Raw genomic sequence first — 57,671 nt, 5'->3', positions numbered from 1 at the left:
TCAACACCACCAGCGACAAAGCCACCGAAGTTGAATGCATTGGAACGCACCGAATCAAAAGTTTGACTATCCATGGATAACATCCTGTCACTTTCAGAAAAAAACACACACGTAAGCGTCGCGCTGACTTCACAAGGAAATAATGAAACCGGAACAACCCCGGAAAATTTTCATTAACTTAATATGAACGACCGACTGAGGACCGATTACAGGTTTGCGGGGGGTTGTGCTGGCTCCGTAGCACCACGGAGCCCGCGAACATTTATCTATAAAGCATCGAAACTGCAGTCAATCATGAGTTTGATGAAGTTACAGCTTACAGGCCCACAACATCTGAAACGGCATATATATATCTACGCCTTTTAGCATCTCAGTACTCAACCACGCTCCAGCGAAAACTCCCGCGCATCAAAGTCAGTGCGAATGGCGAGTTTGTGTTCGGTACCATATTGATCAATGGCGACAAAATGAAAGGGCGGAGCGTGCTTGTGCGCCGCTTCAATTGTCGAGTACTCAGACAAGCCCTGCACCACGGTCAATTCCCCATCTCGGTCATTGACTCTTACGGAGTATTTCTCTTTGCGTTCCGACAACTTCAAGATGCCGTCCACAGCAAAGGTCAGTACGTCGCTAAGCGGATGACTGCTGTACGGCAAATACACATCATGGGTTATTTCCTCTGGAACAACGAAGATACCTTCAAGGTAATTGGTATTCCATGCACGAAGCTTGTTACCTCGGGCAAATATCCGATCACCGCGAATGCCTTCCGAAACCCAGTCCACCAGTTTGATTTGCTGTCCGCCCTGAGGATACAACCCCAGGTAATAGTTGACGATGCGATTACCTGGCGCCTCATCACCACGCCGGGTTTGCTGCCAGCGGAAACTTTCGATGGAATAAGCTGCCGGCTGTTTTGCAGTCAGCGAGACACTGCTGTCATGCACACTGGAAAGCGTCGTACCGTTGGTGCGAATGGTTGTGTCATTCCATGACAACCGTGCAGCGATACGGGTTTCTCCTGCTCCCTGTGAAGAGACCCAAAAAGACCGCACTTGGGGATGAATGCTGTCATCCTCATCTTCATCGGACACCGCTACCGCATGATCTGCATTGCGCATTTCCAGCGTGTAGGAACCTTGCTCGGTGCTGGAAACCCAGCCGCCCTGCAATCTGCTACCGCCATCGTAATGGATCAGCTCAATACTGTTCATCACTTCAGGCGGTACGTGAACTGCATTTCCGTTAATGTCGGCTCCCGCAACGACAACTTGCACTTTAACCTGCATCCGACCATTGCCATACAGCTCTTTACTTCGGGTAGTTTCAGCGGTATCAAACTTCACCTTGAACAAGGTAAGGCTATCAAAAGCAGCCAAACTGCTTGACCGCGCCTGAGTCTCTTCCATGACTTGATTCATGACTTACTCCGTTATCTCAATGCTATTTAAGAAATCGACATCAACTGCGATGACGTCAAAACAAATAACACGATGAGCACAGGAACAGAAAATCAAAAAATGTAAGAAACTTGCACTTACCTATACAGATCAAAATAATACAACTTATTCAAACCAACAAACCGAGCTTTCTCAATGCTCATCGTTGTAGACAAACTTGGGCATTTCCCAATGAAAACGAATGGCCAGCAGACGCAACAAGAACCCACCGAACAGCGTAATCAGAATGGCTTGTTCACTTGGCACGTTCAAATAAAGGCACAGCATGTAGCACCACGCTGCGGCGAAGGAAACGCTCGCATAGAGTTCACGGCGGAAGATCAGCGGAATATCGTTGCAGAAGATATCCCGCAGGATGCCACCAAAGACGCCGGTGATCACACCGCTGACCGACGCCACCAACATCCCATGGCCCATTTCCAGCGCGGTCATGCAGCCGATCAGGGTGAACGCCACCAGACCGACGGCGTCGAGTACCAGAAACAGCGAGCGCAGGTGGCGCATCCAACGGGCGGTGAACACGGTAAACATCGCTGCGACCGAGGTCAGCACCAGATATTCCGGGTGTTTGACCCACGTCAGCGGGTAATGCCCCAGCAGCACGTCACGCACCGAACCGCCGCCCAATGCCGTGACGCAGGCGATCAACACCACACCAAACCAGTCCATGCCGCGACGTCCGGCAGACAAGGCGCCAGTCATGGCTTCGGCGGTGATGGCGATCAGATAGAGCATCAGCAACATGGTGGCGATCCAGGCAGGAAGGCGCGCAGTCTAGCCATTTAGATGCGGCACCAAAAGGGGGCAATGCCATCACAGAGTTCTCTGGTTGAACCTGTGGCGAGGGAGCTTGCTGCCGCTGGAGGGCGAAGCACTCCCCTGCGCTCATTCAGACGACCGGAGGCTGCAGGTTTTGCGACTGCTGCGCAGCCGAACGAGGGCGAGCTCCCTCGCCACATTAGCCCAGCACCCACCAACGGTTGTCGCGGTGAAATCAGAACTTGATGAAGTGCTTGCGGTAGTGCTGCAACTCGGCGATCGATTCGCGGATATCGTCCAGCGCCAAGTGCGTGCTGCCCTTCTTGAAGCTGTCGCGCACGTCCGGCGCCCAGCGCGCGGCCAGTTCCTTGAGCGTGGAAACGTCGAGGTTGCGGTAATGGAAATAGCTCTCCAGCGCTTTCATGTGCGTATAAAGGAAGCGACGGTCCTGGCAGATGCTGTTGCCACAGATCGGCGACTTGCCCTTCGGTACCCATTTTTCCAGGAAGGCGATGGTTTCGGCTTCAGCTTCGGCCATGTTGATACGGCTGTCGCGCACGCGCTGGGTCAGGCCGGAGTTGCCGTGGGTGCGGGTGTTCCACTCGTCCATGCGCGCGAGGACTTCGTCACTGTGGTGGATGGCGATCACCGGGCCTTCGGCCAAGGTGTTGAGGTCACTGTCGGTGACGATGGTGGCCATTTCGATGATGACGTCGTTTTCCGGATCCAGACCGGTCATTTCCAGGTCGATCCAGATCAGGTTCTGCGGGTTTGGCATATGTCGGCTCCTAGGCAATGCTGCGCAGTTTAGCCTAGGCCGGTGGCCGGGCGTGCTAAACTCGCGGCCGTTTTACCTAATCGCTGCATTCTTCAGACGGAACACCCATGGCCAAACGCCAACTCAATCGTCGTCAAAACTGGCGCATCGAAAAGATTCAGGGCGAACGCGCTGCCCGCGCCGCCAAACGCGAGTCCTCGGCGGTCGAGGCCCTTGAGGGCGGCGATCTGGGCCCGGAACAAACAGGTCTGGTGATCGCCCACTTCGGTGTACAGGTCGAGGTCGAGGCGGTTGACGGTGATCAGGCCGGCCAAGTGTTCCGCTGCCACTTGCGCGCCAACCTGCCAGCACTGGTGACCGGCGACACGGTCGTCTGGCGCGCCGGCAACCAAGGCATCGGGGTGATCGTCGCGCAACTGCCGCGCACCACCGAACTGTGCCGTCCGGACAGCCGGGGTCAGCTCAAACCGGTCGCCGCCAACGTCGACATGATCGTCATCGTCTTCGCGCCGCTGCCTGAGCCTCACGCCAACCTGATCGACCGCTATCTGGTCGCGGCGGAACATGCGGGCATCCGTCCGTTGTTGCTGCTGAACAAATTCGACCTGATCGACGAGCAGAACGCCCCGGCGCTCAATGCGCTGCTGGCGGTGTATCGCACGCTGGGTTATCCGGTGCTGGAAGTGTCGGCGCACCACGGCAATGGCATGGAACAACTGCAACAGCAGCTCGACGGGCGCATCAGCGTGTTCGTCGGCCAGTCCGGTGTCGGCAAGTCGTCGCTGGTCAACAGCTTGCTGCCTGAAGTCGAAACCCGCGTCGGGCCGTTGTCCGAGCTGTCCGGCCAGGGCACGCACACGACGACCACTGCACGCCTGTTCCACTTCCCCGGTGGTGGCGAATTGATCGACTCCCCGGGCATTCGCGAATTTGGCCTGGGCCACGTCAGCCGCGCTGACGTTGAGGCAGGTTTCATCGAGTTCGATGATTTGCTCGGCACTTGCCGTTTCCGCGACTGCAAGCATGATCGCGAACCGGGCTGTGCGTTGCTCAAGGCGCTGGAAGATGGCCGCGTGCAGCAGCAGCGCATGAACAGCTACCGCTCGATCATCGCCAGCCTGCCGGAAAACGGTTATTAAATAGCCGTACCGGCGGCCCTGAGACCCGGGGTTGCCGGTTGTCGGATTACGCCTGACAAATCCCTAAAACGCTTAAACAACAGACGTTTCTGTAGGCGTCCGCACACCCGCTTGCAGGACATTTCTCTTTTGCTGCCAGCACCTTGTAGGCATTACGCAGATGCCTACAGTCAGTTCCCCCTTCGCACTTTCGCGACCTCCGAGGAACCCCATGCAAACCTACCAATTGTTCAGACCGGTAACGAGTCGACACGGACGACCAACAAACACAACGCCGAGGTGTTTCACGACGCACTGAAAAACAGGATTCGTCGCGGTTTCTAGAGCCTACCGGCACGCAACAAAAAGCCGCGTACCAAACGCGGCCTTTTGTTGCTCTGCACGCTAAATCTACAGAATGGAATGCCAATCAGTCAGTCGGCAACTTCGGTGCTTGTTTCGCAATACTCTTTTCGTGTGATTTAACTCGGCGCTCAAGTTTGCGAATGTCTTCTTCAACAGGGAGTTCCTCGGGTTTGATACCTCGTTGATCCAACATGTCACGCACACTCAGATTGTTTTGAACATGCTCCTTGGCAATAGCCGTCTCACCCTTCAAATCGACCTGTAGTACATTGTGATTGGTCATCTCCGTCGCGAGGTTTTTGGCCGCAATAGTCAACGTAGGTAGAAAATCCGCCAGTGGTCGACTCTTGACGATGCCATAGCGATCTTTCATCGCTTGCGTTGTTTGCCCACCAAAGAGTGCGGCATCGCCCCGAGAACGAATGCGAGCGAAGCCTTCATCGTCCACTCCTCGTTCGTAGATATTCTGCGACAGTTCCTTTTCAGACTCACGCAAGCGATCACGTGCATCAAACCGTGCTTGCAAGCGCATCCGGTCTTCAATCAACTCCTGTTTACGTGTTTGCAGCGCGAAATAACTCTGAGCGAAAGCAATGGGCTGCTTACGTGGATCACCATTCTGAGCGATCAGGTAACAGGCGTAACGAGTGAGCATGAAATCGTCGATGGCACGCTGCCCACCCTTTCCGACTTCGATCATTTTCGTGACGCCACGAAAATGATCCTGTGCAACGGTTCCAGTGGCTTCACATGAAGCTATAGCTCGCTGGATAACCGTAAGAAAGTTCTCCCAACGGGCATAATCCAAAGGCTCTTGCAGCTCGCGAGCAAACCAAAACTCGATGCCCTCACCGGGAATACGTTGTACCAGTTGGTCAAACTGCTGTTGCAATAAAAAAATGCTTGGACTTCCCATGGTGACGATTCCTTGTCGTTTAGGTGGTTTAGGTGGTTTAGGTTCATCAGCAGTCATCAGAAAAACAACTGGCAGCTGCCTCGGAATATTATCAATGAGTGCGGTGGCGAGAGTGTGTCCGCCTATCGACAGCAGGCAAAAAAAAGCCGCGAATCAAACGCGGCTTTCTTCAACCTCCGAACCTACTTCGGCTCAGGCTTGCGAAACGCATACAGATGCTGACGCACAATCCCGCCCGGCAATTCCTTACCAAACACGCCATAACGCACCGGCCACTCTTTCGGCGGCAGCTTGAACGTACCGAACAGCATGTCCACCAGCGGCGTGTGGATCGCGTAGTTTTTGTAGATGTAGTCCTTGTGCCGGGCGTGGTGCCAATGGTGATAACGCGGCAGCACGATCAGGTAGTTCAGCCAGCCGCCGTTGATCCGCACGTTGGCGTGAGCCAGCACCGCTTGAACACCGACCAGAATCACATAGGCATTCAGCGCTTGCGGCGCGAAGCCCAGCAGCATCAACGGCACCAGCACCCCGGTGCGGGTCAGCAGGATTTCGATGAAGTGCACGCGCGAACCCGCGAGCCAGTCCATGTGCGTGCTGGAGTGATGCACCGCGTGAATGCGCCACAGCCATGGCACGACATGGTAGAGCCGGTGCAGCCAATACTGACCGAGATCGGCGACCAGGATCGCCAGCAGAAACTGCACCAGCAACGGCAGGCTTTGCACGCTGGCCTGCAAGCCAGGCGACACCGCCCAACCGGCGATGTAGCTTGAGGACGCGGTGATGAAGATCAGGATGAACTGCACCAGCATGTGGCTAACAAAAAAGTAGGTCAGGTCGGTGCGCCAGTGGGGGCGCAGGATGTTTTGCTCGGGATCCTTGGAGTAGAGCTTCTCCAGAGGAATGAACACGATGGCCGACACCAGCAGCGCCAGCACAAACCAGTCCAGCCCCAGCGAATAAGGCGTCTGCCCGATCGAGCTGACCTGCACATTGGTACCACCGAGAAATACCGCCAACCCCGATGCAACCAGACCGGTAATCCCCAGGCGTTTGCGTGTGTTCAGCAGGATATTCAGGGTGCCGAGGCTGAAAGACAGCACCAGACCGAGCAACAGCGTGGTGCGTGCGAACTGCTCGTCATAGACCTTGCGCAGTTCGGCCGTGGTCAGCCATTCCGGGAAGAGAAAGCAGAACACCGCCAGCAGGCTCAACAGCCCGAGGGTGGCCGAAATATAGCCACTGACCCGCCCCTCGCCAAACTTGAAGGGTGCGTTGCCATGCCGTTGAAAATAGGCTTTGAGTCTTTCCATAACTGATCTTCCGTGATTGCGAAAACTGCGACTGGTCATTGCGACGCAGGCAGATACAAAAAAGCCACGGTGACCGTGGCTTTTTGTGAATCACTGCTTGGGGGCTGGGGGAGCAGGCGCTGGCGCCGCACTCCCCGGCCCGGCCGGTTTCGGCGCGGCGTCGTCGAACAGGTTCAGGCGTTCGCGCAGTTCGTGCGCTGGCACCGGTTGCTGATCCGCCGGCAGTGCATTCGGGTCGACAGGCGCTGCCGGAGCAGCACCGTTCTGACCCTGATCCGCCGGTTTCGCCGGATCGGCACCTTGCGCACCTTCAATGGCCGCCTGGGCCTTCTTGGTCAGCACGACAATGTCGATGCGGCGGTTGACCGGGTTGAACGGGTTTTCCTTGTCGAACAGCGCCGACGAGGCATAACCCACTACCCGCGCCACTTGCGCATCCGGATAGCTACCGGCGATCAAGGCACGACGCGCAGCGTTGGCACGGTTGGCCGACAGCTCCCAGTTACCGAAATCGCCCGTGCCGGTGTAAGGCTTGGCATCGGTGTGGCCGCTGATGCTGATCTTGTTCGGCACGGCTTTGATGGTGTCAGCCATGGCCAGCAGGATGTCTTCGAAGTACGGCTTCAGGCGTGCAGAACCGGAGTCGAACATCGGCCGGTTCTCGGCGTCCATGATCTGGATGCGCAAGCCGTTCGGCGTGATCTCGAAGAGAATCTGATCCTTGAACTTCTGCAGTTGCGGGTTCTCGTCGACCTTGTTCTGCAGTTCTTGCAGGAGCAGCTCCAGACGTTCCTTCTCGACCTGCTCGGCCATGCCTTCAACCTGCTCGGTGTCGACCGTGACCTTGTCGGGTTGCGGCTGCGACTTCACTTCCGGGTTGAGGGTGTTTTCCGGCGCCAGGGTCGGCGTGCCGCCCAGGTCAATGATGTACGGCGTACCGCTTTCAGAGAAGCCGACCGGGTCTTTGAAATAACCGGCGATGGCGATCTTCTGCTCCGGCGTTGCGGTAGACAGCAGCCACAACACCAGGAAGAACGCCATCATCGCCGTGGCGAAGTCGGCGAAGGCGATTTTCCACGCCCCGCCGTGATGCCCGCCGGCTATGCGCTTGACGCGCTTGATGATAATCGGCTGATTATTTTCCATTTCTTAGCGACCGCGAACGGCTTGTTCCAGCTCGGCAAAGCTTGGACGGTGAGCCGGGTACAGCACCTTGCGACCGAACTCGACCGCCAGCGATGGCGGCATGCCGGAAGCCGAAGCCACCAACGAGGCCTTGATGGCTTCGTAGACGTTCAGCTCTTCCTTGGCATCGTGCGCCAGCGAATGCGCCAGCGGGCCGAAGAAACCGTAGGCCGCGAGAATACCGAAGAAGGTACCTACCAGTGCCGCACCGACGTGCAGACCGATGGATTTCTGGTCACCTTCACCCAGCGAGGCCATGGTCACCACGATACCGAGTACCGCCGCAACGATACCGAAACCCGGCATGGCGTCGGCGATGCCGTTCACCGCGTGGGATGGATGCTCAAGGTCTTCCTTGAGGCTGTACAGTTCCATGTCGAACAAGCCTTCCAGCTCGTGCGGGGCCATGTTGCCGGACGACATGATGCGCAGGTAATCGCAAATGAACGCGGTCATGCGCTCGTCTTTGAGCACCGCCGGGTACTTGGCGAAGATCGGGCTCGCAGCGGCGTCTTCGATGTCGCCTTCGATGGCCATCATGCCTTCGCGGCGGCTCTTGTTGAGGATCTCGTAGATCAGCCCGAGCACTTCCAGATAGAACGTGTGGCTGAAGCGCGAACTGAACATGCTCAGGGATTTCTTGAGCACGTGCATCGTCATGTAGCCGGGGTTGGCCTGCAGGAATGCACCCAGTGCCGCACCACCGATGATCAACACCTCAAAGGGCTGGATCAGGGCGGCAATCTTGCCGTGGGAGAGCACGTATCCGCCGAGCACGCTCGCGAATACGACGATGATGCCGATAATTTTAGCCATAGGTAGAAAGTACTTACTTAAGTCGGGTTCAAGGTCATATTCGGAAGTTAAAAAATCTCTTCTTCTACTTATCGGCAAAACTGCGCCAGACTATAGCCAGTTCAGGCGAAAAGCCAATTTAGCCCATGCCGGGCGCGTCTACAGTCAGTGAAGATCCCGTCCAGACATGGCTAATGAAACGAACGTCCCACACGCAAAACCGACCACGCTCGACGGCTGGGTAAAGTTGCTCGATGGCGTGCGACTGCCCGTGCCGCAAGAGGCTCACGACAAAGTCTGCCGGGCGATCCGTGACAATCGCAGCTCGCTGCGCGACATCGCCGACCTGATGCAGGACAGCCCGGCACTGGCCTTGAGCATCATCCGTGAGGCGAATCGTCACACCCACGGCACCATGGCCACACCAGCGGAAAATCTCGAGGTGGCGATCAATCGTCTGGGCCTGGCACGGACCGAAGAACTGCTGGCGCGCCTGCCCGCTGAACCGCAGATGCAAATCCCCAAGGCCCTGCGCCAATTGCAGATGATCAGCCAGCACGCGACGCAACAGGCCAACGGTTTTTTCGCCAGTCGCCTGGCGCGGCTGTGGCAGGACATTCATTGGGGCAGCCTGCTGTTTCTGTCGCCGCTGTGGCCGTTGGCGCTGACCTATCCGCAATTGCTTGAAGAATGGGAACTGCGGGTTATCCACAAGGGCGAATCGGCGCGCGTGGTCGAGAAGCAATTGTTCGGCGTGCGCCTGCTGAAAATCGCCGAGGCGCTGGTGCAAGTCTGGCACCTGCCGATCTGGGTGCAGCAGGGCTATAAACTGCTGCTCAGCGAACAGCGCGAACTGGTCAAAGTCCTGCGCATCGCCCGTGACAGCGAACATCCGCTGCGCCAGCAAAACCGCCTCGACGATGATCCGACCCTGCGCCGCTGGCTCAATCAGCCGGCCAACACCGTGCTGCTGGCCAACGGTCTGGCACTGTCGGCGCAACAGGCCTGGGACAGTCCGCACAGCGAACGCTGGCAGTACCTGACCAGCCTGTATCTGCAGATTTCCATGGACGAGGTGCAACAACAGTTGCACCAGCAAGCCGCCAACAGCGCGCGTCATCATGCGATGCCGGACTTGTGGCACCCGGCGGTTTCGTTGCTGTGGCCGTGGGGCACCCGTCGTTTGCCGGCCGGCATGTTGCCGGCCGCCGCGCCCACCGCTGAAGACCTGGGCCAGTGGCGCAAGCAATGCGCCGAACTGCTCGCAGAACCGAGCCGCTTCACCAATGCCATGAGCCTGACGGTCGCCGCTCGCGACGCATTGGTCGCCAGCGGCATGCGCCGCGTAATGATCCTGATGGCCGACCGCACGCAGTCCAATCTGCGCGTGCATCAAACCGCCGGGCTGCCGAAAGAAGCGGCGGCGCTGAATTTTGTCGTCGGTCAGAGCAAGGTCCTGCAACGGCTGCTTGCGCAACAGGCGCAGGTACGCATCACTCCAGAGAACGATGCGCAATTCTCCGCCCTGCTGCCAGCGAGCCTGCGCACGCTGTTTCGCGGCGAGCATCTATTCCTGCGTTCACTGGTCAACAACGGGCGGGTGATCATGATCGTCGTCGCCGATCAGGGCGGCGGGCCGTTCGCCGACATCACCGTGCAGGCCTTTGGCAAAACCGCGCAGTGCATCGAAAAAGCCCTGCACAGCTTTAGCAGCCGTGGCCGATGAGGCTGCGCTACAATTCCCCCCTTTGTGCTCTGGAGACCTCACATGTCTGACTTCTCTGGCTTGCCGCTCGTCATCGAGCCGAGCGACCTGCTCCCGCGCCTCGATTCCCCTGAACTGATTCTGGTGGATCTGACCAGCGCTGCCCGCTACACCGAAGGTCATCTGCCCGGCGCACGCTTTGTCGACCCGAAACGCACCCAGCTCGGTCAGCCGCCGGCGCCGGGTCTGCTGCCGGCCAAAGCCGATCTGGAAGCTCTGTTCGGTGAACTGGGCCACCGCAAAGATGCGGTCTACGTGGTCTATGACGACGAGGGCGGCGGCTGGGCCGGGCGCTTCATCTGGTTGCTCGACGTGATCGGTCACGACAAGTACCACTATATAGACGGTGGTCTGCCGGCATGGCTGGCAGATGGCATGCCGATGTCGATCCAGGTGCCTGCAGCCGTCGGTGGCCCGCTGCCGTTGACCTTGCACGACGGGCCGACTGCCACGCGCGAATATTTGCAAAGCCGTCTCGGTGCTGCTGATCTGGCGATCTGGGATGCGCGCGGGCCGCTGGAGTATTCCGGTGAGAAAGTGCTGGCCGCCAAGGCTGGGCACATCCCCGGCGCGGTCAATTTCGAATGGACTGCCGGCATGGACAAGGCCCGTCAGCTGCGCATTCGCACCGACATGCCGCAGATCCTCGAAGACCTCGGGATCACCAAGGACAAAGAAATCATTACCCACTGCCAGACCCATCACCGGTCGGGCTTCACTTATCTGGTGGCCAAATCCCTCGGTTATCCGCGGGTCAAGGGCTACGCCGGTTCCTGGGGCGAATGGGGCAACCACCCTGACACGCCCGTCGAGATTTAAGGTTTTTAAGGACAACTAATGAAAGAGCGTCTGTTTATCCTCAGCCAGTACCTGCTGCCTCATCACCTGCTGTCGCGCCTGGCCGGCTGCATTGCCGAGTGCCGCGTGCGCTGGTTCAAGAATGCCTTTACCCAGTGGTTCGCCAAGCGTTACCAGGTGGACATGTCGCAAGCACTGGTCGAAGACCTGACCGCTTACGAGCACTTCAATGCCTTCTTCACCCGCGCTCTGAAAGACGGCGCGCGTCCGCTGGACGAAACCCCGGGCGCGATCCTCAGCCCGGCCGACGGTGCGGTCAGCCAGCTCGGCCCGATCGAGCACGGTCGCGTGTTCCAGGCCAAGGGCCACAGCTTCAGCGTGCTGGAACTGCTCGGCGGTGATGCGGCCAATGCGGCGCCGTTCATGGGCGGCGACTTCGCCACCATCTACCTGTCGCCAAAGGACTACCACCGCGTGCACATGCCGCTGGCCGGCACCCTGCGCGAAATGGTCTACATCCCGGGCCGGATTTTCTCGGTCAACCAGACCACCGCCGAAAACGTCCCGGAACTGTTCGCCCGTAACGAGCGTGTGGCGTGCATCTTCGACACCGAGCGCGGGCCGATGGCCGTGGTGCTGGTGGGCGCGATGATTGTCGCTTCGATTGAAACCGTGTGGGCCGGTCTGGTCACGCCGCCGAAGCGCGAACTGAAAACCTTCCGCTACGACGAAGCTGCGCGTGCGCCTATTCATCTGGAAAAAGGCGCGGAACTGGGGCGCTTCAAACTGGGTTCGACCGCCATCGTGCTGTTTGGGCCGGATCAGGTGAAATGGGCTGAAGAGCTGGCGGCAGGTTCGCCGGTGCAGATGGGCCAAGGCCTGGCGCTGCCAAAAGCCTGATGCAGATTTTGCGGGAGCAGCGTTGTGCTGGTCCCGCAGATTCCACTATTTGCTGCTATGGTTTTTGGCATGAGCCAGACCATCTCTCCCCCACCGTTGCGCGCCTCGATCCCGACGCAATCGCGCCTGTCGTTTTGCGAAGCCACCCCGCGCGACCTCAAGCGCTGGATCGCCGGCCTGCCCAAGGCCAACATCGGCGAAACCGCTCGCCTGCTGTATCAAGGCCTGGGCGAACTCAACCAATTGCTCACACCCAGCGACAACCGCCTCAACCTGCTGGAGCTGTTGCGCCCCGAGGTTTATTTCGTCTGCCAGCATCTGGAACGACACTTCCTGCATCAAGCGATCATGCTCGACGAACGTTCGCGCAAAATCAGCAATCTGTGCCAGGCGCTGCAAAGCCATCTGGCCATCGGCTATAAACAGATCGTGCTGCGGATTGCGCCGAAGTACAGCAAGGATCGCGCGGCATTGGTCAGCACGGCCCTGCAACGGGCGGCCCATGCACTCAAAGGCCAGTTGCTGCGCGCCACGCAGCTGTATAGCTCGCCGCCGGAGCATGTGTGGTTCGAACTGCATCAGCTGTATCGCACCGCCTGCGAACTGCAGCTCCAACAGCGCCGGGTCCATGACGACCTCGCCAGCCTCACCACCGAACTCAGTTTCGAACAGACTTACATCGCCGCTCTGCTGCTGGGCAGCGCACGCTGCAATCAATTGCGGCAAAACCAGATCGCCCGATTGGCCGAAGTAATCGAGCCGTGGAGTGCCCTGCTCAAATTGCATCCCGGCCGTACGAGCGAAGGCCTGTTTGCGATCAGCCCGACAATCGATGCCGGCCCGCGCTACCGCAACATGTTTCGCAACGAAAAACAGGCCGGATTGCTCGGCTTCGATCCGCAGCCGCTGGTGAACGCCATCGAAGCGCATTTGCAGCATCAGCACACCTCACCCCCCCTGCCAGTGCCGACCGGACTGAGCCTCGATACCCTGCAGCACCTGCATGCCACTTGGGGACAGGCCGCCGAGCGCAGTTTTCAGCGCACCGTCGGCCAGGGCCATCTGACCGTGTGTGTGGGCATGAGCGCTCTGCACTTCTACCTCGGTGGCGAGCGCAGCTTCAGCGAACTGCTCAAACATCCCGGAACGCGCTCGGCGAACTTCAGCAGCGCCGTGATCAAGGGTGAAAAGGACAGTTGGAGCCAGGCCTTCGACGCGGCACCGCAGAGCAAGGCTGATGTGTTTTTGCCGTACGAGGAAATCCAGTACGACCATTTGCCCGAGGATGAAAACGGCACGGACAGTACGCCGCACTACCCGACCCATGTCCTGCCGGTGATCAATCACAGCCCCGGCGGATACTGCCTGGCGTGGCCAAATGAAGTGCCCGCCGAGTTGCAGGCCGGAGAAATGCTCGGCATCCAGGACAGTGTCAGTCTGGGCTGGAGCATCGCGGTCATTCGCTGGATCCGCCAGGTACGCGGCGGCGGCACGCAAATGGGTATTGAACTGGTGGCGCCACATGCCCAGCCTTGCGGCCTGCAACTGGTGCGCTCGCGGGACGATCACAGTCAGTATTTGCGCGGATTATTGTTACCGGAGATCAGCGCGATCGATCTACCGGCAACCTTGCTGGCACCGCGCTTGCCGTTTCAGGAAGGCAACAAGGTGATGATCAACACCCAGGGCGAAGAGCACCGCGCCGGGCTGGATCGGCGGGTGGCGAGTACACACAGCTTCAATCAGTTCGCCTATCGCTCGCTGGAGACTGCGCGCAATGGCGGGAGCGAGGAGGATTTTGATTCGTTGTGGAAGTCACTTTGAAGCAAAAGATCGCAGCCTGCGGCAGCTCCTACAGAAAAACGCATATTCCTCTGTAGGAACTGCCGCAGGCTGCGATCTTTTGATCTTAATTACAACTGCCCGTCGCGATCGCGGAAACCCAGCAGATACAGCACGCCATCCAGACCCAACGTCGAGATTGCCTGCTTCGCCGATTGTTTCACCAGCGGCTTGGCGCGGAACGCCACGCCCAGCCCGGCAATCGCCAGCATCGGCAAATCATTCGCGCCGTCGCCGACCGCGATGGTCTGTTCCAGACGCAAACCTTCCTTGTGCGCCAGCTCTTTGAGCAAATCAGCCTTGCGCTGCGCATCGACAATCGGCTCGATCGCCACGCCGGTGCACTTGCCGTCGACCACTTCCAGCTCGTTAGCGAACACGTAGTCGATGCCGAGTTTGGCTTGCAATTGCTTGGCGAAATAAGTGAAGCCACCGGACAGGATGGCGGTCTTGTAGCCCAGACGCTTGAGTTCGGCGAACAGTGTTTCGGCGCCCTCGGTCAGGCGCAGGGAAGCGCCGATCGAGTCGAGCACGCTGACATCCAGACCTTTAAGCAAAGCCAGACGTTCTTTGAAACTGGCGCGGAAATCCAGCTCACCGGCCATGGCGCGTTCGGTGATTTCAGATACCTGCTCGCCCACCCCGGCAGCCTTGGCCAGCTCGTCGATGACCTCGGCTTCGATCAGCGTCGAGTCCATGTCGAACACCGCCAGACGACGATTGCGACGGAACAGCGAATCTTCCTGGAAGGCGATGTCGACGTTCAGCTCTTGGGCAACGCTGAGGAATTCGGCACGCAGCGCTTGCGGATCAGCCGCTTCGCCACGCACGGAAAACTCGATGCAGCCCTTGCCCTTATCAGCCGGGGTGTCCAGCGGCATGCGACCCGACAGACGGTCGATGTGATCGATGTTCAAGCCATATTTGGCGGTGATCGAGCTGACGGCCTGCAACTGGCCGGCGGTGACTTTGCGGGTCAGCAAGGTAACGATGTGGCGTTTCTTGCCCTGATTACCCACCCATTGCTGGTAATCCTCTTCGGACACCGGGGTGAAGCGCACCTGCTGGTCGAGCTCATAGCCCTTGAACAGGATGTCCTTGAGCACGGATTTACCCTGCTCGGAATCGGGGATTTCGACCAGGATGCCGAACGACAGGGTGTCGTGGATCACCGCCTGACCGATGTCGAGAATGTTCACACCACCTTGTGCCAGAACGCCGGTAATGGCCGCAGTCAGACCCGGACGGTCGACTCCCGTGATGTTAATCAGGACGATTTCGCGCAACGCGCACCCCCGCAACTGGAAAAAAACCGCATTCTACCCACTTTCAGTGACCATCGGGCACCGCGAGCGCTTTGCCGGTCTAGGGCCTGTCGCTATACTGCGCGTCAACTTCACGGACAAAAGAGCCGAGCTCAGTGAACCGGCCAACGCCAGTTAAAACCGATAACTTCTTCCTGCTGATCTTCCGTGCACTGCGCCACCGCCGTGTACCGATTGCATTGCGCATTGCCAGCCATAACGTGATCCTGGTCGCTCTGGCCCTGGTGATCTATGCCGGCGTGATGGGTTTGCAATTCAAGCAGGCCATGCACCAGCAGGCCGATGCGCTGGGCGAAAGCCTGACTACGCAGACCGCGACCTCTGCCACGGAGCTGTTGGTGTCCAACGACATCCTCAGCCTCAACGTGCTGCTCAACAACCTGACCAAGAACAAACTGGTGGCCCACGCGGCGATCTACAGCGTGGATAACCGCATCCTCGCCGAGTCCGGTCAGCGCCCCAAGCACAGCCTGCTGGGCGAAGCCGAGGGCATGTACGAGAGCAAGATCACTTTCCAGGACGTCACTGCCGGGCAACTGCGTATCAGTCTGGACATGGATCAGTTTCAGCAGCCGATGACCATCAGCCTGCAAAGTATGGGCATTCTCAGCGGGATCCTGTTGGCGCTGTCGCTGGCCCTGAGCCTGCGCATGGGCCGCTACCTGTCGACGCCGTTGCTGCAACTGCGCGTCTGGTTGCGCCGCATCGACGAACACACGCCGGGCATCGACCGTCAGGATGAAATCGGCGATCTGGCGCGTCAGCTGCACGCCAACTACGCGCCGGAGCCTGCACCTGAACCGGAGCCGGAATTCGAGGACGAAGAAGACGAGCCGGAATTCGAGGTGCGCAACTTGCGTGATCCGAGTTTCGACGAAACCCGTCCGATGGCCGCGCAGAAGCCTGCACCGCGACATCTGGTCAGCACCGTCGAAGACGATGATGACGATGACGCATTCGCCGACCTGCGCGACGAGTCGCTCAATGGCGCGCCGCAACCTGTCGTCCGCCAACCGTCGCCAAGCGTGCCGCAGCACACCGCCGTGCTGGCCGTGCAACTGGGCTCGCAGGAGCAGCTGCGCCGCTTGCCACGGGCACGTCTGGAAGAGTTGCAGGAGCGCTATCGCGACTGCCTCGACCAGGCCGCTTCGCTGTATCAGGGCGAAATCGAAACCCTGAACGACGGCAGCACGCTGATGCTGTTTCACACCGAAGACAGTGGCGATGATTACCTGACCAACGCGATCTGCTGCGGCGAGTTGCTGCGCGCGCTGGGCCATCAGCTGCAGATTGAGGTCGCGGACAGCGGCATCACCCTGCAATTGCAACTGGGCCTGACCTTGGGCGATGAATTGTTCGGCCTGAGCCAGATCGATCTGCTGCTGACCGATTCGGCACAGGACGCACTGGCCTTGTCGCAGCACAGCCGCAACCTGCTGCTGGTTGAGCGCAAGATCAGTGATGACGCGCTGATTCGCCAGCGTGCGCGGATCCGCCCGATTGCCAGCCCTGAGGGTGCCTGCTGTGTAGAGCGGTTGATGGAGCCTTATCCGTCGATGCTGGAACGGCAACTGGCGCGGATGCATGAGCGTCGGACTTAAGTTGTAGGAGCTGCCGAAGGCTGCGATCTTTTCGCTGCTAAACATAAGGCTCGCAGACGAGTGATTGTCTGCGGGCTTTTTTGTAGGTAATAGAAAAGCCCCTCACCCTAGCCCTCTCCCGGAGGGAGAGGGAACCGATCCGGGAATACTGAAGACCTACAGCGACTTGAACGCCCAGCGGTGAATCCATAATCGCCAAGATCTTTCAGGTCGATATATAACGCCAGACACCACGGTCGCCCCTGCTCTACCGAATCCATAATCGCCAAGCTCTTTCAGGTCGATGCATAGCGCCAGACACCACGGTCGGCTCCCTCTCCCTCTGGGAGAGGGCTGGGGTGAGGGGCTTTTGATCTTGCCTACCAAACCCCAGACACAACAAAGCCCGCACAAGGCGGGCTCTGTTCTGACTCGGTCCAGACTTAGAAGCGGAACACTTCCATATCTGTCCGAATCGGCGAGGCCATCGGAATCTTCGGCTGCTTCTCGGCTTCCGCTGCTGGCGCCGCCGGCTTCGGTGCCGATTTACGCGGCGCCTCGGCCACCGGCGGCTGATTGGCCAACGGCTTCAGCGCAACCGACAATTGCTCGGCCAGACGCTGCAGCAAAATACCCTGTGCCTGCACCTGCGAAGCCGTACTGCCGGCATGCAGCTCTTGCAGGTGAACGATGCGGTTATCGCGCACCTGACCACGACGGTCGATCAAACGCCATTGCGCATCAAGTATCGCCGGTTGTTTCTGGCCAGAGTCCAGACGCGTAATGGTCAACAACACCTGCACATCCGGAGTGAACCCCGTTGTGGCCGGTGCCAGCACCACACGTTGGCTGTCCAGATGGCCAGCGACCTGACGCATCAGCAACTGATCGATATCCGACGAAAGGCTGCCAGCCCAACGACCGTCGGTCGCCGCTTGCAGACTGCCGTCTGGTTGACGTTGCAGTAATGTTTCACGTTGCAGGTAATCGGCTACGACTACCGGGCCTAACAAAACCGCCATGCCTGCGCTTTGCGCAGGCTGAACCGGACTTCCGCTGTCCAGTTGATACAGCGACACCGGCTGGTGAACGCTGCAACCCGCCAGGCCCAAAACGCCGGCGAGCAGGAAAATAAGGGGGCGCAGAGCTGTCATCATCCCGTCCAGGTGGCCGCCACAAGGCTGACCACAGTGAAAATACTCAATAAATATGAAGAACGCTCAGCCACGCCGGCGCTTGGAAAGGCCATATCATCCGTGAATATGCGTTCCGACTCCAGCGCCAAAGCGTCGATCTACGCGTTAAATCGTGGATCGACGCCTCTAGGACGCCTAATTGAGGTTTTCGACGAGCAGCGCATCCACTCTCTGGAAGCCCCTTGGAAGCTTATTGCCACGACGTCCACGTTCACCTTTGTAGTGTTCGAGGTCGTCGGCCTTCAGCGACAGGGTGCGTTTTCCGGCCTGCAGCACCAACGTGGCGCCTTCCGGAATGACCGCGATGTCCGTGACATATTCTTCGCGACTGGCCACGCGCTCACCGGAAATACCGATGATCTTGTTGCCTTTGCCCTTACCTAATTGTGGCAGATCGCTGATTTTGAAGATCAGCAGGCGACCTTCGGTCGTGACCGAGGCCAGCCAGTTGTGCTCACGATCAGCTACCGGACGCGGCGCGATGACTTTGGCGTTGTTCGGCAGGCTCAACAGGGCTTTACCGGCCTTGTTCTTGGCTTGCAGGTCTTCGCCTTTGACCACGAAGCCGTAACCGGCGTCGGAGGCGATCACGTACAACGCATCGTCTTCCGGCATCAGCACACACTCGAACGAGGCGCCCGGCGGCGGCGTCAGACGACCGGTCAACGGTTCACCCTGACCACGCGCCGACGGCAACGTGTGCGCGGCGACCGAATAGCTGCGGCCGGTAGAGTCAATCACCACGGCAGACTGGTTGGAGCGCCCCGCCGCCGAGGTCTTGAAGCCGTCGCCGGCCTTGTACGACAGGCCGGTAGCATCAATGTCATGACCTTTGGCCGAACGGATCCAGCCTTTTTCCGACAGCACCACGGTGACTTTCTCGTTCGGCAGCAGATCGTGCTCGGTCAGCGCCTTGGCTTCGGTACGTTCGACGATTGGCGAACGGCGGTCATCGCCATAGGTTTCGGCGTCCTTGATCAGCTCGGTACGCACCAGTTTCTTCAGCTTGGCTTCGCTGCCCAGCAGCGCTTGCAGCTTGGCTTGTTCCTTGAGCAGTTCGTCCTGCTCGTCGCGCAACTTCATCTCTTCCAGTCGCGCCAACTGCCGCAGACGGGTGTCGAGGATGTAGTCGGCCTGAATTTCGCTGAGGGCGAAACGCTCGATCAGCTTGGCCTTCGGATGCTCCTCGGTGCGGATGATGTGGATCACTTCATCGAGGTTGAGGTAGGCAATCAACAAACCGTCCAACAGGTGCAGACGACGCTCGACCTTGTCGAGGCGGAATTGCAGGCGGCGACGCACGGTCAGCACGCGGAATTCCAGCCACTCGACCAGCAAGGCACGGAGGTTTTTCAGCTGTGGTTTGCCGTCCAGACCGATGATGTTGATGTTGACCCGGTAGGTCGACTCCAGCTCGGTGCTGGCGAACAGGTGCTGCATCAGCGCTTCGTGATCGACGCGGCTGTTGACCGGAATGATCACGATGCGGCACGGGTTTTCGTGGTCGGATTCGTCGCGCAGGTCAGCGATCTGCGGGGCTTTTGACGGCTTGGCCTGCATCAGCGCGGCGATCTGCTCCAGCACCTTGGCACCGGACACCTGGTGCGGCAGCGCGGTGACGATGATGTCGCCGTCCTCGACGTGGTACACGGCGCGCATGCGCACCGAGCCCTTGCCGGTTTCGTACATCTTCAGCAGGTCGGCGCGCGGGGTGATGATTTCTGCTTCGGTCGGATAGTCCGGGCCTTGAATGTGTTCGCAGAGTTGCTCGACCGTGGCTTTCGGCTCATCGAGCAGGCGCACGCACGCGGTGGCGACTTCGCGCAGGTTGTGCGGCGGCACGTCGGTGGCCATGCCCACGGCGATACCGGTGGTGCCGTTGAGCAGAATGTTCGGCAGGCGCGCCGGCAGCACCAGCGGCTCCTGCAGGGTGCCGTCGAAGTTCGGCCCCCAGTCGGCAGTGCCCTGGCCGAGTTCGCTGAGCAGCACTTCGGAATAACGCGACAGACGCGCTTCGGTGTAACGCATGGCGGCGAAGGACTTCGGATCGTCCGGCGCACCCCAGTTACCCTGACCGTCGACCAGCGTATAGCGATAGCTGAATGGCTGGGCCATCAGCACCATCGCTTCGTAGCACGCCGAGTCACCGTGCGGGTGGAATTTACCGAGCACGTCGCCGACGGTACGCGCCGACTTCTTGTGCTTGGAATCGGCGTCCAGGCCCAACTCGCTCATCGCATAAATGATGCGACGCTGCACCGGTTTCAGGCCGTCGCCGATATGCGGCAAGGCACGGTCCATGATCACGTACATGGAGTAGTTGAGGTAGGCACTTTCGGTGAAGTCGGCCAGCGAGCGGCGTTCTACACCGTCCAGGCTGAGATCAAGGGGGTTGCTCATGCAGGCCTCATCGGTTCGTTGTCTGGCGCAGCAGCATGGTGCCACCGCGCTGAGTAAATTCAAGTTTGTTCAGGGCGCTCATGCCGAGCAACACCTGATCGCCATGCAGCCCCGGCGCCACCAGTGCGCGGACGTCGCGCAGCACGATGTCGCCCAGTTGCAGGCGGTCGATTTTGGTCCGGTAGCCCTGGCTCAGGCCGTTGGCCGTGCTCAGGGTCACACCGAAACCTTCTTCCAGTTTCAAACGCTTGGCCAGATCCGCCGGGATCGCCACATCGGTCGCGCCGGTGTCGAGCATGAACTCCACCGGCTCACCGTTGATCTGACCGCTGGCGACAAAATGCCCTTGGGCGTTGCCGGCCAGCTTCACCTCGATAAAACCTTCGCCCTGCTCCGAACTGACGACGACGTTCGGATTCTGCTGACGTTGCTCCCACTGGCCGAAAAACCGCGTCGCCAGAAACAGCGCCGCGCACCACGCCAGAATCATCAGCACCCGACCGGCGCTCTTGCCCGGCGGCTGTTGACTCATGGCTTGGCGCTCCAGCCGCCATCAGGTGCGGCGAAGCGCCAGACGATCGGCCGAACCTCACCGTCGGCCCGCGGGCCGAAATTATTGTCGACGCCGACCCATGCACCATCAGCGTCAACGATCAGCGCCTCTTCCAGCCCGAAGTTCTGCGAATAACGGCGGTGGGCCTGTAACAGTTCAGCGGCGTACGACCAGCAACGCTCGACCTTGGCGGTCTGCGCATCGCGCCGACAAATCTGGAAAGCGTTGCGCTCAAGGGTAAACAATTTGCCGTTGAACAACGAAAGGTCGGAAAAGTCTCGGTCGACCGCTCTAGCCTTGGGGAACTGCGGCGGCTGCATTTCCTTGCCGCCCTCGCTGAGCAGCACGCAACGACCGTCGCAATCCCACACTGTCTGCTGGCGCTTGATCAGCAGCAAGCCACGGCTTTGCCGCTCGGCGGCCAGCCACATCTGATCGCCCGCCGGGCTGATCGCCAGGCCTTCGAAAATCGCATTGAAATGCAGGAGCATGCCGCTGGCCCGCGCTTCGCGAACCATCATCGGCGAGATCTTCAGCCAGTTGACCGGGCCGCTGACGGGCACCTGCAAGACCGCCGCATGGCCCTCGCTGACAATGTAGCGATTGCCGGTGCTGTCGCAACTGATGCCTTCGAAATCCAGGTCGCCACCGCGCACGAACGAGGCGGCCCAATTGCGCGAGCGCAACCCCCACGGTAGACCGGTCTCCGGCACCAGGGGCACGTCGATGTGCAAGGCTTCGGCCTGCCAGACCTGATCGGCGGTATTGAGCCGATATATCTGATCATCATCGCGGTCCGACACCGTCCACAACTCGCCGCCACACATGGCCAGCCCCGACAGGTTACCGCCGCGCATGCCGTCGACGGGGTGTTCGGAGAGCACGCGCAATTCCTGCAAAGGCTCGGCCGACACGCTCATCACACTCAGCAGCAACACACCCGCCAAGGCCCAGCCAAACCGCATCAGGCCAGCACCTCGGCGAGGTTGCCTTTGGATTCGAGCCAGGTCTTGCGGTCACCGGCGCGTTTCTTCGCCAGCAGCATGTCCATCATTTCCGAGGTTTCGGCAAAATCCTCGCCCAGCGTCAACTGCACCAGACGTCGCGTGTTCGGGTCCATGGTGGTTTCACGCAGCTGCGGCGGGTTCATCTCACCCAGACCTTTGAATCGGGTGACCTGCGGTTTGCCGCGTTTCTTCTCGGCGACCAGGCGGTCGAGAATGCCGTCGCGCTCGGCTTCGTCGAGAGCGTAGTAGATCTCTTTGCCCAAATCGATGCGGTACAGCGGCGGCATGGCGACGTAGACGTGACCGGCATCCACCAGCGGGCGGAAATGCTGGACGAACAACGCGCAGAGCAAGGTCGCGATGTGCAGACCGTCGGAGTCGGCGTCGGCGAGGATGCAGATCTTGCCGTAACGCAACTGGCTCATGTCCGCCGCGCCCGGGTCGACACCGATGGCCACGGCGATGTTGTGCACTTCCTGACTGGCCAACACTTCACTGCCGTCGACTTCCCAGGTGTTGAGGATCTTGCCGCGCAACGGCAGGATCGCCTGGAACTCTTTGTCCCGCGCTTGCTTGGCGGAACCGCCGGCGGAATCACCTTCGACCAGAAACAGTTCGGAACGCATCGGATCCTGCCCGGCGCAGTCGGCCAGTTTGCCCGGCAACGCGGGGCCTTGAGTGACGCGTTTACGCTCGACCTTCTTACTCGCCTTGAGACGACGACCGGCGTTATTGATTGCCAGCTCAGCCAGGGCCAGACCGGTTTCCGGGTTGGCGTTGAGCCACAGGCTGAACGCATCCTTGACCACACCGGAGACAAACGCCGCCGCTTCACGGGACGACAGACGCTCTTTGGTCTGGCCGGAGAATTGCGGCTCCTGCATTTTCATCGACAGGACGAACGCGATGCGCTCCCAGACGTCTTCCGGCGCCAGCTTCACGCCGCGCGGCAGCAGACTGCGGAATTCGCAGAACTCGCGCATGGCGTCGAGCAAACCCTGACGCAAACCGTTGACGTGGGTACCGCCCTGCGCCGTCGGGATCAGGTTGACGTAGCTTTCCTGCACCGCGTCGCCACCTTCCGGCAGCCACAGCAGCGCCCAGTCGACCGCTTCTTTATTACCGGCGAAAGCGCCGCAGAACGGCTCGTTCGGCAGGCGTTCGAATTCGCTGACGGCGTCGACCAGATAGGAGCGCAGGCCGTCTTCGTAGTGCCACTCGACTTTCTCGCCGGTGCCTTTGTCTTCGAAGCTGACCAAAAGGCCCGGGCACAACACAGCCTTGGCCTTGAGCACGTGCTTGAGGCGGCTGATGGAGAATTTCGGTGAATCGAAATACTTCGGATCCGGCGCGAAGTACACGCTGGTGCCGGTGTTGCGCTTGCCGACGGTGCCGACGATTTCCAGCTCGGTGGCTTTGTAGCCATCGGCGAACGTCATCTGGTATTCGTTGCCGTCACGCTTTACGCGCACGCGCACTTCGGTCGACAAGGCGTTGACCACGGAAATACCCACACCGTGCAAACCGCCGGAGAACTGGTAGTTCTTGTTGGAAAACTTGCCGCCCGCGTGGAGTTTGGTGAGGATCAGTTCGACGCCCGATACGCCCTCTTCCGGGTGGATATCGACCGGCATGCCACGGCCGTCATCGCTGACTTCCAGCGAGTGATCGGCGTGCAGGATGACCTGCACCGATTTGGCGTGGCCAGCCAGGGCTTCGTCGACACTGTTGTCGATGACTTCCTGGGCAAGGTGGTTCGGCCGACTGGTGTCGGTGTACATGCCGGGGCGTTTGCGCACCGGGTCGAGGCCCGAGAGGACTTCGATGGCGTCGGCGTTATAAGAGCTAGCGCTGGGAGTGGCCATAGGGTCTCGTCGTCAGTCATTCATGAAATAGGGGCAAGACTTCACAGTGCGGTGAAATCGATTGCCTGATACACATCGGCACCAATGCCGGCAAAACTCAGCAACGCCGGCAATTGCCCGGCAAAGCCTTGGAAACTGTGGTCGCCGCCGGCCTGAATGCGCAAGGCACAGGCGCGGTAATACTGCTGGGCGAGGCGATAATCCAGTGTTTCATCGCCGGTCTGCAACCACACCTGATAACGCTGCGCATCCTGAGGCGCCGGCACTTCCAGTTCGGCCAGGGCCGTGACGTGGTCGTGGGTCAACTCCCAGGTTTCATCGGTATACAGGTTTTTCTGTGTGCCCAGATAGCCGTCGAACATCCGGTGCGGGCTGACCGCCGGGTTGACCAGCAGGGCTTTCAGGCCATGGCGCTCGGCCAGGTGAGTCGCATAGTAGCCGCCGAGTGAGCTTCCCACCAGCAGCGGGCTGCCCAGTTCGGCAATCGCTTGTTCCAACTGACCGATGGCTTCACGCGGGTGGTGATGCAAGGCCGGAACACGCAGTTTGTCGCTCAAACCCAGCTGCTCCATCACGGAGACCAGCTGGCAAGCCTTTTTCGAGGCCGGGGCGCTGTTGAAACCGTGGATATAGAGGATCGAACCGGACATTTGAGCTCCCTGGGTGTCGGTTTGGGTTTGCGGAGTTTACAGGGAGAGAAGAGCGGATTGGGGGTGGTTTCGAGAAATTGGTTATTCAGCAGGGGCGGCCCTCACCCTAGCCCTCTCCCAAAGGGAGAGGGGACTGAATGGGGAATATTCAAGAACTACACCGACCTGAAAGTGATTGGGCGAATCCATAATCGACTCGGTATTTCAGGTCGGCGCATGACGCAATACACCTCGGTCGGCTCCCTCTCCCTCTGGGAGAGGGCTGGGGTGAGGGGCTCTTGATCGAAAATCAGTAACCTTCGGAACCGTAATCAACGGTAAAAGCAAATCCGGTGACACGTTCCACGCCAGTCTCCAATCGCCCATCCGGCAACAACCGCAACCAGCGATACCCCGGCGCTTGCTCCCCCACCTTGAAGTCCACACTCCCCGGCTCGAACTGAATGCACGTCGAAGGCGAAGCCATCAAGCGCACGCCATTGCGCTCACGATCAATCTCCTGATGCACATGCCCCCACAACACCGCGCGAGCCTGTGGAAAACGATCCAGCACCTCGAAAAACGCCTCGGGATTGCGCAAACCAATCGGCTCCATCCACGCGCAACCGATCGACACCGGGTGATGATGAAAACAAACCAGATGATGGCGCTCCGGCGCTTCGCTCAGGGAGCGGGCCAGCAGCTGCAATTGATCATCCTGAAGATACCCCGGCACCGAACCCGGCACCGCCGAATCCAGCAGCGTCACCCGCCAGTTACCAATATCGACTACCGACTCCAGCAACGCGCTCTGCACGGCGGCCTGGGCCATGATCATCGGTTCGTCGTGATTGCCGGGAATCCAGCGCGCCGGGGCAGCGATCTGCGCGCTCATCTGGCGAAACTGCTGATACGACGCCAGCGTGCCGTCCTGCGAGATATCGCCGGTGGCCAGAATCAGGTCGATCTGCGGCTGCTGCTCCAGCACCAACTCGATCACTCGTTGCAGGCTCTCGCGGGTGTTCATGCCCAGCAGCGTACCGTGCGCTTCAGCGAACAGATGGCTGTCGGACAACTGCACCAGCAGCGGCGAATCGGCGGAGGTCAACGTGGATACGCTCGGCAAGGCGCTCTCCCAAGGCAAAAGCACGGAATCGATAGTGGCGCAATTATGCTGGGGGATCACTGAAAGAGGAAACTGCCGAACCGGACGCAGTTCACAACTAGCGTACGACTTCGTACTCGTGCCCCAACGCCAGGCAATGACTCAGCCATTCCCCCAGGAACAGATTGAGCTGGGCCTTTTCATCTGGCTGATGCATGGCCGCGTTCGGGTAAGGATAGATGCCGCGAAAGCGTCGTGCATGTTCGGCGCTGACCACTTCGGCCATGCGCGCGTCGTGATAGACCTGCACTTCCAGTTGCGGCACCGGCAGCCACGGCAGGCTGTGTTCCTGACGCACTTGCAACGTTGTGGTGTATGGGCAGGTTTGCAGCACTTCGAGGGCCAGCACGCCGAGCATCTGCTCGCCCTGGGTCACGGCGATGCGCCGCGCCTCGGGCTCGTTGCGCATGTCCGGCAGCAGTCGCATCAGGCGCGCGTAGTTGGCCTCGCAGGCGGCTTGCAGCCCCGCGAGGTCGACTCGATAACGATCGCGCAGCTTGTTTACGACCATAACCCCCTCACTTCGGCGCGGTTCAGCGCCAGCCACTGCAAAGCGATGATGCTCGCCGCGTTGGCAATGCGACCGTCACGGACGGCCTGCAAGGCATCTTCAAAGGCCCAGACCGTGACGCGGATATCTTCTGCCTCTTCTTCCAGGCCATGCAGGCCGCCAACGCCGTCAGTGCTGCAACGCCCCAGATACAAATGCACGAACTCGTTGCTGCCGCCCGGCGACGGGAAATACTTGGTCATCGGCCACAGGGCCTTGATGTCCAGCCCAGCTTCCTCCTGCGCCTCGCGGTGAGCAACTTCTTCCGGCACTTCGGCCTTGTCGATCAGACCAGCGACCAGTTCGACCAGCCACGGGTTGTCGGTCTTGCCCATGGCGCCGACGCGAAACTGCTCGATCAACACCACCTCGTCGCGCTGCGGATCGTAAGGCAGCACACACACGGCATCGTGGCGTACAAAGACTTCACGGTTGATCTCGCGGCTCATGCCACCGGCGAACAATTCATGACGCAGGTGCAAACGGTCGAGTTTGTAAAAACCCTCGTAGCAGCGCTCGCGTCGCACGACGTCGACGGTGGTCGGAATGGCGTTGGCAAAATCAGTCATGAGCATCCTCTTTACTGCAGATCCATTACGAGTTGCCGCTTGTTACTGGCAACCTCGACTTCGCGCCATCCTAACGCGCCCGCACCGTTTGATGCAGCCCCTTTACCGTCAGCGGGATGGACGGTGGAGGCGAAACCCACTCTAATTAGCTTAGTGGCGAACTGACTGCTTCTGCGAGAGTCGAAGCGGATATCTTTTTGCCTTCCCCTGCTTTCGAAAGGACGCCCATGTCGCTTTTCAAAATTGCCTCCGTGGCCGCCATTGCCCTGACTCTGGGTGCGTGCGCCAGCCTGTTCCAGCCCAACTACCGCACGCCGCTGGAAACCACCCGCGATGCATCGGAACAACTGAAACCGGGCTGTTCCAACCCTGATTGCCCACTGGTGAACATCGACACCCTGCGCTTCCCGGCCGAACCTGCGCTGGACGGCATCATCGAAAAACGCCTGCTGCAAATGACCCGCACCGAGAAAAACGCCCAGGTAGCGCCAACCCTGGCGGCCTATCGCGAGCAGTTTCTGGCCAGTGCCGGCCCGCGCAACAGCAGCTACCTGCAAGCGAAAGTACGCGAGCAGCATGACGGCTTGGTGATCATCGAGGTGTCGAGCTACCTCGACACCGGCGGTGCGCATGGCACCCCGGGGCGCGGTTTCATCAACTATTCGCGCCAGCAGCACAAGGTGCTGAACCTGTCCGACATGCTCGTGCCGGGTCAGGAAGAGGCGTTCTGGAAAGCGGCGCAGGTCGCGCACAACAGTTGGTTGATCAGCACCAAGCTCGATCAGGAGCCGGAGTTCGTGGCGAACTGGCCGTTCGTGAAGACCCCGAACGTGGCGCTGACCTATGGCGGCGTGATCCTCAAGTACGACGTGACCACCATCGCGCCTTACGCGCTGGGCCACGTCGAACTGAAGATTCCTTATCCGCGTCTGAACGGCATTCTCAAGCCCGAGCTGTTTCCCGGCCGTAACTGAAGGCCCGGCCGAGCACTAGTTGCAACAGCCCTGCCAGCACCAGCGCCGGCAGGGTTGCGCCGACATCCGGATACAGATTCGCCAGCAAGTGGTAGGTGCTCACACCACCCAGCCACGCTAACAACGCCGGCCAGCGCAATGCCGCCGAAGCGACCTGAGCGCTGCGCTTGCGCAGGATGAAGTGATCCACCAGCACCACGCCGAACAGCGGCGCAAACACCGAGCCGATCAGCAGCAGGAAATTCTGGTACTGCGCCAACGGCGCCAGCAGGGCGATCAGCGTGCAGATCACGCCAATGGCCAAGGCCAGATGCTCGACTTTCAGGCGCAACAGAATCACGCTGGAAACCGCTGCCGAGTGAATGTCGGCGAAGGCGTTTTCCGACTCATCCAGCAGAATCAGCAACAGCGGAATGCCCAGACCTGCACCGGCCAGTGCCAGCAGCAACGCATTGACTTCACCGCTCGGCGCGAACGCAAGCGTGTAAGCGACGCCAAGGCTCATCAGCCAGAAGTTGCCGATAAAGAAACCGACCGCAGTGCCACCAAAAACATTCTTCGCACGCTTGCCGAATCGCGAGTAGTCGGCGATCAGCGGCAGCCACGACAGCGGCATCGCAATGGCAATGTCAAAGCCCACAGCGAATGGCATCGAACCGTCACCGGCACGCGACCAGAGATCGGCCAGATCGGCTTTGGCAAACAGGTTCCAGGTCAGCCACAGGCACGCCGCCAACAGCAGCCAGATGCCCCACTTGCGCAGGATCTGCCGCACAAAAGTCAGCGGCCCGCTGACCGCTAGCAAGGTCGCCAGCGCGCCGAAAAACAGCGTCCACAACACCGGGTTCGACCACAGCGAACCTTCGCTGAACGCGCGGGTGCCGAGCAGGCTGGCAGCGTCGCGCATGACGATGATTTCGAACGAGCCCCAACCAATCAGTTGCAGCAGGTTGAGCAGCGCCGGCAGGCTCGCGCCTTTGCTGCCGAGGCTGAGTTTCAGCGCGGCCATCGAGGACAGACCGGTGTCGCTGCCGATCACGCCAACGGCGGCCAGCAACAGTACGCCGACCAACGTGCCGAGGAAAATCGCCAGCAGCGAACCGGACAGGCCCAGACCTGGCGCGAGTAATGCGCCGGTCTGCAAAACCATCAGGCCGATGCCGAGGGAGAACCACAGGGAAAACAGATCGCGACCGCCGAACACACGCTTGTCGGCGGGTACGGCGAGGTCGGGGGAATAAGTGCTGGGTTGAATGCTCAAGGGTGTTATCTCAGAGGGACACTTGTTGTGATCGTTCCCACGCTCCGCGTGGGAATGCCTCTAGGGACCAGTGACGCGGAGCGTCACGGGCTGCATTCCCACGCAGAGCGTGGGAACGATCAGTACGGGCTCAAACCTTTTTGTACAGCTGACTGCCTTCCTTCTTGAACCGCTCGGCCTGTTCCGCCAGGCCTTGGGCGACGTCCACGTCGACCGCGTCGATCCGCTGGTTGGCCGCATACTCGCGGACTTCCTGAGTGATCTTCATCGAGCAGAATTTCGGCCCGCACATCGAACAGAAATGCGCGACCTTCGCCGAATCCTTCGGCAGGGTTTCATCGTGATACGAACGCGCGGTATCCGGATCCAGACCCAGGTTGAACTGATCCTCCCAACGGAACTCGAAACGCGCCTTGCTCAAGGCGTTGTCGCGAATCTGTGCGCCCGGATGCCCTTTGGCCAAGTCCGCTGCGTGCGCGGCGATCTTGTAAGTGATGATCCCGGTCTTCACGTCATCCTTGTTCGGCAGACCCAAGTGTTCCTTCGGCGTCACGTAGCAGAGCATCGCGCAACCGAACCAGCCGATCATCGCCGCACCGATACCCGAGGTGATGTGGTCGTAGCCCGGCGCAATGTCGGTGGTCAGCGGGCCGAGGGTGTAGAACGGCGCCTCATCGCAGCACTCCAACTGCTTGTCCATGTTCTCTTTGATCAACTGCATCGGCACGTGGCCCGGGCCTTCGATCATGGTTTGCACGTCGTGTTTCCAGGCGATCTTGGTCAGTTCGCCGAGGGTTTCCAGTTCGCCGAATTGAGCAGCATCGTTGGCGTCGGCAATCGACCCCGGACGCAAGCCATCACCCAGCGAGAAGCTGACGTCATAGGCTTTCATGATTTCGCAGATTTCTTCGAAATGCGTGTAGGCGAAGTTTTCCTTGTGATGCGCCAGGCACCACTTGGCCATGATCGAACCGCCACGGGAAACGATACCGGTCACGCGTTTGGCGGTCAGCGGCACGTAACGCAGCAGCACGCCGGCGTGAATGGTGAAGTAGTCGACGCCCTGCTCGGCCTGCTCGATCAGCGTGTCGCGGAACAGCTCCCAGGTCAGGTCTTCGGCCGCGCCGCCGACTTTTTCCAGCGCCTGATAGATCGGCACTGTGCCGATCGGCACCGGCGAGTTACGGATGATCCACTCGCGGGTTTCGTGAATGTGCTTGCCGGTGGACAAGTCCATGATGTTGTCCGCGCCCCAGCGAATGCCCCAGGTCAGTTTCGCCACTTCTTCTTCGATGGACGAACCCAACGCGCTGTTGCCGATATTGCCGTTGATCTTCACCAGGAAGTTACGGCCGATGATCATCGGTTCCAGTTCGGTGTGGTTGATGTTGGCCGGAATGATTGCGCGGCCACGGGCGATCTCTTCACGGACAAATTCAGGGGTGATGATTTTCGGCACGCTGGCGCCGAAGCTGTGACCCGGGTGTTGCTGATCCAGCAGGCCGGCGGCGCGGGCCACCTCAAGCTTCATGTTTTCGCGGATGGCGACGAATTCCATCTCGGGCGTGATGATGCCCTTACGCGCATAGTGCATTTGCGTGACGTTGGCCCCAGCCTTGGCGCGGCGCGGGTTGTTGACGTGGGCAAAGCGCAGCTTGGTCAGTTCCGGATCGGCGAGGCGCTCGCGACCAAAGTTGGAACTCAGACCCGCCAGGCGCTCGGTGTCGCCACGGTCATCGATCCACGCCGAACGCACATCGGCCAGGCCTTTGCGTACGTCGATCACCACGTTCGGATCGGTGTAGGGGCCCGAGGTATCGTAAACGGTGACCGGTGCGTTGATTTCACCGCCGAAGTCAGTTGGGGTCACATCAAGGGTGATTTCGCGCATCGGCACGAGGATGTCCGGGCGCGAGCCCTGAACGTAGACTTTTTGCGAACGGGTGAACGGCTTGACCGATTGCTCGTCGACCTTGGCCGAGTCACTCAGGTTGATCGCGTTTTTTGATTTTGTAGTCATCACGGGCTCTCCAGACAGCATCCAGGCAGTGGATTGTCGGAGCAGAACCTGAAAGGCACGGACGCACCAGGACCGGTGCTGTGCATCGTCGTCGAGCGTTCGATTGTCGAACAATTTCCCGGACGAAGCACAAGAGGACTCGCCGGGTGACGAGAAATCTTGTTCCCTACGCAGGCGCTAACCTGATCAGGTTCAACGGGATCCGAAATTATTCGATCTCAGCCTCATAGCAAGGCACCCCGACAAGAACCCGGCCAGTCTAGACACAACCGGCAAAGAACGCCAACACCGCAGCAAACACCATGATGAATGGCGCAAATACACAGGTTGGGCCGATTGTTGTGATCGATTTGCGCAACTACACTCGCTTTGCCCCGCCACGCCTTGACGCTGCGGGGCTTGCGCCTTACCTTTGGCGCCCGGATTACTTCCATAATATTAATGCTAGGGATCGCCTCATGCTGCGCAAACTCTCACTGGCTGTTGCCGTGTCTTGTGCGTCCAACGCAATGGCCTGGGCAGCAGAAGCGCCCTTGTCGACCAAAACCGATCTGGTCAGCGTCTATCAGGAAGCGGTCGACAACAATGCCGACCTGGCCGCCGCCCGCGCTCAGTACGGTGCGCAGAAAGAAGTCGTGCCACAGGCCCGCGCCGGTCTGCTGCCGAACCTGTCGGGCGGTGCCGAAGTGGCCAATGTGCGCACGTCGATCGATCAACCCTCGGCCACTGCCAATCGCAGCGCTCACTCTTATCAAGCGACTCTGGCCCAGCCATTGTTCCGCGCCGATCGCTGGTTCCAGTACCAGGCCGCGAAGGACGTCAACGAGCAAGCCGCGCTGCAACTGTCGGCGACTGAGCAGAACCTGATCCTGCAATCGGCCGAAAGCTATTTCAACGTGCTGCGCAGCCAGGACAACCTGGCCTCGACCAAGGCTGAAGAAGCCGCATTCAAGCGCCAGCTCGACCAGTCCAACGAGCGCTTCGATGTCGGCCTGTCGGACAAGACCGACGTGCTGCAATCGCAAGCCAGTTACGACACCGCACGGGCCAACCGCATCGTTGCCCAGCGTCAGGTCGATGATGCCTTCGAAGCGCTGATCACCCTGACCAACCGCCAGTACAACTCGATTCAGGGCATCGTCCATACGCTGCCGATCCTGCCGCCGGCGCCGAACGATGCCAAGGCGTGGGTCGACACAGCGGCGAAACAGAACCTTAACCTGCTGGCGAGCAACTTCGCCGTCAGCTCGGCCGAAGAAACGTTGAAGCAGCGCAAGGCCGGCCATTTGCCAACCCTCGACGCCGTGGCCAAATACGAAAAGGGTGACAACGATGCGCTGGGATTTGCCAATCCGAACTCGTTCGGCACGCCTTATCACGGCAACGTCGAGCAGAGCACAGTCGGCTTGCAACTGAACATCCCGATCTACAGCGGCGGGTTGACCAGCTCGCAAGTGCGCCAGTCGTATGAGCAACTGAATCAGAGCGAACAACAGCGCGAATCCCTACGCAGGCAGATCGTCGAGAACACCCGCAACCTGCACCGTGCGGTGAACACCGACGTCGAGCAAGTGCAGGCGCGTCGTCAGTCGATCATTTCCAACCAGAGCGCAGTGGAAGCCACCGAGATCGGTTATCAGGTCGGTACGCGCAACATCGTTGACGTGCTCGATGCGCAGCGTCAGCTGTACACCTCGGTGCGCAATTACAACAACACGCGTTATGACTACATCCTCGACAACCTGCGTTTGAAGCAGGCGGCGGGGACACTGAACCCGGGTGACCTGGAAGATCTGCGGCGGTATCTGAAGGCCGATTACAACCCAGACAAGGATTTCCTCCCGCCGGATCTGGCCAAGGCCGCCGAGGCGCAGCTCAAGGCCCGGCCTTAAGCCTTAAAAACAAAAGATCGCAGCCTCCGGCAGCTCCTACAGGAAACGGATTCCAATGTAGGAGCTGCCGAAGGCTGCGATCTTTTTGCTTAATTGATCAATCTTCCCAAGCCATCCAGCAAGCGCTGCAACGCGCCCTGATTGCGGCGCATCACCGCCAGCCCGGCGTCGGCCATACGCTGCGCATCACGCGGCAATTCGAACAAGCGCTGCACCTCCACCGCCAGCCCTTCGGCATCATCCACTTCGGCCAACGCTCCGGCTTCACGCATTTGCGCGGCGATGTCGAGGAAGTTGAACAGGTGCGGGCCGCTGATCACCGGTTTGGCCAAGGCTGCCGGCTCCAGCAGGTTGTGCCCACCGTTAGGCACCAGGCTGCCGCCGACAAACGCACTGTCCGCCAAGGCATAGAGAAACAACAATTCACCCATGGTGTCGCCGAGCAGTACTGAAGTCTTTGCATCGACCTGAGCTGCGGTCGAGCGTCGCACCGTGGCAAAACCTTCGCGCTGACACAGTTCGAACACCGAGTTGAAACGTTCCGGGTGACGCGGCACCAGGATCAGCAGGGCATCCGGATGATTGGTCAGCAAGCGGCGATGGGCATCGAGCACCACTTCGTCTTCGCCTTCGTGGGTGCTGGCGGCGATCCACACCGGGCGCTCCAGCGCCTGCCACTGCCCGCGCAGTTCGGCCGCGCGTTGCAGCAGTTGCGGGTCGATGGTCAGGTCGAACTTGATCGAACCGGTGACTTCGACTGTTTCCGCACGCGCACCCAGATCGCGGAAGCGCTGGGCTTCGGCTTCGGTCTGCACGGCGAACAAACTCATCTCGGCCAGCATCGGCGCGGTCAGCTTGCTGAAGCGGCCATAGCCGCGTGCGGAGCGCTCGGACAAACGTCCGTTGGCCAGCGCCACCGCAATTCCACGCTTGGCGCACTGATGAATGTGGTTAGGCCACAACTCGGTTTCCATGATCACCGCAAGCTTGGGCTGAACGCGATCAAGAAAACGCGACGCCGCACACGGCAAGTCGTAGGGCAGATAGCAATGCTGAATGCGCGGCTCGTTGGCGAACAGCGCCTGAATCCGCTCCGACCCGGTCGGGGTCATGCAGGTCACGGTAATTGGCAACTGTGGATAACGTTGCAACAAAGCGCGGATCATCGGTGCGGCAGCGATGCTTTCGCCCACCGATACCGCGTGCACCCAGATGCCGCCGGGTTGCAACCTCGGCATGCCGTAGGAAAAACGTTCGCCAATCCGCTTGGTATACGCCGGCGCCTTGCGCGCCCGCAGCCACAGCCGAATCGCCACCAATGGCAGCCCCAGGTAAAACAGCGCGGTGTAGAGAGTTCTATTCATGGCGGCGGAGTTTATCGACTTTTGCCACCGATCGCCCGCAAGTGCACGGCAAAACGTTCGGCCAGCCAACGCGCGGCCGGGCCGAGCGGTTCGTCGCGGCGCCAGACCAGCTCAACCACCAGCGCCGGCGGCGTCCACTCACTGTCGAGTTCAACCATCAAGCCCTGATACGCCGAGTACTGCACCACATGGCGCGGCAACCAGGCCCAGCCCAGATCGCGCACCAGCCATTCGGACATCACGTAGAAACTGTCGGCGCGCCACACCTGCGGGCTGGCCGGCTCGTTGCCGGGATAGACGCTGGTTTGCGTCGACATCAGCAATTGTCGGTGTTGCGCCAGTTGTTGGCAGGTCACATAGGACTGCGCCGCCAGCGGGTGCTTGATGCCACAGACCGTGACCATCTCCACGCTGCCGAGGACGCGGCGCTCCAAGGCTTCGGGGATTTCATCGTGATAGAAAAGCAGGCCGAGGTCGGCGCGACGTTCGACCAGTTTTCGCGCGACCTCGCCTTGCGCGGCGCTGGTCAGTTGCACTTCAAGGCTGGGGAATTGCTCGGCCAGTTCACCGAAACTTTCCACCAGCGCCTGATAGGGCATCGCCTCGTCCTGGGCCACGCGCAGTTGCGCTTCCTGACCACGCATCATTGCCATCGCCCGGCCATTCAGACGCTCACACTGGCGCAGGACTTCCCGCGCTTCTTCGAGCAATGCTTCGCCCGCTTCAGTAAGGCTTGGCTGGCGACCGCTGCTACGCTCAAACAGGCTCACGCCCAGATCATCTTCAAGCATGGCAACAGCGTTGCTGATCGCCGATTGCGCCTTGCGCTGCTGGCGCGCCACGGCGGAAAACGAGCGATGTTCGGCCACATCGACAAACACCCGAAGTTGATCCAGATTCCACTGCATGCTGATTCGCCAACCCATCTTCAGAACAGATAGGTAATGACTTTACCCCATCTGGTGAATCACTAGAATGCCGCCTCAGCAAGCAACGTTTTACATTGAGGATCTGAACCATGAACGCCTACGCCTACCTGGCCATTGCCATCTGCGCCGAAGTGATCGCCACCGTATCGATGAAGGCCGTCAAAGGCATCAGCACCCCCCTGCCGCTAGTGCTGGTCATCGTCGGCTACGCGATTGCGTTCTGGATGCTGACGCTGGTGGTGCGCACCGTACCGGTCGGCGTTGCCTATGCGGTCTGGGCGGGTATGGGCATTGTGATGGTCAGCGTCGCGGCGCTGTTTATCTACGGGCAAAAACTGGATATCCCGGCGATGCTGGGGATGGCGTTGATCGTGCTGGGCGTCGTCGTGATCCAGTTGTTCTCGAAAACTGCCGGGCACTAAAGCCCAACCACATTCCCTTGTAGGAGTGAGCCTGCTCGCTCCCACATTTGGATTTGTGTTCGGCCTGTTGATCATCGACAAATCCGCCCCTTTCCCGAGTCTGTATACTGCGCCCTCGTCTTGAACACTGAGGTCGTTGCATGCCATCCGTTATTTCCACCGACGTTCTGATTGTCGGCGCTGGTGTCGCCGGCCTCTGGTTGAACGCGCGTCTGCGCCGCCAGGGTTTTTCGACCGTGCTGGTGGAAAGTGCCAGCCTCGGCGGCGGGCAAAGCGTTAAATCCCAGGGCATCATCCACGGCGGCGCCAAGTACGCGCTGCACGGTGCTCTGACCGGCGCCTCGGAAGCCATCGCCGACATGCCGCGCCGCTGGCGTGAAGCGCTGGCCGGCAATGGCGAGCTCGACCTGTCCGGTGTGCGCCTGCTGTCCGAGGCCCATTACCTGTGGTCGCCGGGGACCCTCGCCGGCAACCTCACCAGTTTCTTCGCCAGCAAAGCGGTGCGCGGCCGCGTTGATCAGGTCAAGGGCGAGCAACTGCCGCCAGCCCTGCAAGACAAGCGCTTCAAGGGCAAGGTCTATCGTCTCGCCGAACTGGTCGTGGATGTGCCAAGCCTGATCCAGCGTCTGGCCGATCTGGCCGGCGATGGCCTGCTCGCCGGGCAAACCATCGAGCCGCTGCTGGAAGCGGGCGTGCTGGTCGGGTTGCAAGTCGACGGCCGCGAGATTCGCGCTCAGCGCATCGTCCTCAGCGCCGGCGCGGGTACCGCCCAACTGCTTGAAGACCTCGGTCTGAGCCAGCCGGCCATGCAACGCCGGCCGCTGCACATGATCCTCGCCAAAGGCCCGGGCCTGAAACCGTTGTACGCCCACTGCCTGGGTGGCGGCAGCAAACCGCGGATCACCGTGACCACGCACCCGGCCGCTGACGGTCAGTGGGTCTGGTACATGGGCGGCGACATCGCCGAAAGCGAAGGCGTGCACCGCGAGCCGGCCGAGCAGATCGCCACCGCGCAGAAAGAGATCGCACAGTTGCTGCCGTGGATCGACCTCAGCGCCACGCAATGGGCGACCCTGCGGGTTGACCGTGCCGAACCACTGCAAACCGGGCTGACACGCCCGGACAACGCCTTTCTCGCCGAGCAGGGGCGCTTGCTGGTCGGCTGGCCAACCAAACTGGCGCTGGCACCGGACTTCGCTGACCGGGTCATCGCCTCTCTCGAGCGCGACGGCATCCAGCCGCAAGCCGCCGAACCTTTGCCGGCGCTGCCAAAACCACCCATGGGCGTTCCCGCCTGGGAGCAACTGCTGCCATGACCATTGCCAATCTGCACGACCTTCATCGACCGTTGGGCAGCACCGGCCTGATGGTTTCGCCACTGGGTCTGGGCACGGTCAAACTCGGCCGTGACCAAGGCGTGAAATACCCCAACGGTTTTCAGATTCCCGGCGACGACGAAGCGCGCATGCTGCTGCGTCAGGCGCGGGAATTGGGCATCAACCTGATCGACACCGCCCCGGCCTATGGCCGCAGCGAAGAGCGTCTCGGCCCGCTGCTGCGTGGCCAGCGTCAGGACTGGGTAATCGTCAGCAAGGTCGGCGAAGAGTTTGCCGATGGTCTGTCGCGCCATGATTTCAGTGCAGCACACACACGAATGTCGGTGGAACGCAGCCTGCAACGTCTTGAAACCGATTTTATCGACCTGGTGCTGGTGCATTCCGACGGCAACGACATGGCAATTCTCGAGCACGAAGAGGTGTACGCCACCCTCGCGGCGCTCAAGGCCGAAGGCAAGATTCGCGGCTTCGGCTTTTCCGGAAAAACCGTCGAAGGTGGCCTCAAGGCACTGGAGCAAGGTGACTGCGCAATGGTCACCTACAATCTGAACGAACAAAACGAGAAAGCTGTCATTGACTATGCTGCTGTCCACGGCAAAGCCATTCTGGTGAAAAAAGCCTTGGCCAGCGGTCATGTCTGCCTGAGCCCGGGCGTCGACCCGGTGCGTGCCAGCTTCGAATTGCTGTTCGCACAGCCTGGCGTGGCCAGTGCTATTGTCGGCACGATCAATCCGCTGCACCTCGCCCACAACGTTACGACCGTTGCCCAGGTCCTACGTGGTCACTGACGCCGCCTCGCGGCCTTAAGCAGGAGCCGATATGCCGCGCACGCTCATCAGAAAGAACCCGAGCAACTTCAAGACCCTGCCGCTGTTCGTCGAAGCCACCCCCGAAGGCCTGACCTATCAGAGCGTCGGCATGCCGCTGAACTTCGCGCAGACCTTGCAGCGGCGCAAACCGGTGAGCGTGGCCGACACTGAGCGCTTCTCGCTGGAGCTGGCCAATCTCGGCGTTTCGGTACGTCTGACCCTGCATTGGCAGAATCGCGATTATTGGGTGCTGGTGCGCCAGCGCCGACAGGACCGTGGCGACGTCGTGCTCAAATTGATTTCCGGTTACGTGCCGGCTCATGAGCTGAATATCCCGCTACACACGGCCATTCAGGAAATTGCTGAAGAGTGTTTGCTCGAGACACCGGAAGGCTGGCTCGGCGGGCGCTTCAACGACACCTGGCTGCCAGCCCCCTACTCTGCAGCTCTGCATTATCGCGAAGCCCTGCCGTTTCGCCTGACCCCGTTGTCCGGCTCAGCGCGACCGATCCGTAGCGCCAATCTGCAATTGCTCGAACGGCCTCGGGCCTACGTACACCTGCCGACCGCGTCACTGCAATTGATCTACGACTTGCGCCTGGATGTGCCCAAGGAAGCCAAGTCCCTGAGTCTGTTCCACGTCGACGAGCGTCTGGAAGGTGATCAACTGGTGGCCAGACTCGACCGCAAGCGCCCCGACCTGTACTTGATGCCACTCAAGGACGGCGCGCCACTGGCCGAGCTATACACGCTCAAGCGCGACAAACTGGTGCCGGCCAGCACCCGAGGTCTGTATCTGGCCGAGAGCTTTGCGACACAAACCGGCTGGGTCGTGCGCGAGGAGCGGATTCGCTGGAAGGACTGGCTGGTGCAACAGGGTCTGCAACCGGCGAAAGCCCCGCGTCAGGGGCTCAAGCAGTTGAGCATCAAGGCGCTGCGTTTGGTCGGGCTGGGCAAAAAAACCGCCAAATAGCGGTTTAGCGGCGGCGATCCCACCACGTGCGCAACGCGGCGAAGAAATGGAAGTAGCGGTTTTCGCGCTTGCCCATGCCGCGCTTGGGCGAGAACGACTCCTCGGCAAATGCGCCGGTAATGCGCACTCGTGATGCCTGAGTCGGCAGTGTGCAGATTTTGGCATCCACCTGCTGCAACGCATATTTGAGCAAGCGCTCGGAATGCAGCTTGCGACCTGTCGCCTTGCAGAAATCGAAAATGCGCTCGACCCGTTTGCCGTACGCGACATAGGTATCGCGCCCGCAAACCGCGAAACGGTCGTTCAAACCACCCCACCACTGCCAATCAGGAATGTAGGCGTTGTGTCGCCGCGCCTGCGGATGATTGAACACATAGCCGGGCAGCGCGGTGTGGAAGAAATTGTCCGGGCGCACGAACACAACGAAATCCGGATTGAAGGATTCGATCATCAAGGTCACGGTGTGCAACGAGTTGAGCTGATAGATCAGATTACGCAGCGACGCATAGTCATCGGCCCAAGTGTCGCCCTGTGCTTTGACCTGCTCGAAATCCCAGCGCTCCAGCACACCTTCGGTCGAGGTGAGCGTGCCGGTCATCGACTCGAACGGCTGGTAATTGTCCGCCTTCAGTTCACCCTTCTCGCCGGACCGCGTGTTCTGCACCTCATCGATCTTGTACAGATGGTAGAAGCACTTAACGTCGCTGCCCGCAGGCAACTGCGCCAGAACGTTCTGTTCGATAGAGGGGAAGCAGATTGTCGAATTTCTCGGGATCCCGAAAAAAGCCACGGCAATTTTCAACACTCAACAGCACCTTTTGAAAATGGTTCGGGCCTGACGGCAACCGGATTCACGATGTGGCTTACTTTTGCCGAAACAGCTTTTGCCACCAGCGACGGGGTGGTAGCGGCACCACAATGACGTGCGATTTCTGCAGCCAGTCGCGCTCGTAATCCCAGGCATGGCCACCCCACAGCTTTCCTGCTTCGTTGGAAAACCCCAGGGTCATCAGCTGATAGGTATAACCGGCGTGATCACGTAACCAGTCGAACAACACCAGCGTGTTAAAACCCGTGGACGGCCCGACGTAGCGTTTACCGCCCGGCCGGTCGACCGGGTAGTTCCACAGCGGCGGCAGCGGAATGCGATCCCAATACATCGCCACACGTGGCAATGGGCACATCGGTGCGGCGCAGCCCACCAGCATGCTGAAACAGCGTTCATTCGCCTGTTCGAACATGCGCTGCACCGGCGGCGCGTAAGGCAGACCAAAAAAATAGGCGTCCTGCGCGTTGTAGCCATGCACGAAGACATTGACGCTGTGCTTGTTGAGCAGCGCCGCTTTGATGCAGGTATTGAAGCTGACGACGACATCATCGGCGCCAATGTCCAGCGCCTGAAAGTCTGCCGCGGTGATAGCCGGATTGTTGGCAACCAGCACGACCCGAGGTGCACGGCCGAGACGCTCGAGAAGGTCTGCAGGCAGAGCGCCCAGAACGGACTGATCACCGCCGGGCAGCGCATCCAGCGCCATGTGTTCGTCGGGTTGCGACGCTTGATGATCCTTCATTCAGACTGGCACCTTCATCCCGTAGCGCAGTTTCACCCAGAACCGTGTGAACGCCGAAGGCGGCTGCCATGGGCGCATCTCACGCTGGATTTCCGTGGCCAGTGCCTGACCGACACGGGCAAAGGAATAACGGCTTTGCGCAAATTCCTGGCCGTTGCGGGCAATGCGCTCCGCGAGTTCCGGATCGCTCTGCAACAGCTTGATCTTCTCCACCGCCTCTTCTTCGCTGCGGTAGAACACGGTGTTGTGCATGTCTTCAAAACCGAGCAAGCGGTCTTCTTCGCCTTGGCTCCAGGCCAGCAACACACAGCCGCAAGCCATGGCCTCGTAGTTCTTGATCATGAACTCGTTCATGCCGATGTCGGCGCTGACGAAAATCCTGATGCGATTGAGCGTCTGCAGGTATTCCTCACCCGACTTGGTGCGGGTCACCAGCATCCCGGTCCGCTGCGAGAGCGACTCGAGCATGGCTTTGCGCTCGGCATATTCGGTACTTTTCAGGCTGCCCAGAAAGCCGATGGGAATATCCCGCTCGACGCCGGTGTTGTGCAGCATCTGCTCGTCATAACCCTTGGAGACGAACACCGTGTCGATGCCCTCAGCCAGCATCTTGCGCGCGACCACAGCACCGGACACCAGCGCCCGACAACTCGGCAGGCGACGGTAGAGGCGTGAATACACGCCACGATACTTACTCGCCGGCATGTAGTTCTGGTAGGCGTCGTGTTCGAGGAAGACCAGCCCGGGAATGCACTTGAGCACCCGCAATTGCGGGGCCAGGCGCTTGACCCTGGAAAAGATGACCACACGATCGAAGTTCTGATAACCAACCGAGGCCAGAAACGGCCCCAGGTTCATTTGTTGCCGCTTGCTCAAACGATAGATGAAACACTCATCACAGTTCTGCTGCACGATGTCGTAGAGCCGGTCGAGAATGACCCGCTGCTCGTCCATCACCAGGAGCATGACTTTCATAGATTAATTGACCACGCGACGTAGGCAGGCAAGCGCATCGGATTCAAAGCTGCCTACATCAACGGAAACGGTAAAATCCCCAAGGCAAAATCCGTTCACACGCAGTACACAACAGTAAAAATTCATCTGATCAACGACTGCGGATCTTCTCGACAATCGCAGTTGTCGAGCTGTTTTCCACAAGCCCCAAGACCTTCACGGTGCCGCCATAAGCGCTGACGATATCAGCGCCGACCACCTGATCGATGCCGTAATCGCCGCCCTTGACCAGCACGTCCGGTTTGACCTCGCGCAGCAGGTTTTCCGGGGTGCCTTCAGGGAAACTGATCACCCAGTCCACCGCGCCGAGGCCGGCGAGAACGGCCATGCGCCGGTCGACGCTGTTGATCGGACGGCCCGGGCCTTTGAGGCGGCTGACCGAAGCATCGTCGTTGACCGCGACAATCAGGCGATCGCCCTGTGCCCGCGCTTGTTCCAGATAGGTCACATGCCCGGCATGCAGGATGTCGAAGCAACCGTTGGTGAAGACGATCTTCTCGTTGTGCGCGCGGGCATCGGCCACGGCGAGCAGCAACTGCTCAAGACCCAGCACACCACGCTCGGAACCTTCTTCACGCTGGATGGCGCGACGCAGCTCCGGAGCACTGATGGCGGCCGTACCGAGCTTGCCAACCACGATGCCGGCGGCCAGATTGGCCAGCGCAACGGCGTGGGGCAGGTCTTCACCGGCGGCAATCGCTGCGGCCAGGGTCGAAATCACCGTATCACCGGCACCGGTGACATCGAACACTTCACGGGCACGGGCCGGCAAGTGCAGTGCCGGCTGGTCAGGACGCAGCAGGGTCATGCCGTGCTCGCCGCGCGTCACCAGCAGCGCACCAAGCTCCAGGTCGTGCATCAGGGCGGCGCCCTTGCTCACCAGTTCATGCTCATCGACACAACCGCCGACGATGGCTTCGAATTCGCTGAGGTTCGGGGTGATCAGGCTCGCGCCGCGATAAATCGAGAAATCCTTGCCCTTGGGGTCAGCCAGTACCGGAATGTTCTTCGCACGGGCGGCCTGGATCAACGCCTGATGGTTTTTCAGGGCGCCTTTGCCGTAGTCGGAAAGTACCAGGACCTTGATGCCTTCGAGCAGGTCGTCGACCTGTGAACCGAGGGCCAGGGCATCGGTGGCGAACGGCTCTTCAAAGTCGATACGCAGCAGTTGCTGGTGCCGGCTCATGACCCGCAGCTTGACGATGGTTGGCTGGTGCGCAATGCGCTGGAACAGGGCACGTACGCCCGCGCCTTTGAGACTGTTGCTCAGGCTGTCGGCGGCTTCGTCGTCACCGGTCACACCGACCAGAGACGCCGGTGCACCCAGCGCGGCAATGTTCAAGGCAACGTTCGCGGCACCGCCCGGACGATCTTCGATCTGCTCGACCTTAACGACCGGCACCGGCGCCTCAGGGGAAATCCGTGAGGTTCCGCCATGCCAGTAACGGTCGAGCATGACATCGCCGACTACCAAGACCGGGGCTTGATCGAAACGCGGCATGGACAACTTCATGGAGCAACCCACATACAAAATGAACAGGGGCGCGATATTAACACAGGGTAAAGCGCCGTCCGCCTCAATCTGAAAGGTCGCGCACCCAGAACAATTCGTGACGCCGGACCGCCTTGCGGAAAAACTCGTTACTGCCTGTTGCTGGCCAGCGACGACCCACCAGGACTTGCTGGATCCAGCGGCGTAATTGCCGCTTGAACACTTGCCCGCCCTGCAGATCGTGCTCCATGGCCAGTGCCATGGCTTTGTCCAGTTGCACATCTGCTGACAACAGCGGACTCCACAGCCGGTCAGCCGGCAATGGCTCGATGGCCGGCGGCAGCGCAATACCGGCACCGGCTGGGCCCATCGGCCAGCGATCGTTGTCGTGCAGGTGATTGGCGTACATTAGCAGGGTTGTCGGTTTCCACTGACTCAGCTCGATAGCCTCAAGCAGCGCCTGGGTAGACGCCACATGATCGCTGTGAGGATCGAGCTCAGGATGGGGCGTCACCACCACTTCTGGACGATAGTGCTCAAGCAGGGCCTTCAGGTCGCCCAGCAGATTTTGCCAGGTCGGCTGCCCATCGATGTCGGCGGGCAGGCTCAACGGATTGTGCCGGCGCACGCTGCGCACATCGTTTTCCTGCGACTCACGGGAGCCGAACGCCTTCACAGGCGCTTCGGCCATCGACGGCAGTTGCAAGCAGTAATAACCCAATTGCACACAGCGATCGGCAGGCACGCCCCCCCAAAGCGGGATCACCAGACTGTCCCAACTGCGCAAACGGCCCTTCAAACGTGCCGCTGCGGCTTGATCAAGGCCAAGACGCTGGAAGTCTTCAGCCTCGATCTCGCCCTGGGTCAGGGTGACGATACTGACGTCTTCGCAACGGCTGTACAGGCCGAATGCGGCGAGTTCGGCATCATCGGCATGGGGAGCAATGACCATCACCCGCTGACGGGAATAATCAGGATTGGCCATGACCCACAACACACCGGTCGCGGCGGGTACGCAATATCGGCCACGCAGCGCCAGAGCACCTTGCGCCAGCGCAGTGGCCTGCCCGGACAGATTAAGGAAACGCCGCCCTTTGACGCCACGCTCGAAGTCTTGGCGATCATCGCCCACCTCGACGCAGGGATCGAGCCAACGCCCCAGCCAAGTGGATTTCACTTCCAGCTCGAGTACCAGCGTCTCGCCCTGCGCCAGCGGCTCGCTCAGCTGTACGACACCGCCCGCAAGGCTCACCGCCTGCCGTGCGGTTTGCGCCGGGAAGTTGTAGTAATAGTCGTCAGCAGGCCGATAGAACAGATGATCGGCGAACCAGGCCTCGTGTGCGACCCAGGCCAGCACCAGCACCAACGGCACCAGCCACCACGCAACCAACCATCCGATCAGCAACAACCCCACCAGAAAGGCGACCAGGAACAGACGCTTGTTGCGCCGATGGGCCTTGAGAAGCTGTTGCTTGCGAGTGCTCATGGATTCAGACCTTGAAGACCGGCACCTTATGGCACCAGCGATCCTTGTACTCCCGGTCGGCGCGACCGAATGAGTAACGCAAAGGCTTGCCCAGCGCTTGCGCGTGCGCCCAGGCGTCTTGGGTGTTGACGAAACTCAGCACACTGCCGGGACTGAACTCGCGGCTCTGCGGGTCAACGCCACCATTGATGTACTCCAGCGACACCCATTGCGGGGCCTCGACGCGATACAGCACCTGAATGGCCACGGGCGCCGAATCGAGCATCACCACCGAACCGGTCATGAACTCGCGCAGCAACGTAAACACTTCAACCAGCCCGGCCTTGCCCGGCACCTCAAAACCCCAGCGACGCTGAAACAGATCGCCGTAAGCGGCAGCCTGTTCCTGCGGGGTGAAGTCGGACATCGGCACCAGCGATCCGCCCGCCTCTTCCAGCAGACGCTGTTCGCGACGCTGGTTGTAGCGGAATTTCTTCGAATACTCTTCCGGCAACCGGGCAAGGGCCAAACCCTCAGGCTGCGGCTTTAACGTACTGATCTGCTCGGCATTGAGTTGCGATACATACGCCACGCGCTGACGCACCGGCACGCTGACATCGGGGGCAATCGGCAGAATGATTTCCGCGTTGCCCATGTCCAGCAAGCCACGCTTGCCCTCGCGCTTGAGCACTTCCTTGGACAAGGCGACATGCCGGCCCCAGCAAGGGATGGCGGCAAGCACATCACCGCCAACGATCCAGCCCAGGTAACGCAGCTCGATGCCTAGGAATGTCGACAAGCGCTCGACGACTTCCGGATGCGTGGCAAAGCTGCCGCCAAATCGCTGCCAGGCCCGGGCGTAGCTGTCCCGGTCGATCTCGGTCCAGCCACGTTCGCGAAAGCTGCGAAACATCGTCAGCATACGTCGGTCGCGTGTGCCGGCTGAGGCTCGTCACCCTCTTCGAACTCTTTGGCATGCAGACGGGCGTAATAGCCGTTTTGCTCAAGCAATTGCGCGTGAGAGCCGCGCTCGACGATACGGCCTTCGTCCATGACCAGAATCAGGTCGGCCTTTTCAATAGTGCTCAAGCGGTGAGCGATCACCAGGGTCGTGCGGTTTTTCACCACATGATCCAGGGCAGCCTGAATATGCCGCTCCGACTCGGTATCCAGCGCAGAAGTGGCCTCATCGAGAATCAGCAACGGCGCATCCTTGAGCAGCGCCCGGGCAATGGCGATACGCTGACGCTGACCACCGGACAGCAGGACGCCGTTTTCGCCGACCATGGTTTCGTAGCCCTGCGGCATCTTGATGATGAACTCATCGGCATACGCCTCGGTGGCTGCGCGCTTGACCTCATCGAACGGCGCGCCGGCCAGGTCGCCGTAGGCGATGTTGTTGGTCACCGTATCGTTGAACAGCGTGACCTGCTGGGTCACCAGAGCAATCTGCCGACGCAGGCTGCGCAGGGTGAAATCCTGCACCTGCACACCATCGAGCAGAATCTGGCCCTGAGCATGATCATGCTGATAAAAGCGCGGAATGAGGCTGGCCAGGGTCGACTTGCCACTGCCCGAGCGGCCAACCAGCGCGACCATTTGCCCCGGCTCGACAACAAAGCTGATGTCGTTGAGCACCGCTTTGTCGGTGTCGGGGTAGTGGAAGCTCAGATTGCGCACTTCCAGACGACCTTCGAGACGATCCTGCTCGACCGTGCCCCGATCCACTTCCGCCGGCTCATCCAGTTGCTCGAAAATACTTTCGGCACCGGCCACACCCTTCTGGATGGTCGAGCTGACTTCCGACAACTGACGGATAGGCTTGGGCAACAGGCCTGCCATGGTGATGTACGCCACCAGATCGCCCGGCGAAGCGTCACCGCGCAGATACAGCACGAGGAACATGACCACGGCCATGGCACTGTACGTGACCAGTTGCAGCATCGGCGTGTAAACCGCACCGGTCTTGGTCATCGTCAACTGCTTGTCGGTGTTGCTCTGGCTGGCATCGCGAAAGCGATCCTTTTCGTACTGCTCGCCGCCGAAGCTGCGCACAACGCGGTAGCCATGAATGGTCTCGGAGGCGACGTGCGTGACGTTCCCCATCGAGACCTGAATCTTCTTGCTTTGCTTGCGGAATTTCTTGCTGGTGCTGTTCACCATCAAACCGATCAACGGCAGGATGGCGACCATCACCAAAGTGAGTTTCCAGTTCATCCACAACAGTGTGCAGAACAGGAAAATCACGGTCATGCCTTCACGGATGACGACTTTGATCGCATCCGTTGCAGCACCGGTGACCATCGTCACGTTGAAGGTGATCCGGGAAATCAGATGGCCGGAATTGTTCTTGTCGAAGAAGCGATTGGGCAACTCCAGCAATTTATTGAACAGCACCACCCGCAGGTCATGCACCAGCCCCAGCGAAACCCGCGCCAGGAAGAAGTTGCCCAGGTACGAGCCCACGCCCTGCCACAGCGCGATGAAGACAATCATCAGTGGCACGGTTTCGAGCAACTGCAGCTTGCCCAGATAAGGGTTGCCCGGGAACAGACTGGCTTCAGGATTGGCCAGACCGTCGACAAAGTATTTGAGGATATAAGCGAGCATCGGTTGAGTCGATGCGAAGATCAGAAACCCGACGATGCTGAGAAGGAAAAGGCCGGCATAAGGCCGCACGTAAGCCAAAAGGCGGAAATAGATCGCCAGCGTGGACTGGGCTTTCGGTTCAGGACTGCTCATGGTGATCCGCGCAATTCAGTGAGGCGCCGATGATATCACACGCGTTTTTACCCCGATAAACATGACTTCAAGCCAGCCTTCGACCAAGTCGGTTAAGATACCCCGCTAATGATGGGGAGCCCGATATGCAATCGATTGATCACAGCACTTACGAGGCACTGCGCAAAGGTGCACACGTACTGGAGGCCGACGGTTCCGGCGACAAGGTGCTCAGATTGGCCGATGGACGCATGCTCAAGCTGTTCCGCCGCAAGCGGCTGCTCAGTTCGGCGCTGTTCTACCCCTATGCACAACGCTTTGCCGACAACACCCGGGCACTCGAACAGCGTGGCATCCTCTGCCCGAAAGTCATCGCGGTCTATCGCATCCCGAGCATCGAGCGCGACGGCGTGTATTACAGCCCGCTGGAAGGCAATACAGTGCGTCAGTTACAAGGCACTGACGAAGAGGCTGACACACTGAGATTCCAGCTGGGCGGGTACTTCGCCCTGCTGCACGAAAAAGGTGTGTACTTTCGGTCGCTGCACTTCGGCAACGTCGTGCGAACCCCCGACAACCGTCTGGGACTGATCGATATCGCCGACCTGCGCTGCCAGAAGCGCGCACTCAGTGACAGTAAACGCCTGCGCAACTTCGCTCACTTGCTGCGCTACAAGGAAGACCGCCAATGGCTGCTGGGCCAGGACGCCGGCGAAACCTTTGTCGAAGGCTATCGCCAGGCCTTGCCGAGCCACCGACAAGCGCCGCTGATCTCACGCCTGCGTCCGCTGCTCGGTTAAGCCTTAGCGTCCGATGATCACCACGGTGGCACCTTTGCGATTGGCGAAATGCTCGATGATGCGCAGCTTGTGCGCCACCAGCCAATCCTTCAGCCAAGGCTCGTCACCTTTGGCCTCGATGAGGAAATATTGATAGTCGCCAGCGTGAGCTGCCGACATTGCTTCCTCTGCGGTCAGCACCGGCATCACGTAGCCGCGACCGGCGTAATAGCTGATCCGCCCATCCTCGAAATAGGTCTTCGCCCCTGGCTCGACGTGGGCAGACATCCAGCGCCCGGCCTCTACATAATGGGTTTTGCCGGCGCCGGTAGAGATGACATTCGAGAGCATCACCAACATCCCTAGAACCACCAGCCACTTGCCGCAACGCGGGAAGTCGCGAACGAACGCCGCCAGCCCCATCGCCAACACGGGCACAAACAACAGATTCAGAAAGCTCAGGTAGCGCGTATTCATGAACTGTTGTTTGATGAAAAACAGCACCAGCACCACCAGATAAAGCAGCGCCGCCCAGGCGAAGGGGCGATAGTCGCGCCAATAGATTCCCAGAACCCCCCAGTTGCGTCGCAGGACGAAGGGGACGGCGAAAGGCCCCATCAGCTTCACGAAACTGATGGTCATGGTCGCCAGGATGCCGAAGAAAATGATCCGGCCAGATTCATCCTGGGAGTACTTGTTGATGAGCGAATTGGCAAATTGATCGCACAGCATCCGGAAGGAAGCAAACACGCTGTGTGGCGCAATCATGTCCAGATACAGCATCACGCGCGCCGACAGGAGCACACCTGAGACCGAAACAGCCAGCAGCCCTAGAACCGGCAACAGCGAAAACTGAACGAACTGCATCCGCCGGTTCGACGACCACAGATTGGGCAACTGCCACAGCGCCAACGCCGGAACCAGCAGCAAAGCCTCCAGCCGAAACAAGGCTGCCGCGACGATAGCCACATGAATGAATGCCGCCCGCAGCCAGCCGCCACGGGCTTGCCAGCGCAGCGCGAGCCAGAGTGTCAGGGTGCAGAAGAACCAGAAACCGCATTCACGGATGATGTCGTTTCGAAAGGCATTCACCGCCGGCATTGCCAATACCACCAGACAAGCCCAACCGGCGAGATGTACCGACCGTTGACGTACGCAGTCCACCATCAGCGCGCTGGTGCCGGCAAAAAAGAGCGCGCACCAAAGATATGCACTCAGCTCCAGCGGCAAATGCAGGACGGTATGAGTAGCGGCCAGCAATAAGGAAAACCAGGGCCAGTCGAAAGCGGCCCAGGCCACATTAGGCCCGTGCTCGGTGACCTGTTGCGCGATATCAATGTACAGCGCGGCATCACGCCCCACTGTGGCGGTGCCCATGACCGCTATCAGCGATAACAGCGCACTGCCCAGAAACGCCAGCCAAACCGGATATTCGTCGATGATTCTGGAGACTTGAGCTCCCACCTTGCCGCCCTTACCTTTCACCCAGCCACCTCACCGACATCCATTACAGGGTCCGCATAGTCTCCGCGACCCGTTTACCGAAACAGCACCCGCAACGCCTTGCGCGTGTAGGACCAGCGCGAAAACGTCCGCCAGTCTGCACGCAAGGCCTTAAAGTAAAACGATTTGGCCAGTTTGTACTCGCCATGGGAATAACAGTCGCGAAACAACGACAGGCAACGCTGCGCCATAAACGCCTGGCGCAAATCAAACATTTCCTCGGGCATCCGCCGACTGGAAAAAACTTCGCTGACCACCTGCTCCGTTCCGGCAGCAAGGCTTTGGCGCAGATCATGGCGCATGCTGTCGGCGTGCTTGTAAATCAGCGCCAGGGGCTCGTCCAGAACGGTGCAGGGGTAGCGCGCCAGCACTTGGGCGAATACTGGCAAGTCCTCGACGTTGCGCAAATTTTCCGGGTAATTACCCAAAACGAATACATCGCGGTGCATCGCACAGGCACCGTTGGAAATCGACACCGTCTTGTTCAGCAGGTAACCCTGCAGGCGCTGGCGGGGCGTCACAGGCAGCGGCTTGGCCGCCTGCAAGCTGCGTCGCCCGTCTGCAAACACCGACCAGTGCGCGCCGATCACCATCAGGCTGCTTGGATTACTTTCGAGGTGCTGCGAAAGTGCAGCCAAGGCACCGGGCGCCATTTCATCATCAGAGTCGAGAAACACCAGATACCGTCCGGTTGTCTCTTCCAGCCCTCGATTGCGCACCGACGACAATCCGCCGTTACTTTTGCGCAACGCACGAAAACGCCCGCCGTGCTTGAGCAGGAGTTTTTCGACTACCTCGGGCGTATCGTCCGTCGACCCGTCGTCGATGACCAGCAGATCCGCGGTCGCTTCATCCAACTGCGCCAACACCGATTCCACTGCACGTGGAAGCGTTCGCGCATAGTTGTAAACCGGAATGACGACGCTGATCAGTGTTTCAGTCAAGTTCGTATCCTTTTACACCCGCTTTTACGACCAGAATATCTTCCATGATCAGGTATTCCAGGTCAGAACCGAAAAACATGTTCAGCGCGTCGGTCGGCGAGCAGATCATCGGTTCGCCACGACGATTGAGCGAGGTGTTCAGCGATACGCCGTTACCGGTCAGGTTTTCCAGCGCCTTCATCATGTCGTAGTAGCGCGGGTTGTATTCACGCTTGAGCACCTGGGCACGGGAGGTGCCGTCTTCATGGACGACTTCCGGCACGCGGATCTTCCACTCTTCCGCCACTTCGAAAGTGAAGGTCATAAACGGTGCCGGGTGATCGATCTTGATCATTTGCGGCGCAACGGTGTCGAGCATCGACGGGCAGAAAGGCCTCCAGCGCTCGCGGAACTTGATCTGGTGGTTGATGCGATCAGCCACGCCAGCCACGCTCGGGCAACCAATGATCGAGCGCCCGCCCAATGCACGCGGACCGAACTCCATGCGCCCCTGGAACCAGGCGACCGGATTACCATCGACCATGATTTTGGCAATCTGTTCCGGCATGTTGTCGAGCTTGCGCCAGGTCGGCTTGCTCTCATGACGGGCGCAGGCGGCGATCACGTCCTCGTTGCTGTACGACGGGCCGAGATAGACGTGCTCCATCTTCTCGACCGGCACGCCTCGGGCGTGGGACACGTAGGCAGCCGCACCAACCGCAGTACCGGCGTCGCCGGACGCAGGTTGCACGAACAGTTCCTTGATGTCGTCGCGGGCAATGATTTTCTGGTTCAGTTTGACGTTCAGCGCACAACCACCGGCGAAGGCCAGTTTGCCGGTTTCCTTGAGTACGTCGCCCAGATAGTAGTCGATCATCTGCAACGCCAGTTTCTCGAACAGCGCTTGCATGCTCGCGGCGTAGTGGATGTAAGGCTCGTCAGCGATGTCGCCTTCGCGCTTCGGACCCAGCCACTCGATCAGTTTCGGCGAGAAGTAGAAGCCTTTGCCCTTCTCTTTGTAGCGACGCAGGCCGATGACGTTGGCGTAGTCGGTGTTGATCACCAACTCACCGTTTTCGAACGAGGCCAGACGCGAGAAATCGTACTTGCTGGCATCGCCATACGGCGCCATGCCCATGACCTTGAACTCACCGTCGAGCATCTCGAAACCGAGGAACTCGGTGATCGCACCGTACAAGCCACCGAGGGAGTCAGGATCGAAGAATTCCTTGATCTTGTGGATCTTGCCGTTTTCGCCATAGCCGAAGAAGGTCGTGGCGTACTCACCCTTGCCGTCGATACCGAGGATCGCGGTTTTTTCTTTGAAACCGGAGCAATGGTAGGCACTGGAGGCGTGAGCCAAGTGGTGTTCGACCGGCTCGATCTTGATCTTTTTCGGATCGAAACCCAGTTGCTCCAGGCACCAGACAATCTTGTTGCGGTAGCGCTTGTAGCGACGGTTGCCCATCAGGATCGCATCAAGGGCGCGATCCGGTGCATACCAGTAACGCTTGGCGTAGTGCCAGCGCGCTTTGCCGAACAGGCTGATCGGGGCAAATGGAATCGCGACCACGTCAACATCGGACGGCTTGATGCCGGCCTGTTCGAGACAGAACTTCGCCGATTCGTAGGGCATGCGGTTCTTTGCATGTTTATCGCGTACGAAGCGCTCTTCTTCAGCCGCCGCCACCAGCTTGCCGTCGATGTACAAGGCCGCTGAAGGATCATGGCTAAGGGCGCCGGACAGGCCAAGAATCGTCAATGCCACAGGGGTCTAGCCTCTTTAGTCTGCGTGCAGGCGCAATGCGCCTTGAAAATTGATGTGCCCTCGCACAGGGCGAGTGACAGCTAAAGGGCGGGATTATAGCGTAAACGAGTGGGGAATTACCCTGCGCGATTGCCCCAGGGCGAATGGTTTGAAGAAACCTCGCCCCGCTACTCAATAACCGCCCTTGCGCCAGTAAATAGCAAGGTTGCCGTCGGTGACCTGACGATAAACCGTATAGGGCAACGCTACTGTATCGAATACACCGGACAATGGCAGATCCAGAAGCACGAATGGCAAAAGAACCCCACTCGGATCGGGAGGCGCGTTCAACACGCAGAAGTCGAAGGCCAGACCGCTGTAAATCCGCGGAATGGATTGGCAGTAGGTTTTTTGCTTGCGCATGTCGCGGGCGACGTCGGCATCGTCCTGCAATACGGTCATGGTGCTGCCACAGCCAGCCAGAACCCATGAAAATACACCCAGCGTTGCAGCCTGTTTGATGGTCAAGATTCGCCCTCCAAGGTCGTTGGGCAAATTAGCATCGGGACTGCACAGGACACAGTTCATGGATTCTGGAGATGCTGTAGGACAAGTCGCTGAATCCTGTCCTCTACTGCTGTACTGGTTTGACTCAGACCGTGTTGGCGATTTTTTTCGGTAAACGCTGATCTATGACCTGATACAACGCACTGCTCTCGGGCCAATTACGCATGAATCGCGCACGGTCACGTATATAAGCCGGGGCGAAACTGCCGGCGGATCCGTGCTGGCACATCGAATCCAGATCGATCAGCGCCCAGCGATCGTGCTGCCAGAACAGATTATGCCCTTTGAAATCGCCATGGCTGATGCGCTCGTCAATCAGTCGAGCGAACAACAGGTCAAGTGCCTGCAGCTCCGCCTCAGGCGCTTCGCCACTTTCAACATAGGGCGCAAAGCGTTCGATGATGTCCGGCCCGGGCAGGAACTCGGTCACCAGATACGCACGACTGCGCAGCCACAAAAAGCGCTTCTCCAGTACCGCCAGCGGCTTTGGCGTCGCGATGCCGAGGAACGCCAGTCGATTACCTTCGCGCCACGAATGCCAGGCCCGACTCGGCCGCCAGAAACGCTTGAGCCAATGCGCAAAGCCCTTGATGTTGTAGCGCTTGATCACCAGCGTGCGCGCGCCCGCCTGAACCTTGCCGACGCTCGCCGCACCACCGGTCTTGTACAGATGCCCCTGATCCAGCAGCGCATCGGCCTGATCCAGCACTGGAACCATGGCCGACTCTTCTTCGCGGCGGATCGCGCGCAGACCGAACGCTCCACGCCGCACACTGAACAGCGTGCACTCGCGACCGACCTTGATCAGAAAGTCTTTCAAACGCCAGCGACGCACTTTGTCGATCTGCTTCTGCAAGGCTTCCAGCGGCAATGCGTGCTCGCTGTTGCTCAACAGGTAATACACCAGCAGCTCTTCGGTGAACGGCTCCAGCGCCTTGGGCAACTGAGCGAAAAATACGCCGAGGTTCTCCAGGACTTTTTGTCGCGACAACGGCTGACCGGCGGTTTCTGCGCAAATGCCCGCACCGTCAATCAAGTACAACTGACCGCCGTGACGCAGCAGATTGTCCAGGTGCAGGTCCTCCTGCCAGAGACCTTTGCCGTGCAATTGGGCAATGGCGCCCAGCGCCTCGGCCAATACCGCCGACTGTTCATCAGCGAGCAACGGCAGCGACTCGACCTTGGTCCAGGCATCGCCAAGGCTTTCGGCGCCCTCAAGGAAATCGAACAGCAGCCAGCCACCTTCGTCACTTTTCAAACCATCGGCCAGCAGCAAGGGTGTCGTCATGCCTTGCGCGGCTAACAAGCGCACCCCTTCCAGTTCACGCTGAAAATGCCGGGCGGCTTTGCCACCGACCAGCAATTTGGCCAGCACCGGACGGCCACGCCAGACACCGGCGCCGACGTAGCGCTGCCCTGGCAGCACCCGCAGCAAACTCAGCAGTTGCAGATCCGCACTCCCGGCCGCATCGGCCAGGGTCACGGTCAGCGGCAGTGACGGGGTTCGCCCGACAGCGGCCAGCTCGGACAATTGCATCAGCGCGTCTCCTTGTGACTGCGGCGCGCGGTCAGCCGGACGAGCCAGCTGTCGAGCAGCGAGCTGTCAGTGGGCTGATCGAGATAAGCCGCCAGCAGTTCACGCAGTTGTGCCTCGTTCCATTCCGGCGCGCGGCGTTGCAACGGCTCCAGGTCCTTGATCCGGTCACGCACGCCGAACAACAAGGGACGGGTTTTTTCCAGGTCGATCAATTGCGCCTGATACCCGTCACCGGTGGCGCGCAGAAAAATATGCTTGGGATAAAAGCAGCCGTGCACCTGACGCACACCGTGCAGATGTCGCGCCAGCAATCCGCAGGCCTTGAGAATGGCCGACTGCTGCGCGGCACTGAGCTGCGCCCAACGCTGCAACAGCGACTCCAGATCATTCCAGCCATCGAGTGCCCGGGTCAGCAGGATCGCGCGAACCTCGCCGTCGACCTTGCGCTCACCGAAAAACGCCGCTTGCAGCGCCGGAATACCGAGCTTGCGATAGCGGCTGATATTGCGAAACTCGCGGGCAAAACTGGGTTCACCGAAAGGCGCGTGCAAGGTGCGCGTCAGATAATTGCTCTGGCGCTTGAGGTAATAACCCTGCCCTTCCACGTCCAGGCGGAAGACGCTGCTCCAGCCGCCACGGGCGGTATTGGGTTCGTCCACAGCTTCAAGCTGTTTGGCCCACAGTGCGTCAAAAGTGCCGAGACCATGGCGTTCGAGCAGTGCACGGTCTTCAGCGGCAAGAAAATCAGTCATTCGCGTCCCTCGAAAAATCTCACCACGTGCCGAATCCGTTTCTTGTCGGCGCTATCAAGCCGATCGCACTGGCGGTATTGCTTATAGAAGCGCAGGCGTTGGGTATTGGACAGGTGGTATTTGGCGAGTTTATCGAGACAGGCCAGATCCTTGGTGATCCGATACTTGAGCCAGAAGCCGCGCCAGAACTCGCCGTTAGGGCAATCGATCAGAAATATGCGGGCCTGCTCATCGATCAACAGGTTGCGCCATTTCAAATCGTTATGGGTAAATCGGTGATCATGCATCGTCCGGGTATAGCCGGCCAGTTGCCGACTGACGCCATCGACCCAGGCGCGATCCTTGAGTTTCGGATCCTTGCGCTCGGCGAGCGCCGAAAGGTCTTCGGTGTTGGGCAATTCGCGCGTGATCATGGCGCCGCGATCATACGCCGCGCCACGTCGCTCCAGGCCCCAGGCCACCACCTCTGCAGTGGGAATGCCCCACTTGGCGAAGCGTTTGAGGTTCTGCCATTCCATCTTCACTCGCGGCTTGCCGAGGTAGCGGCGCAAGCCTTTACCGGCGCCGACGTAGCGTTTGACGTAATAGTTGACGCCGTTGCGCTGCACGCGGATCACTTCCGACAGCGGGTCGCGGGTCAGGCGCTCGCCCTGCAACGCAAAGACGGCTTCGAGGCTGCCAAAATCATCGGCGAGCTCGCTGTATTGCGACTCGAGAGTCCAACCCGCCATCAGAGCGCATCCCCGTAACGCTGCTTACGTGCATAGAGCTTGTTGGCTTTGCCTTCGAGCCAGTTCAGCAGCGGCGCTTCTTGCGCCAGGATCTGGCGCAGCGGTTGCTGGAAATAGCCCTTGAGGAAGCGCAGCTTGTCGCGGCGGGTCAGGCCGATGTCCAGCGCGGAAAAGTACAGCGCGGCCAGATCCTTGTTGCGCCAGCGCTGGGTGATTTTCGCGCGGGTCTGGGCACGGTGCAGGTCGATCACCGACAGCTTGAAGTCGTCCGGCGTCACCGGTTTATCGGTGTGCAACAGGAAGTGGCAGATGTAGCAGTCGCGATGGTTGACGCCGGCGCGGTGCATCATGCCGGTCATGCGCGCGACTTCGGCGATCAGCGCGCGCTTGAGCGTTGGCTCCGGCGGCTGCTTGATCCAGTCGATGCTGAAGTCTTCCAGGCTGACGGTCGGCGCCAGTTCTTCGGTGACGATAAACGAGTGCTGATCCGCCGGGTTGCTGCCCTTCTCGCCGTACGCGACGGCGGTCATGGTCGGCACGCCGACTTCCTGCAGACGCTGGATGGCCTTCCATTCCTGACCCGCGCCGAGTACCGGCAGCTTGGCGGTCAGCAGGTTTTTGAAGATTTCACCCCAGCCGATGCCACGGTGGATCTTGACGAAAAATCCGTTACCGTCGACTTCCGTGCGCAGTGTCCGGCGTGCTTCCAGCTCGCGGTATACCTCGCCCTGCAAGCCTTCAACCTCGGCGAACGGATCGCGCCCGGCCCAAAGGCTCTTGAACGGTTCAGCCAGCATCAACTTCATTAAGCGTGCTCCGCCAGAATCACATCGGCCGCGTGCTGCGGCATGCTGTAGAGATCGGCCGTCTCGGCGAAAGCCAGACCATTACGGCTCCAGGCCGCGCGTGCAGCGTCGTCATGCAACATGTCAGTCAGGTACTGCGTCAGCTGCGCCTGATCGAACGGCTCGTCCAGCACTCGCCCGGCGTCCGCCTCGGCGATGTAATGGGCGTAACCGCAGACCGCGCTGACCAGCACCGGCAAGCCGGCGACCAGCGCTTCGAGCAACACGGTACCGGTGTTTTCGTTGTACGCCGGGTGAATCAACAGGTCGGCGCCGAGCAGGAAACGCGGGATATCGCTGCGCCCTTTAAGGAACGTCACGTTATCGCCCAGACCCAAAGTTGCACTCTGCATCTGGAACAATTTGGGGTCATCCTGGCCGATTACAAACAGCCGGGTGCGTTTCTTCAGTTCGGCAGGCAATGCAGCCAGTGCTTTCAGGCTGCGATCGACACCTTTGGTCTTGAACCCGGAGCCGATCTGCACCAGCAGCAGTTCGTCGTCCCTGAGATTGAATTCAGCGCGGAACCCGGCGCGAATCTCATCGGCATCCGCCGGGCGGCGACGATCCTGGGCAATGCCCGGCGGCAACAGGTGGAAACGCTCAAGCGGCGTGTCGTAATGCTTGATGAACAGCGGTTGCTGCACTTCGGAAATCATCAGCACTTCGGTCTTTGCGTCTTTGGCGAATACCGCGCGCTCGTATTCGGCAAAGTGGCGATAACGGCCCCAGCGGCGATACAGCGAATGGCGCAGGTTCTGCGCCTTGTCTTCGAAGCAGCCATCGGCGGCGTAATAGACGTCCAGACCCGGCATCTTGTTGAAACCGATCAGACGATCGACCGGGCGCTTGGCCAGATCCGCCTCCATCCATGCGCTGAGCTTTTCGTTGCGACGGTGATTGAAGAACGCCTTGACCGGCGCCACCAGCACTTCGAAACCGGGCGGCACGTCGCCTTCCCAGATCAGCGTGTAGACGCGGATCTTATGACCGCGCTTCTGGCATTCGAGGGCGATGCGCATGAAGTCGCGCTGCAAGCCACCGAACGGGAAATATTTGTACAGGACGAATGCCAATTGCATCAGCGCAGCTCCTCAGCCATTAACAACGTGCTCAGTCGGCTGGCGACACGCTCGGGGTTCAAACGCGTGAAGCACAGCGGCTGTTCACGCTTCAGGTCAAACTGACGGGCATCCTGCGCGGTCG

General features: G+C 59.8%; 52 protein-coding genes and 1 riboswitch (2 of these 53 running past the window's edge). Of the genes, 13 read left to right on the top strand and 39 right to left on the bottom strand.

Translation table 11 applies throughout. The annotated features are described in order from the left end of the window. From CKW38_RS18445 to orn, 4 genes are all read right to left on the bottom strand, one after another. Positions 1 to 74, bottom strand: the 5' portion of a protein-coding gene (locus CKW38_RS18445; RefSeq protein WP_256588407.1) for an RHS repeat-associated core domain-containing protein. Its footprint begins 4,726 nt before the window's first position; the window shows 74 of its 4,800 coding nt (coding positions 1–74); its start codon is at positions 72 to 74; its stop codon lies beyond the left edge, outside the window. A gap of 303 nt (positions 75 to 377) precedes the next feature. Continuing rightward, entirely contained in the window at positions 378 to 1,421 is a 1,044-nt protein-coding gene (locus CKW38_RS18440) for a hypothetical protein (protein WP_095113492.1), read from the bottom strand. Positions 1,422 to 1,592: 171 nt separating this feature from the next. Then, positions 1,593 to 2,204 (bottom strand): trimeric intracellular cation channel family protein, encoded by a 612-nt coding sequence (locus tag CKW38_RS18435; RefSeq protein ID WP_038360340.1) that lies wholly within the window; start codon positions 2,202 to 2,204, stop codon positions 1,593 to 1,595. Positions 2,205 to 2,454: 250 nt separating this feature from the next. Beyond that, positions 2,455 to 2,997, bottom strand: a complete 543-nt coding sequence (gene orn, locus CKW38_RS18430) for an oligoribonuclease (protein WP_095113491.1) — start codon at positions 2,995 to 2,997, stop codon at positions 2,455 to 2,457. Positions 2,998 to 3,104: 107 nt separating this feature from the next. Between orn and rsgA the strand changes: the two genes are divergently transcribed. Continuing rightward, positions 3,105 to 4,136: a small ribosomal subunit biogenesis GTPase RsgA gene (gene rsgA, locus CKW38_RS18425; protein WP_034151654.1), complete on the top strand. Its 1,032-nt coding sequence runs from the start codon at positions 3,105 to 3,107 to the stop codon at positions 4,134 to 4,136. Positions 4,137 to 4,545: 409 nt separating this feature from the next. On the opposite strand, the gene dinD is transcribed toward rsgA, so the two are convergent. The 4 genes from dinD to motA form a co-directional block, all read right to left on the bottom strand. Next, entirely contained in the window at positions 4,546 to 5,454 is a 909-nt protein-coding gene (gene dinD / locus CKW38_RS18415; protein ID WP_256588406.1) for a DNA damage-inducible protein D, read from the bottom strand. A gap of 125 nt (positions 5,455 to 5,579) precedes the next feature. Further along, positions 5,580 to 6,713, bottom strand: a complete 1,134-nt coding sequence (locus tag CKW38_RS18410) for a sterol desaturase family protein (RefSeq protein ID WP_095113489.1) — start codon at positions 6,711 to 6,713, stop codon at positions 5,580 to 5,582. Between the two features lie 90 nt (positions 6,714 to 6,803). Then, positions 6,804 to 7,859, bottom strand: a complete 1,056-nt coding sequence (gene motB / locus CKW38_RS18405; protein WP_007915797.1) for a flagellar motor protein MotB — start codon at positions 7,857 to 7,859, stop codon at positions 6,804 to 6,806. A 3-nt stretch (positions 7,860 to 7,862) separates the two neighbouring features. After that, positions 7,863 to 8,714, bottom strand: coding sequence for a flagellar motor stator protein MotA (motA, locus tag CKW38_RS18400; RefSeq protein ID WP_007915795.1), 852 nt, complete (start codon positions 8,712 to 8,714; stop codon positions 7,863 to 7,865). A gap of 166 nt (positions 8,715 to 8,880) precedes the next feature. Between motA and CKW38_RS18395 the strand changes: the two genes are divergently transcribed. The 4 genes from CKW38_RS18395 (at position 8,881) to CKW38_RS18380 (ending at position 13,980) form a co-directional block, all read left to right on the top strand. Next, a complete protein-coding gene (locus tag CKW38_RS18395) occupies positions 8,881 to 10,419 on the top strand; it encodes an HDOD domain-containing protein (protein ID WP_007915793.1) in 1,539 nt (512 codons plus the stop codon). Between the two features lie 42 nt (positions 10,420 to 10,461). Beyond that, a complete protein-coding gene (rhdA, locus tag CKW38_RS18390) occupies positions 10,462 to 11,277 on the top strand; it encodes a thiosulfate sulfurtransferase (protein ID WP_007915787.1) in 816 nt (271 codons plus the stop codon). 18 nt (positions 11,278 to 11,295) lie between these two features. Then, positions 11,296 to 12,156: an archaetidylserine decarboxylase gene (gene asd, locus CKW38_RS18385; protein ID WP_095113488.1), complete on the top strand. Its 861-nt coding sequence runs from the start codon at positions 11,296 to 11,298 to the stop codon at positions 12,154 to 12,156. A gap of 69 nt (positions 12,157 to 12,225) precedes the next feature. Beyond that, complete coding sequence (locus CKW38_RS18380; protein WP_095113487.1) at positions 12,226 to 13,980, top strand: molecular chaperone; 1,755 nt, start codon at positions 12,226 to 12,228, stop codon at positions 13,978 to 13,980. Between the two features lie 89 nt (positions 13,981 to 14,069). On the opposite strand, the gene serB is transcribed toward CKW38_RS18380, so the two are convergent. Continuing rightward, a complete protein-coding gene (serB, locus tag CKW38_RS18375) occupies positions 14,070 to 15,284 on the bottom strand; it encodes a phosphoserine phosphatase SerB (RefSeq protein ID WP_008079219.1) in 1,215 nt (404 codons plus the stop codon). Positions 15,285 to 15,418: 134 nt separating this feature from the next. Here serB and CKW38_RS18370 point away from each other — a divergent pair, with 134 nt between their 5' ends. Further along, a complete protein-coding gene (locus tag CKW38_RS18370; protein WP_095113486.1) occupies positions 15,419 to 16,924 on the top strand; it encodes an AhpA/YtjB family protein in 1,506 nt (501 codons plus the stop codon). Between the two features lie 422 nt (positions 16,925 to 17,346). On the opposite strand, the gene CKW38_RS18365 is transcribed toward CKW38_RS18370, so the two are convergent. From CKW38_RS18365 to CKW38_RS18325, 9 genes are all read right to left on the bottom strand, one after another. Continuing rightward, positions 17,347 to 18,057, bottom strand: coding sequence for a membrane integrity-associated transporter subunit PqiC (locus tag CKW38_RS18365; protein ID WP_007915780.1), 711 nt, complete (start codon positions 18,055 to 18,057; stop codon positions 17,347 to 17,349). A 177-nt stretch (positions 18,058 to 18,234) separates the two neighbouring features. Further along, positions 18,235 to 20,499 carry a DNA topoisomerase IV subunit A gene (gene parC, locus CKW38_RS18360; protein ID WP_095113485.1) on the bottom strand — a complete coding sequence of 755 codons (2,265 nt, stop codon included), beginning with the start codon at positions 20,497 to 20,499 and terminating at the stop codon, positions 18,235 to 18,237. Positions 20,500 to 20,506: 7 nt separating this feature from the next. Beyond that, the gene (locus CKW38_RS18355; protein ID WP_095113484.1) at positions 20,507 to 21,031 is read right to left on the bottom strand and encodes a TIGR02281 family clan AA aspartic protease; all 525 of its coding nucleotides are present in this window, start codon (positions 21,029 to 21,031) and stop codon (positions 20,507 to 20,509) included. Next, entirely contained in the window at positions 21,028 to 22,017 is a 990-nt protein-coding gene (locus tag CKW38_RS18350; protein ID WP_095113483.1) for an esterase-like activity of phytase family protein, read from the bottom strand. The genes CKW38_RS18355 and CKW38_RS18350 overlap by 4 nt, the downstream gene beginning before the upstream one ends. Beyond that, a complete protein-coding gene (parE, locus tag CKW38_RS18345; RefSeq protein WP_007915770.1) occupies positions 22,017 to 23,924 on the bottom strand; it encodes a DNA topoisomerase IV subunit B in 1,908 nt (635 codons plus the stop codon). Before parE ends, CKW38_RS18350 begins: the two co-directional genes overlap by 1 nt. 41 nt (positions 23,925 to 23,965) lie before the next feature. Continuing rightward, positions 23,966 to 24,574: a YqiA/YcfP family alpha/beta fold hydrolase gene (locus tag CKW38_RS18340; RefSeq protein ID WP_095113482.1), complete on the bottom strand. Its 609-nt coding sequence runs from the start codon at positions 24,572 to 24,574 to the stop codon at positions 23,966 to 23,968. A gap of 289 nt (positions 24,575 to 24,863) precedes the next feature. Continuing rightward, positions 24,864 to 25,679 carry a 3',5'-cyclic-AMP phosphodiesterase gene (gene cpdA, locus CKW38_RS18335; RefSeq protein ID WP_095113481.1) on the bottom strand — a complete coding sequence of 272 codons (816 nt, stop codon included), beginning with the start codon at positions 25,677 to 25,679 and terminating at the stop codon, positions 24,864 to 24,866. A 97-nt stretch (positions 25,680 to 25,776) separates the two neighbouring features. Next, positions 25,777 to 26,229 (bottom strand): DUF1249 domain-containing protein, encoded by a 453-nt coding sequence (locus CKW38_RS18330; protein ID WP_095113480.1) that lies wholly within the window; start codon positions 26,227 to 26,229, stop codon positions 25,777 to 25,779. After that, on the bottom strand, positions 26,220 to 26,837 hold the full coding sequence (locus CKW38_RS18325; RefSeq protein WP_007915755.1) for an NUDIX domain-containing protein: 618 nt from the start codon (positions 26,835 to 26,837) through the stop codon (positions 26,220 to 26,222). The genes CKW38_RS18330 and CKW38_RS18325 overlap by 10 nt, the downstream gene beginning before the upstream one ends. A 227-nt stretch (positions 26,838 to 27,064) precedes the next feature. On the opposite strand from CKW38_RS18325, the gene CKW38_RS18320 reads away from it, so the two are divergent. Next, positions 27,065 to 27,811 (top strand): RsiV family protein, encoded by a 747-nt coding sequence (locus CKW38_RS18320; RefSeq protein WP_007915753.1) that lies wholly within the window; start codon positions 27,065 to 27,067, stop codon positions 27,809 to 27,811. Here CKW38_RS18320 and cytX read toward each other — a convergent pair. Continuing rightward, a complete protein-coding gene (gene cytX / locus CKW38_RS18315) occupies positions 27,780 to 29,072 on the bottom strand; it encodes a putative hydroxymethylpyrimidine transporter CytX (protein WP_095113479.1) in 1,293 nt (430 codons plus the stop codon). The two genes, CKW38_RS18320 and cytX, sit on opposite strands and share 32 nt — an antisense overlap. Positions 29,073 to 29,202: 130 nt before the next feature. Then, on the bottom strand, positions 29,203 to 31,092 hold the full coding sequence (gene thiC / locus CKW38_RS18310; protein ID WP_095113478.1) for a phosphomethylpyrimidine synthase ThiC: 1,890 nt from the start codon (positions 31,090 to 31,092) through the stop codon (positions 29,203 to 29,205). Positions 31,093 to 31,238: 146 nt separating this feature from the next. Continuing rightward, a riboswitch (TPP riboswitch) is annotated at positions 31,239 to 31,344 on the bottom strand. A 206-nt stretch (positions 31,345 to 31,550) separates the two neighbouring features. On the opposite strand from thiC, the gene CKW38_RS18305 reads away from it, so the two are divergent. Further along, positions 31,551 to 32,984 carry a TolC family outer membrane protein gene (locus CKW38_RS18305; RefSeq protein WP_007915734.1) on the top strand — a complete coding sequence of 478 codons (1,434 nt, stop codon included), beginning with the start codon at positions 31,551 to 31,553 and terminating at the stop codon, positions 32,982 to 32,984. A gap of 89 nt (positions 32,985 to 33,073) precedes the next feature. Here the strand turns inward: CKW38_RS18305 and waaA are convergent, their stop codons facing one another. Further along, positions 33,074 to 34,348 (bottom strand): lipid IV(A) 3-deoxy-D-manno-octulosonic acid transferase, encoded by a 1,275-nt coding sequence (waaA, locus tag CKW38_RS18300; protein WP_007915732.1) that lies wholly within the window; start codon positions 34,346 to 34,348, stop codon positions 33,074 to 33,076. 11 nt (positions 34,349 to 34,359) lie between these two features. Continuing rightward, the gene (locus tag CKW38_RS18295; protein WP_176472350.1) at positions 34,360 to 35,262 is read right to left on the bottom strand and encodes a LysR family transcriptional regulator; all 903 of its coding nucleotides are present in this window, start codon (positions 35,260 to 35,262) and stop codon (positions 34,360 to 34,362) included. 104 nt (positions 35,263 to 35,366) lie between these two features. On the opposite strand from CKW38_RS18295, the gene CKW38_RS18290 reads away from it, so the two are divergent. From CKW38_RS18290 to CKW38_RS18275, 4 genes are all read left to right on the top strand, one after another. Then, positions 35,367 to 35,699, top strand: a complete 333-nt coding sequence (locus tag CKW38_RS18290; RefSeq protein WP_007915730.1) for a multidrug efflux SMR transporter — start codon at positions 35,367 to 35,369, stop codon at positions 35,697 to 35,699. Between the two features lie 140 nt (positions 35,700 to 35,839). Continuing rightward, positions 35,840 to 37,015, top strand: coding sequence for an FAD-binding oxidoreductase (locus CKW38_RS18285; RefSeq protein WP_095113477.1), 1,176 nt, complete (start codon positions 35,840 to 35,842; stop codon positions 37,013 to 37,015). Further along, on the top strand, positions 37,012 to 37,824 hold the full coding sequence (locus CKW38_RS18280; RefSeq protein ID WP_007915728.1) for an aldo/keto reductase: 813 nt from the start codon (positions 37,012 to 37,014) through the stop codon (positions 37,822 to 37,824). Before CKW38_RS18285 ends, CKW38_RS18280 begins: the two co-directional genes overlap by 4 nt. Positions 37,825 to 37,855: 31 nt before the next feature. Then, complete coding sequence (locus CKW38_RS18275) at positions 37,856 to 38,818, top strand: hypothetical protein (protein ID WP_007915727.1); 963 nt, start codon at positions 37,856 to 37,858, stop codon at positions 38,816 to 38,818. Positions 38,819 to 38,822: 4 nt separating this feature from the next. On the opposite strand, the gene CKW38_RS18270 is transcribed toward CKW38_RS18275, so the two are convergent. The 7 genes from CKW38_RS18270 to msbA form a co-directional block, all read right to left on the bottom strand. After that, complete coding sequence (locus CKW38_RS18270) at positions 38,823 to 39,623, bottom strand: hypothetical protein (protein ID WP_095113476.1); 801 nt, start codon at positions 39,621 to 39,623, stop codon at positions 38,823 to 38,825. Between the two features lie 58 nt (positions 39,624 to 39,681). Further along, entirely contained in the window at positions 39,682 to 40,389 is a 708-nt protein-coding gene (locus tag CKW38_RS18265; protein WP_007915725.1) for a hypothetical protein, read from the bottom strand. Further along, positions 40,390 to 41,364 carry a glycosyltransferase gene (locus CKW38_RS18260; protein ID WP_007915723.1) on the bottom strand — a complete coding sequence of 325 codons (975 nt, stop codon included), beginning with the start codon at positions 41,362 to 41,364 and terminating at the stop codon, positions 40,390 to 40,392. A gap of 130 nt (positions 41,365 to 41,494) precedes the next feature. Further along, positions 41,495 to 42,916 (bottom strand): bifunctional D-glycero-beta-D-manno-heptose-7-phosphate kinase/D-glycero-beta-D-manno-heptose 1-phosphate adenylyltransferase HldE, encoded by a 1,422-nt coding sequence (gene hldE / locus CKW38_RS18255; protein ID WP_007915721.1) that lies wholly within the window; start codon positions 42,914 to 42,916, stop codon positions 41,495 to 41,497. Positions 42,917 to 42,980: 64 nt separating this feature from the next. Beyond that, the gene (locus tag CKW38_RS18250; protein ID WP_095113475.1) at positions 42,981 to 44,381 is read right to left on the bottom strand and encodes a PIG-L deacetylase family protein; all 1,401 of its coding nucleotides are present in this window, start codon (positions 44,379 to 44,381) and stop codon (positions 42,981 to 42,983) included. Positions 44,382 to 44,385: 4 nt separating this feature from the next. Next, positions 44,386 to 45,282, bottom strand: a complete 897-nt coding sequence (locus CKW38_RS18245; RefSeq protein ID WP_007915717.1) for a GNAT family N-acetyltransferase — start codon at positions 45,280 to 45,282, stop codon at positions 44,386 to 44,388. Continuing rightward, a complete protein-coding gene (gene msbA, locus CKW38_RS18240) occupies positions 45,276 to 47,102 on the bottom strand; it encodes a lipid A export permease/ATP-binding protein MsbA (RefSeq protein WP_007915714.1) in 1,827 nt (608 codons plus the stop codon). The genes CKW38_RS18245 and msbA overlap by 7 nt, the downstream gene beginning before the upstream one ends. A gap of 125 nt (positions 47,103 to 47,227) precedes the next feature. On the opposite strand from msbA, the gene CKW38_RS18235 reads away from it, so the two are divergent. Beyond that, complete coding sequence (locus tag CKW38_RS18235) at positions 47,228 to 47,881, top strand: toluene tolerance protein (RefSeq protein WP_095113474.1); 654 nt, start codon at positions 47,228 to 47,230, stop codon at positions 47,879 to 47,881. A gap of 3 nt (positions 47,882 to 47,884) precedes the next feature. Here CKW38_RS18235 and CKW38_RS18230 read toward each other — a convergent pair whose 3' ends face one another. The 10 genes from CKW38_RS18230 to waaC form a co-directional block, all read right to left on the bottom strand. Then, positions 47,885 to 49,345, bottom strand: coding sequence for a hypothetical protein (locus tag CKW38_RS18230; RefSeq protein WP_007915710.1), 1,461 nt, complete (start codon positions 49,343 to 49,345; stop codon positions 47,885 to 47,887). A gap of 53 nt (positions 49,346 to 49,398) precedes the next feature. Further along, positions 49,399 to 50,307 (bottom strand): glycosyltransferase family A protein, encoded by a 909-nt coding sequence (locus tag CKW38_RS18225; RefSeq protein WP_095113473.1) that lies wholly within the window; start codon positions 50,305 to 50,307, stop codon positions 49,399 to 49,401. Beyond that, positions 50,300 to 52,054 carry a carbamoyltransferase gene (locus CKW38_RS18220; RefSeq protein ID WP_095113472.1) on the bottom strand — a complete coding sequence of 585 codons (1,755 nt, stop codon included), beginning with the start codon at positions 52,052 to 52,054 and terminating at the stop codon, positions 50,300 to 50,302. The genes CKW38_RS18225 and CKW38_RS18220 overlap by 8 nt, the downstream gene beginning before the upstream one ends. Positions 52,055 to 52,225: 171 nt before the next feature. Then, entirely contained in the window at positions 52,226 to 52,561 is a 336-nt protein-coding gene (locus CKW38_RS18215; RefSeq protein ID WP_007915693.1) for a YceK/YidQ family lipoprotein, read from the bottom strand. A gap of 124 nt (positions 52,562 to 52,685) precedes the next feature. After that, positions 52,686 to 54,137, bottom strand: coding sequence for a lipopolysaccharide kinase InaA family protein (locus tag CKW38_RS18210; RefSeq protein ID WP_095113471.1), 1,452 nt, complete (start codon positions 54,135 to 54,137; stop codon positions 52,686 to 52,688). After that, positions 54,137 to 54,889 carry a lipopolysaccharide kinase InaA family protein gene (locus tag CKW38_RS18205; RefSeq protein ID WP_007915690.1) on the bottom strand — a complete coding sequence of 251 codons (753 nt, stop codon included), beginning with the start codon at positions 54,887 to 54,889 and terminating at the stop codon, positions 54,137 to 54,139. The genes CKW38_RS18210 and CKW38_RS18205 overlap by 1 nt, the downstream gene beginning before the upstream one ends. Continuing rightward, the gene (locus CKW38_RS18200; protein ID WP_007915688.1) at positions 54,886 to 55,620 is read right to left on the bottom strand and encodes a lipopolysaccharide kinase InaA family protein; all 735 of its coding nucleotides are present in this window, start codon (positions 55,618 to 55,620) and stop codon (positions 54,886 to 54,888) included. Before CKW38_RS18200 ends, CKW38_RS18205 begins: the two co-directional genes overlap by 4 nt. Continuing rightward, complete coding sequence (rfaP, locus tag CKW38_RS18195) at positions 55,620 to 56,426, bottom strand: lipopolysaccharide core heptose(I) kinase RfaP (RefSeq protein WP_095113470.1); 807 nt, start codon at positions 56,424 to 56,426, stop codon at positions 55,620 to 55,622. Before rfaP ends, CKW38_RS18200 begins: the two co-directional genes overlap by 1 nt. Continuing rightward, on the bottom strand, positions 56,426 to 57,547 hold the full coding sequence (locus CKW38_RS18190; protein ID WP_095113469.1) for a glycosyltransferase family 4 protein: 1,122 nt from the start codon (positions 57,545 to 57,547) through the stop codon (positions 56,426 to 56,428). Before CKW38_RS18190 ends, rfaP begins: the two co-directional genes overlap by 1 nt. Next, positions 57,547 to 57,671, bottom strand: partial view of a lipopolysaccharide heptosyltransferase I gene (gene waaC / locus CKW38_RS18185; protein ID WP_007915685.1) — the final stretch only. 937 nt of this gene lie beyond the right edge of the window; only the last 125 of its 1,062 coding nucleotides appear in the window; the start codon falls outside the window, past its right edge; it ends in the stop codon at positions 57,547 to 57,549. Before waaC ends, CKW38_RS18190 begins: the two co-directional genes overlap by 1 nt.

The sequence above is a fragment of the Pseudomonas sp. Irchel 3H7 genome (assembly GCF_900187605.1).
GTDB lineage: Bacteria > Pseudomonadota > Gammaproteobacteria > Pseudomonadales > Pseudomonadaceae > Aquipseudomonas.
Note: the sequence above shows the minus strand (reverse complement) of the source record. Positions and strands in the feature narration are given on the sequence as shown.

Bases quoted from the DNA above. Each gene is read 5' to 3' on its own strand.
- CKW38_RS18440 (WP_095113492.1), bottom strand. From the start codon at position 1,421: ATGAATCAAGTCATGGAAGAGACTCAGGCGCGGTCAAGCAGTTTGGCT.
- CKW38_RS18435 (WP_038360340.1), bottom strand. From the start codon at position 2,204: ATGTTGCTGATGCTCTATCTGATCGCCATCACCGCCGAAGCCATGACT.
- orn (WP_095113491.1), bottom strand. From the start codon at position 2,997: ATGCCAAACCCGCAGAACCTGATCTGGATCGACCTGGAAATGACCGGT.
- rsgA (WP_034151654.1), top strand. From the start codon at position 3,105: ATGGCCAAACGCCAACTCAATCGTCGTCAAAACTGGCGCATCGAAAAG.
- dinD (WP_256588406.1), bottom strand. From the start codon at position 5,454: ATGACTGCTGATGAACCTAAACCACCTAAACCACCTAAACGACAAGGA.
- CKW38_RS18410 (WP_095113489.1), bottom strand. From the start codon at position 6,713: ATGGAAAGACTCAAAGCCTATTTTCAACGGCATGGCAACGCACCCTTC.
- motB (WP_007915797.1), bottom strand. From the start codon at position 7,859: ATGGAAAATAATCAGCCGATTATCATCAAGCGCGTCAAGCGCATAGCC.
- motA (WP_007915795.1), bottom strand. From the start codon at position 8,714: ATGGCTAAAATTATCGGCATCATCGTCGTATTCGCGAGCGTGCTCGGC.
- CKW38_RS18395 (WP_007915793.1), top strand. From the start codon at position 8,881: ATGGCTAATGAAACGAACGTCCCACACGCAAAACCGACCACGCTCGAC.
- rhdA (WP_007915787.1), top strand. From the start codon at position 10,462: ATGTCTGACTTCTCTGGCTTGCCGCTCGTCATCGAGCCGAGCGACCTG.
- asd (WP_095113488.1), top strand. From the start codon at position 11,296: ATGAAAGAGCGTCTGTTTATCCTCAGCCAGTACCTGCTGCCTCATCAC.
- CKW38_RS18380 (WP_095113487.1), top strand. From the start codon at position 12,226: ATGAGCCAGACCATCTCTCCCCCACCGTTGCGCGCCTCGATCCCGACG.
- CKW38_RS18365 (WP_007915780.1), bottom strand. From the start codon at position 18,057: ATGACAGCTCTGCGCCCCCTTATTTTCCTGCTCGCCGGCGTTTTGGGC.
- parC (WP_095113485.1), bottom strand. From the start codon at position 20,499: ATGAGCAACCCCCTTGATCTCAGCCTGGACGGTGTAGAACGCCGCTCG.
- CKW38_RS18355 (WP_095113484.1), bottom strand. From the start codon at position 21,031: ATGAGTCAACAGCCGCCGGGCAAGAGCGCCGGTCGGGTGCTGATGATT.
- CKW38_RS18350 (WP_095113483.1), bottom strand. From the start codon at position 22,017: ATGCGGTTTGGCTGGGCCTTGGCGGGTGTGTTGCTGCTGAGTGTGATG.
- parE (WP_007915770.1), bottom strand. From the start codon at position 23,924: ATGGCCACTCCCAGCGCTAGCTCTTATAACGCCGACGCCATCGAAGTC.
- CKW38_RS18340 (WP_095113482.1), bottom strand. From the start codon at position 24,574: ATGTCCGGTTCGATCCTCTATATCCACGGTTTCAACAGCGCCCCGGCC.
- CKW38_RS18330 (WP_095113480.1), bottom strand. From the start codon at position 26,229: ATGGTCGTAAACAAGCTGCGCGATCGTTATCGAGTCGACCTCGCGGGG.
- CKW38_RS18325 (WP_007915755.1), bottom strand. From the start codon at position 26,837: ATGACTGATTTTGCCAACGCCATTCCGACCACCGTCGACGTCGTGCGA.
- CKW38_RS18320 (WP_007915753.1), top strand. From the start codon at position 27,065: ATGTCGCTTTTCAAAATTGCCTCCGTGGCCGCCATTGCCCTGACTCTG.
- thiC (WP_095113478.1), bottom strand. From the start codon at position 31,092: ATGACTACAAAATCAAAAAACGCGATCAACCTGAGTGACTCGGCCAAG.
- CKW38_RS18305 (WP_007915734.1), top strand. From the start codon at position 31,551: ATGCTGCGCAAACTCTCACTGGCTGTTGCCGTGTCTTGTGCGTCCAAC.
- waaA (WP_007915732.1), bottom strand. From the start codon at position 34,348: ATGAATAGAACTCTCTACACCGCGCTGTTTTACCTGGGGCTGCCATTG.
- CKW38_RS18290 (WP_007915730.1), top strand. From the start codon at position 35,367: ATGAACGCCTACGCCTACCTGGCCATTGCCATCTGCGCCGAAGTGATC.
- CKW38_RS18285 (WP_095113477.1), top strand. From the start codon at position 35,840: ATGCCATCCGTTATTTCCACCGACGTTCTGATTGTCGGCGCTGGTGTC.
- CKW38_RS18280 (WP_007915728.1), top strand. From the start codon at position 37,012: ATGACCATTGCCAATCTGCACGACCTTCATCGACCGTTGGGCAGCACC.
- CKW38_RS18275 (WP_007915727.1), top strand. From the start codon at position 37,856: ATGCCGCGCACGCTCATCAGAAAGAACCCGAGCAACTTCAAGACCCTG.
- CKW38_RS18265 (WP_007915725.1), bottom strand. From the start codon at position 40,389: ATGAAGGATCATCAAGCGTCGCAACCCGACGAACACATGGCGCTGGAT.
- CKW38_RS18260 (WP_007915723.1), bottom strand. From the start codon at position 41,364: ATGAAAGTCATGCTCCTGGTGATGGACGAGCAGCGGGTCATTCTCGAC.
- hldE (WP_007915721.1), bottom strand. From the start codon at position 42,916: ATGAAGTTGTCCATGCCGCGTTTCGATCAAGCCCCGGTCTTGGTAGTC.
- CKW38_RS18250 (WP_095113475.1), bottom strand. From the start codon at position 44,381: ATGAGCACTCGCAAGCAACAGCTTCTCAAGGCCCATCGGCGCAACAAG.
- CKW38_RS18245 (WP_007915717.1), bottom strand. From the start codon at position 45,282: ATGCTGACGATGTTTCGCAGCTTTCGCGAACGTGGCTGGACCGAGATC.
- msbA (WP_007915714.1), bottom strand. From the start codon at position 47,102: ATGAGCAGTCCTGAACCGAAAGCCCAGTCCACGCTGGCGATCTATTTC.
- CKW38_RS18235 (WP_095113474.1), top strand. From the start codon at position 47,228: ATGCAATCGATTGATCACAGCACTTACGAGGCACTGCGCAAAGGTGCA.
- CKW38_RS18210 (WP_095113471.1), bottom strand. From the start codon at position 54,137: ATGCAATTGTCCGAGCTGGCCGCTGTCGGGCGAACCCCGTCACTGCCG.
- CKW38_RS18205 (WP_007915690.1), bottom strand. From the start codon at position 54,889: ATGACTGATTTTCTTGCCGCTGAAGACCGTGCACTGCTCGAACGCCAT.
- CKW38_RS18200 (WP_007915688.1), bottom strand. From the start codon at position 55,620: ATGGCGGGTTGGACTCTCGAGTCGCAATACAGCGAGCTCGCCGATGAT.
- rfaP (WP_095113470.1), bottom strand. From the start codon at position 56,426: ATGAAGTTGATGCTGGCTGAACCGTTCAAGAGCCTTTGGGCCGGGCGC.
- CKW38_RS18190 (WP_095113469.1), bottom strand. From the start codon at position 57,547: ATGCAATTGGCATTCGTCCTGTACAAATATTTCCCGTTCGGTGGCTTG.